Here is a 54,888-nt window from a genome sequence, read left to right as displayed (position 1 = left end):
CTTAACTTGACACCAATGGCAAGATGCCCACCCCACAAGATTGGATAATTTATTTATTGGAAGTCCCTAAGTCGCGAATCTAAATCCAGTTGAAGTAAGAAACAAGTGAGATTTGCATAGGTTTTAAGGAGCGGATTCACCTTTCGGTAGATTTAGACAGAATGAGCAAAACTGTATATTTGGATGGGGTAACACATAAGTTGCCACAAAACCTCATGCTAAATCAGTAATTTCAAGATCAACAGATGAAATTTTGATTGAATTCTAGTCAAATTGTTCCTTAAGTTCCTCAAAAGCCATGACATCCCCTGAGCCTCAAACTGATTTTGGAGACAAAGCTCCACAAAACTCATTTGAGCCACCTTCTGGAAAACGGCGGTGGCTTTGGTTATTTTTACCTGCACTACTATTGTTAGGGGGCGGAGCAGCTGTAGTTTGGCGTTTGCTCACTCCGCAAAATTCAGCACCTTCAACTGCTAATGCTCAACCTCAAGGGGTAAGAGTCAAAATATCGACAGTACAAAGCGGCATAATTGAGGAAAGTTCAGATTTTATTGCTAGTCTAAAATCCCAGCGCTCAGTCACGCTTCAGCCAAGGATTCAAGGCCAAGTTACCCAGATACTTGTCAAATCAGGAGATTCAGTCGCCGAAGGAGCAGCAATTCTCCAAGTAGATCGTACACCACAATCAGCGATCGCTCTTAAGAATACTGTGCCTCCAGCATTTTTAATGCAACTGGCAAATGCCCGCGCTACACTCAAATCTCTAGAAGCAGAACGGTCTTCTTACGTTGCAAATGTGCAATTGTACCAGCAGAACTACGAAAAGTTTGTCACCCTAGCTCAAGAAGGAGCCGTGTCTCGACAGACTAGCAATCAGTTTGCTAATCGTCTTGCTAATGCTAAAACTAGTCTAAATGCAATAGATTCCAGAATTCAAGCACAACGAGCCACCATCTTGCAGGCTGAAAAATCCTTGCAGCAATCTAATTTAAATACTCAAACACAACAGCCGCAGTCTGATAAAATTACCGCTCCCTTTAATGGCACAGTTGGCAACATCCCTGTGAAAGTCGGTGATTTAGTTAATACTTCTACACCATTAGTTAATATCACGCAAAATCGACCTTTAGAAGTGAATATCTCTGTACCACTACAGCAAGGGCCCCAATTGCGTAAGGGAATGCCAGTAGAGGTGATGAACACACAAGGTCAAAAACTTGGTAGAAGTAGGATATTTTTCATTGCACCTAATGCCAGTAATGAAACACAAACAATACTGATCAAAGCACTTTTTGACAACCGTAACGGTCAGTTGCGTGCAGATCAATTGGTAAGGACTAGAGTGTTTTGGAATCAGCGCCCCGGAGTTTTAATTCCCACAACAGCAATGACTCGTGTTGGTGGGGATACTTTTGTTTATGTAGTTGAAACAGAGACATCTCCTCAAGGTGTATCCCAACAAGTAGCTCGGCAAAGGCGAGTGAAGCTAGGCGAGATCAAAGGTAATAATTACCAAGTTATTGAAGGATTACAGCCAGAAGATAAAGTTATTATTTCAGGGTTGCTCAATCTTAGGGATGGTGTTGCGATCGTTCCAGAATCTTAATTAAGGAGAGTGGGGACTGGGGAGCAGAGGAGAGTTAGAACTGGATTCATCCCACCTCAGAACTGCACTCATCAACCTCAGAACTCCGTTCATCCACCTCAAAGACTCATTAACGGAGTTCAAAGACTCAAAGTCCCAATCCCCCATGCCTAATGCCCAACATGATAGCGATCGCTAAATTTAACCTTGATACAGTACTTTAACAGCAGATAATCACTTTGGTGAACCAAAATAAAACTAAATTAATCTATGGCATCAATAGCTGGAAAAGTTGCAATTATCACTGGTGCATCGCGGGGAATTGGACGAGCGATCGCACTCAAGTTAGCTGGTAACGGCGCATCTATTGTCGTCAACTATGCGGGGAATGCAGGTAAAGCACAAGAAGTTGTTGCAGAAATTGAAAAGTTGGGAGTAGAAGCGATCGCTATCCAAGCTGATATTAGCAAAGTACCCGACATCCAACGGTTATTTGAGCAAACACTTGAACGCTTTGGCAAAGTCGATATTTTGGTCAATAATGCCGGAATAGCCTTCTATAAACCAATTAATCAGGTGAGTGAAGAAGATTTTGACGCGATTTTTGCCATTAAGGTCAAAGGCACTTTTTTTGCTTGTCAACAAGCCGCGCAACACATGTCAGAAGGCGGACGGATTATCAACTTTTCCTCATCAACTACGGTGATGATGCTGCCAACTTATAGTGCCTATGTAGGAACTAAGGGTGCTGTTGAACAAATCACACGGGTACTAGCTAAAGAATTGGGTACAAAAGCGATCGCCGTTAATGTTATTTCTCCTGGCCCCACCGATACAGAATTATTTCGAGAAGGCAAAACACAAGAACAGATAGACCGTTTGGCCCAAATGGCTGCTTTTGGCAAACTGGGAGATGTGCAAGAAATCGCCGATGTAGTAGCATTTCTCGCTAGCGACGAAGCCAGGTGGATTACTGGGCAAAACATTCGTGTCAACGGTGGAATCGCGTGAGGAAAAACTCTGCTGATGAAAGCGATATTCCCCGTTTCAAAACCTCAGCCAGTAATGTGCAACGCCGTAATAGAAATTTAAGCCATGAATTCCAATATCAATCTTTTCACACCAGTTCAGCTAGTCATCAACCCAGTTACATCCTACTTTCGCCAAATATTCCAAGGTATTTTGATTACCAATAGTGGCTACGATCGCGCAACAGGAGATAGTATTCTTACCAGTGGCAATGCAGATTTAGTTTCTTTTGGCAAGTTATATCTTGCTAATCCTGACTTACCAAAACGCTTAGAACTTGACGCACATTTGAACGCTCCAGATCCAAAAACATTTTATTGACAGTCATCAATCATCAGGTAAATGTACAAATTAAATGCGTAACAACTTAGGTAATTCGTAATTCGTTTAGGAAGTCAGAGTCTTCTCAATGCGACGGTCAGGAATCAGCCAGATGATTGCGACTAAAACGTATAATGCACAGGCAAACCATGAGTTCACAAAGGCAAGTGGAATTGCCACAGCATAGACAACTACTGATACTGTTCCTTTGAAGTCTTCACCAACTGCGATCGCTAAAGTTGAATCCTTGCCGTGATGAAAAATCAGGGTGCGAGTAAGAATGAAGTAAGCGATCGCAGCCAACAACAATACCGTACCATAAAGGGCAACTGGCATCGCGGCAAAGTGATTCTCACCCATCCAGCCAGTGACAAAGGGAATTAGGGATAACCAAAACAGCAGATGCAGATTAGCCCAAAGTATACGCCCATTAACCTGTCGGACTGCTTGTAGTAGGTGATGATGATTGTTCCAGTAGATGCCGATATAAATAAAACTCAGCACATAGCTCAGAAATACTGGGATCAGCGGATGCAGCGCGGCTAAATCGAATCCATGCGGCACTTTGATTTCCAGCACCATAATGGTGATGATGATCGCAATCACCCCATCGCTGAATGCTTCTAATCTCCCTTTTCCCATATATGCATTCCTTTTCTATCTACTTGAGAGTTAAGTTGTGACATTCTGTACTTTATCGTACCAAGTAGTCGCCATTGATGAAAATTTTCTGCGCGGCGATGTCAAAGGCGGGCTACGCCAACGCCAAATATTTAATTCTCACTCGCCAATTTCCGCCGTAATTCCCGAATAGCAGTGCTAGTATTACGCTCGTAGGCAATTTTTAAACACTCTGTAACTACCTCTGACACATTAATGTTAGGGAAATAACGGCTACTGGTTTCAACAGTGTAGCGATCGCTTTGCAATCCGTAAATCACAAGCTGGTTCTTCCTGAACAACCAAACTTCTGGGACTCGATAAGGCAGGTAGTCATTCACATCAGTGTAGCTGGTAATATCTATCTCCACCACTAAATCGGGTGATGGATCAACACCCCAATTGATGCGATCTTTACCTGCGATTGCTTCCCAGTTTTCAATATAAAAACAGTAGTCTGGTTCTATACCACTTTTCTGTGGTAGTTCCATTGTGATTGGGGTAAATGCCTCGTATTCTCGTCCCAGATGATCGAGCAAAACTTTGACTACATCTGCAATTACACTTACTTTGCGCCCATGTTCTGGTAGTGGTGCCATCAAGAGAATTTCTCCATCTCGATATTTAATACGAGGCGAAGAGCGATCGCCTAGTTGTTCATTCAATGCTTGATAATCTTGCCAACTTCCAGGTAGGCGTATTACCGCACCTGGGGGCAAATGGATTGTATCGGGTGTGACAACAGCAAACATAGAACTGATACCTCCATCTCAACTTTAATGCTTTGGATAAACTGTAGCTATACTCGGAGGATAATAACTGTTAAGCGCTGCAACAAAAGTCTTATGGGAATCACAGGTAAGATTAAGCAGATTTCTGCATCAACACTTGAATTATTGAAAGAAGATCCACTTCTTGTTGAGGTATTTCGTGATGCTAGGCTGACAAGGCTCTCCTACTTTATCTTACTTAGTTTCTGTAATGGTTTAAATATCAATTGCTGCGGCTGAAAAATACAGCAGCTATAACAATTAAACCTAAAAGTGCTAGAGGAACCCAAAGATTAGGGAGATCGGACAAACTCATAAATGACTTCCAAATAAGTAGAGTGTGTTAGACGAAAGCTGTAATGCATCTTATATAGACAGTCGCTACTTTATAAATCAAATTTTAGGTAAGCTTTCTTTTAAGTTCTTCAGCCAAATTTTCTAGTAGCACTTCTACTTGCTCACCTGTTTTCAAATCTTTGAGCGAAGATTTTTGCGCTGCTGCTTCTTCAGAACCAATAATTACGCAAAATTTAATTCCTTGCTTGTCTGCTAATTGAAATTGTTTACCCAAAGGACGCTTATCAAAGTTAGTTATAACATTAATTCCCGCCTGACGCAGTTGTTGAGAAACTTTTAAATAAGTAGGCATTAAATCTTCTTGCATATTCACTACCATCACTTGGGCTGGTGTCGCAGCTAAACTACTAAGAATACCAGCTTTTAACAAGCGACTAATTAAGCGAGTTAAGCCAATAGAAATGCCTACTCCAGGCATCTTTTCGCCCAAAAATACCCCGACTAATTCTTCATATCTACCCCCAGAACAAATACTACCTAAAGCTTCATGTCCTAATAGAGTTGTTTCGTAAACTGTGCCGGTATAGTAATCAAGACCACGGGCAATGGATAAATCAATACAGAAACGGTTTTCGGCAACTCCGAGATTACGCACCCCAGCAATTACCGTTTCTAATTCGCTAACTCCTAAGCTCAATTGCTCGGTTTCTGGCAGATTTTGGGCAAGGTGCTTGAGCTTATCTAAGACTTCATCAACCAAACCGTCTATTTTGATAAATTCAATGATTTTCTGCGCCTGTTCTTCTAAAATTCCTTCTTTTTCTAAATCTTGTTTTACTTTACTTTCACCAATTTTTTCTAGAGTATCAACAATACCAATACACGATTTAATTTGATTTTCGGCAATTCCTACTGACTTAAAGAAACCAGTCAGAATTTTACGGTTATTGATGCGAATCAGAAAATCACCAATATTAATTGCTTCAAAGATTTCAGTGATAATTGCAGGCATCTGAGCATCATAGAGCAAGCTAAGTTCACGACGAGCGACTACATCAATATCGCACTGACGAAACTGACGAAAACGCCCATCTTTTGCCCGTTCTCCCCGAAAAACTACATCCGTTTGATAACGGGCAAAGGGAAAGGTTAATTCATTCAGGTGACGAGCAATATATGCCGCCAAAGGAACTGTTTGATCAAACTTTAAAGCTCTGGCTTCCGAACCAGTTTCACCCGATTTATCTCTCTCGGCTTGTCGATTTGGTGGCAAGATGGGATCAATTCCATAGATGATATTATCGCCTTGATTCCCTTTAGCTTGCAGCACTTCTAAACGTTCTACAGCAGGTGTTTCGATGGGCGTAAATCCATAGCTTTCAAAAACTCTACGGATGATATCTAGCAAATATAATTCTAGACGCTTTTCGCTAGGTAGAAATTCTGGGAAACCGCTAGGAGTAGAAAAGTTTATTTTGTCACCTTTGGCCATGCGTGTACCTTACTAAGTTGGGATTTGAGATGAAAGCCTAAGGACTGGAAGTCTTGGCTACACAAACAAAGTCCGCCTGCGCGGACTGGAAAATAATGAGTGATGATCTCTGAGGGGAGAAATTACTATCTTAGCCGTTCTTCTTGAATTAGGGTGCGTTGAAAGATTTGATTGTTTTTAAACCAATGCCAAGTGCGGGCACGATTGTTATTGTCAGGACTAATATAGATCATTTCATATAAACTCATTTCTGGGTTTGTCTTATAACTAAACCATAAAATAACAATCGAATCATCGGCTTCCCAGGCTTTTCCATCAATGCGATCAGTGTCAAACCAAAGTTTATTATCTTTATAGATTCCTGGAAATTCATATTCTTCTCGTTTCCCATCAGACCATTTGTAGCGATTAATTTGGTAGTAGGGATGAGGGCCATTTTCAGGAAATTGACAAGTTAAGTGAGATTCATACTTGTCAAGAATTTTTCCGGCTGTATCAATTACTGTATAAGTTCCTACCCAATCTCCTTCATGACGGGCAAGTACTGGCATTCCTTCTCTAATATTAGACATAGCAATTCACCTTTTATTGTTCTAAAATTTGGAAAAATCGAGTAAAGTAATCGGGAAAAGTTTTCGCTGAACAACCAGAGTCTTTTATTACAATGCCTGGAATATTTTAGCCAGTGATAGCAAATACCAGTCTTCACTAAATAAGGCATTTTCTCAAATCGAGTCACCTGGCGCTAAGACCGCGACGAGTAATGCCAGATTGGTAATACTTTTACAACCAGGAATCTCTACCGTGGCATCTACTGGGCGATTCAGAACAGGGATTCCAATGGTATCCACTTTAAACCTCTGTGCATGTAGTCAGCTACAACTTAATTATGTTCGCATATTATGAGTGGGGAAGGTTATCAAAGACGGCTTTAATCATCGCTGGCGTAAATTCTTGAGAAGATAAACTGGCAAAACCAGTCCCACGCGCTGCTATGACATCGCTGTGGCCGCCAAAAATTGAGAGGGTTTGCGCGGCTAGCGATCGCCTTATGGTCTACTCAGTTGAGCAAATTCATACCTAGCAACCTTTTTGGGCTTTCCTATCTGTCGAACTCACGCTAATTAGTGCCGAAATCCTGACTGAAAATTCTGCAATGCAAAAAGTCTGCGAAAAATTGGGTTTCTGTATTCATCCCACTGCTGACAGTTGTGAGAGCAGAAATTATAACTTGACGTGAAGCATAACGAATTCCGCTTTTCTTCCAAGCGATCGCGTTTCTCGTGGACGAAACTGTGGCAGAGGCGATCGCCTCTGGTAAAACAAATATTTTGAATAGAATGAGAATGCGATGCCTTCTCTACGAGACGCTTTGCGAATGGCGGCAAGCTACGCTATTGGTTATGGTGATCATGGTATTGGTCACTCCCCATTCTCAAACCACCAAGGGTCATTAGTAGCGTTAGTTTTGATCAAAATGGCTTTTTTTCGCATAAACCGTTTCAGCGCCGCTGCACCCATACGTGAACCTCCCATACCGGAGAATTTGAAGGCGTTTTTCTCTCCCTCATGCATGATGGCGGTGAGTGCTGCATCGTTGATACTGATAGCACCTGCATCTATCTGGTAGGCAACTTCTAAGGCTTCTGTTTCCGAGGCAAATACAGCAGCACTTAATCCATAGATTGAGTCATTGGCTAAAGATACTGCTTCCTCTACTGTGGAAAAAGGCATGACTGGCATAATGGGGCCGAAAGTCTCTTCGGTCATCACTTTCATGGAATGATTAACCTGAGTAAGCACTGTCGGACGACACCACCAACCCCCTCCTAAATCCTCTATTACACCGCCGCTGTGAATTACTGCTCCCTTTTCCACTGCATCTAGGAGATGATTGCTAATAATGGCTGCTTGTTTTTCGGCGATGATAGGGCCAATTTCTCCACTTTCGACTGTGGGATAGGCTAGTTGCAGGCGATGGGCTTTGGCTACTAGTTGATGATAAAACTTTTCAAATATGGAGTCTGCAACATAAATTCGCTCAATTGAGAGGCATGACTGTCCGGTGTTGACGACGGAGCCCCACAATATTGCTGAGGTTGCTAATTCTAAGTTGGCTGATTCTAAAACGATCGCAGGATCTTTTCCTCCTAATTCCAAAAAAGCTGGAATAAACTGTTTTGCAGCAGTCTGTGCAACTTTTCTCCCCGTCGCTACACTGCCTGTAAAGCAAACCAAATCTACATTTTCAATCAAAGTAGATCCGGTTGCGCCTGCTCCTTCCACAAAAGTTAATACATCGTGCAGTTTGGGAACGGCGTTCAGTGCTGTAACCAGTGGTGCTACAAAACGGGGAGTAATTTCACTGGGTTTGACAATGACAGCACAACCCGCCAACAATGCCGGAATGGTATCAATGGTAGATAGTAACAGCGGAAAATTCCACGGGCTAATTACCCCAACTAGGGGATAAGGAACGGATGTTTGTTGCAAGACAATAAAGGGAATAGCTGTATTTTTTGCAGATTCTTGCAACAATTCCGGTGCTAACCTACACCAGCGATCAATGCTGGAGAGGAAGGAGTCTATTTCTAATACCGAGGTTGACAATCTTCCGGTATCATTTACCAAAGCTTCTGTGAGGCGATCGCGTCCAGATAATATCGCTTCCTTCCACTGCTGTAAAGCTTCAATTCTCCCCTCTAAGCCCAACTGCTGCCAGCGAACTTGCGCCCTGCGTGTGCGCTTACATTGCTGTACCACCAGCTTTGGAGGCGGCGGGATAATTACGTAGTCAAATTTGCCAGTTCGAGGATTGCGGACTTCTATTGGTTTTGTCATTAGTCATTTGTCATTAGTCATTTGTTATTACTTCCAATGCCCCATTCCCAAATTCAAATTATCCCCAGGTTGCTTAAACGCTCAATGGTGGCTTGCTGTGTTTGCAGGAAGTGTTTGCGGTCTACTTCTCCTTCCAGCATAGTATTAGCGGGGTAAAAGTGTGATTGGCGGTAACTTTCGGCGTATAGTTCAAACCGTTGGCGGGCAAGTAAATTATTTAGCCCCGGTCGGCGGCGATCGCGGCGTAATGCTGCTAAATCAATCTCTGCAAATGCTGCCATGCTCTCACCCGCGCCTGTCTCTGCTAAAACGATTCCGCGATGGTCAATGATTTTAGAACCACCATCAGCCGAAGCAATGGGGATGGCAATATTAGCGATGCCTGCGGTATTGGCTGAAACTACATAAGCCAGATTTTCGACGGCGCGAGTGATTTTTGCCGCGTCTTTAGGGGTGAGATTTTTGTTGTATACTTCCGAGGTGGAATGGACAAAAATCTCTGCTCCTCGCATCGCCAGACACCGCGCCACTTCTGGATACAAAATTTCTTCTGATGCTAATGCAGCCAAATTACCGATCTCAGTTTTGGCAACCGGGAAAACTCCTTCCAAACCATAGCAATCGAGATATTTATCCCAAACATCATGGGGGGTGGGAGCAAATAAAGAATTTAGCCGCCGATACCGTAAAACTATTGAGCCAGAGGGGTCAAGAATGAAGCAGGTTTGAAAGTACAATCCGGGAAAGTTGGGATCAACTTCGTAGGCGTTACCAGCTAAAAAGATTTTATGCTTTTGGGCAATTTTACCAAGGGCCTCATACTCAGCACCAGCCATTTCTATACAAGCTTTTTCTGCCCATCCTCCGAGAGTATCTCCCATTGGGAAACCAGTAAGGAAATATTCTGGCAGTACAATTAAACGGCAATCGAAACCAATGAAAGCGATACTAGCAGCAATTTGTTGAGCTAGGCGGTTGATGGAGTTTTGCATGAGCGATCGCGCTTCGTGGTGTAGGCGTAGCCCGCCGGAGGCATCGCTTGTTTGGTTAACTGCATAACAGGTAACTTGCAGTGCTAAAGCGCGGAATGATTCTAGATTAGTGGGCATAGGGCATGGGACTAAGGACTAAGGACAAATGACTAATGACTAATGACTAATGACTAATTCGATCGCCACCCCAGAGCGATCGCACAAGTTTATCTGTCAATTCCGATCCAAACATCTGTGCGGCAAATTTATTACCTGGATCGCGTTCCGCACTGATTCGGCGCAGCGCCAAATCACGAGCAGCTAAAGCCTCCCGCGCATCTTCTGGCACAGGTTCAGCTGCATCTACCCAAGTTAGCCAGCGATCGAGTGTTTCGTGTGCAAGTGTGCGAGTTAGTTCGAGTGTTTCAAAAGTAGGTACGCCTGTGTAGCACAAACTAACAGGCGATTGAAATAGACGAATGTACACACTTTTGCTGGTAAACACCTTGAGCCGTGAATCTTCTTGTAACTTTAAGAATGTTTGATTAACTGGCTCATAATAGCGATCGAGATATGCCAAATCGGCTAAAAGCTCAGTCCGGGGAATGTAATCTATATAAAAGAAAATATTCGGAAGTGTGCCAAACTCAAACGCCAAATGAGGAACCTGAATGTGCGACTTCAACCAAGTGGTGAGACGCATAGTGCTAAAGTTTGATTTTTGGGCGTTTCCTAACCACGAATGCACTAACCAATCAATTTCTGCGCCGGAAAAAGCGGTGAGCGAACCCTTCATGTTGCCATCGAGACTGCTGTATTCCTGTAAATTTTCTACAGAAGGATCTGGGTGTAACTGAAAACGAGCCTCTAGTTTTTGGTGGAGTTCTTTTGTAATCTCCCACAACTGCTCAAATACAGCTTTATTATCTAAATCGGTTGGTTGCTGAGTCATGGTTTGAGTTTGCAGTTTTTCTATAAACTTCATATTTAGTTTGACACTTTCCGGTAGCTAATTCTTACCGATATCTAGCAACGCATTCATCGAATTTAGGAGTGTGAGAAATAGTCCATCAACCAAAGTGTGATTGATCTGTTACAGCAACATCTTTTTTCACAGCAGAATTGCAGCAATTTCTATCAGTCGATGATTGTTCATTTAGATGCTTTTGACTTTAGCACAAAGCTCAGTGATAATACTGTAATTTTATACAAATTTGTTTTTAGTGTACTTAATTATAAAAATAAAAATAATTTTGTTGATAAATATAGACAAATTATCAGAAAAACCAATACTAATAAGTTAGTTGTTTGATTATAAATATACAAAATATGGATTTTGATTTAGATAAAGCTTTTCAACTAGATATAGCTCAAATGAATTTAAAAAAAGCACATTCATTAGTATTTAGGTTACATGGTGAGCCGAAAATTCCTTTTGTGATTTGGCTGCTAGAGAATCCTAATAGCATAATGGCATTACCTGGAAAAATTAGTTTGCTCCATCATGATTATATTCACATACTTTTAGCTAGAGGAATTTCTTCTCAAGATGAAGCCTTTGTAATAGGATTCACAATGGGTAATGACTTAAAGACTAATCAACTACATTTATTCATCTATCACTTCTTTGCTAAATTTATATATCCAGTTCCTTATAAATTTTCAAGGTTAGACTTCATGAGTTTTAAGTTAGGATTTATTTATGGCAGAAAGATTAAGTTTAAACAAATAAATGAAATTAACTTTGAAATTTACCAAAATGAAACAATAGGATTTTTAAGAGATTTTTTCGGTATTAACACTGATGATTCTAAATTTGTTCAAGAGTATTAATCGTGACAATACCCAATTAAAATATATATAAATAGTATTAAAATGCACCTACCTTATAAACTGAGATTTGCTTCCTCTCAACTAATAACTGTAACAGTACTTCTTACTCTGCTGTTATTTATTCCTCAGATTTGGCTCAATTTACAAGCATATTATAACTTTAATAGTATTACTAAAAATGAATTTAAGCTCCAAATATTAAGTGATGAAATTACTTATTTTGATGAAGTACTAACTATGTCAGCCCGCATGAATGCTGCTACAGGAAACACTATTTGGGAACAACGGTATCGTCAATTTGAACCTAAACTTGATATTGCTATTCAAGAATCTATTAAACTAGCTCCTAAAGCATATACAAATGAGGATGCCAAGAAAATTGATGCCGCTAATCAGCGCCTGGTGACAATGGAATATCAATCTTTTGATTTAGTTAATAAAAATCAAAAAGAGACAGCACAACAAGTACTTTTCAGCCGCGAATATGAAACTCAGAAGCAAATTTATGCTGATGGAGTGATGAAAAGAAAGTATAATATCTCACTAGAATTACAGCAAAAGGTTGATGAATATTATCAAAGAATCTTATGGGCAATTTCGGAGTCTATTATAAGTTTAGCAATGCTGATTCCAGCATGGCTTTTAGTATTGCATTTATTGCAGCAATACTTAAAGGCTAAAAAAATTGCTCAAGCCGCTTTAGAAGAAACAAATTGTCAATTGGAAATGCAAGTTATGGAGAGAACGGCAAAATTAAACCATAAAAATATTCAGCTACAAAATACACTGCAAGAATTGCAACACACTCAAGTACAACTTATTCAAACTGAAAAAATGTCTTCATTAGGTCAGCTAGTTGCTGGTGTTGCTCATGAAATCAATAATCCAGTTAATTTTATTTATGGTAATTTGATGCATGTTAGAGAATATAGTCAGCAATTACTAACTTTAATTAAACTGTATCAGCAGCAATGTTCTAGTGACAAACCAGAAATAACTACTCTAATTGATGAGATAGATTTAGAGTTTCTTGTTGATGATATGCCGAAAATCTTATCATCAATGGCAGTTGGTACTGAACGCATTCGCGAAATTGTGCTGACTTTGCGTAACTTCTCACGCCTTGATGAAGCAGAAATGAAATTTGTTGATATTCATGAAGGAATTAATAGTACCCTATTAATTTTACAGTATCGTTTTAAAGAAAATCATAAACAGCAGGAAATTGCAATTATCAAAGATTATGGTAATTTGCCTGTTGTTGAATGTTATGCAGGAGGATTAAATCAGGTATTTATGAATATTCTCAGTAATGCTATTGATGCTTTACATCAAATGGAAGTAGAGTATTTTAAAGGAGATATTAATAGACAGCTTAGTTCTATTATTATCCATACTGAAGTTACAAATAAAGAGTGGATAACTATTAGTATTAAAGATAATGGTTTAGGAATAACTGAAGAAGCTCAAACTAGATTATTTGATCCTTTCTTTACTACTAAACCTATGGGAAAAGGTACTGGCTTAGGATTATCTATTAGTTACCAGATTATAGTGGAAAAACATAAAGGGAAAATTAAGTGTATTTCTGCACCTGGTAAAGGTACAGAGTTTGTGATTGAGATTCCTATCAAGCAGACACGTTCAAGAGTTCCCCATTGAGTGATATAAAAATATCGTTACAAAAATAACTCTAGACATCTAAGCTATTTCAATTATTACTAACAGAAAATCCTCGACGTGTAGGTTTAATATTAGCTAACTCCACCTGAAAACTTACCTTGTCGCTCATTTCCCCACTTCTCGCTTCCAAAGTCCACTTACCAGGACGTAAATTCCAAAATAAAGAATTAGCTGAGTTTATATCTAACTTTTCGCCATTTAACCACCACTCTACTGATGCAGATTTATTTCCCACTAGCTTAAATTCGAGTTTTTGCTTCGTTTCTTCACCAGGATAAAGTAAAAATAAATCGCCATGATGCGGAGATAAAATTCTCAAATTGGTAGAAGTAAAATTTGACTGCTGTTGTTTTGCCAACCATTCATCATACTCTGGCGGCAAATTGAATTGATTCTCACGTTCGTAATTACTTTTATCTTCAGGATAGAAATATTCTTGCACGACTGAGGTACAATCTGGTGTGGGTCGTAACCCAGAAATTGCACAAACAGGTAATTGCACTAAACCTTCTGGAGATGGAAAACCTGCTGGTTCTTGATGTTCGTGCAGATGTAACATAATTCGATTCCATAAAGGTGCTGCGCCTGTCACACCTGAAACCTGTCGCATCGGTTCACCGTTGAAATTGCCTACCCAAGTAGCGACAGTGTAATCTGTAGTGAAGCCAACTGTCCAAGTGTCACGAAAATTGGAAGAAGTGCCAGTTTTAACAGCAACAGGAAAGGGTAAATTTAACACCGAGTCTACACCAAATGCTGTTGCACGAGCATAGCTATCACTGAGTATATTGGTGATTAATTGCCATATTGTCGGATTTTGGATTTGAGATTTAGGATTTGGGATTGGGGAATTGGAAAATGTGTTTACTAAAGGGGTAGCATCTCCTTGTCGTGCTATGGTCAGGTAAGCCCGGGCTAATTCCCAGAGACTGACTTCGCCACTACCTAGAGTCAACCCCAAACCATAATGTTCTGGAGTTTGATTGAGGTGTTCAAATCCCAGTTGATGCAGTCGTTCTAAGAAAGTTTCCACGCCTACTTTTTCTAACACCCTGACTGCGGGTACATTTAAAGAATTTGCTAAAGCGATTCGCACTCGCACAGGGCCAAGAAACCTTTCGGTGTAATCTGTGGGGCTGTAAAGTTTCGCGCCGGGAATGGCATAATGGGCGGGTACATCTGCCAAAATGGTATTTGGGCGAATTAAACCTTTTTCTAAAGCTAGTTCATAGACAAAAGGCTTGAGGGTAGAACCTGGTTGACGTAGTGCTTGCACTCCATCATTGCGTCCCAGTTTGGCTTCATTAAAGTAATCAGGTGAACCGACATAAGCCAAAACTTCACCAGTGTGGTTATCAATCACTAACGCAGCAGCATCATGGACATTGTTAGAGGCGAGAGAAGAAATTACCTGCTGTACCTGTGCTTCCACAAACTGCTGCAAAGGGCGATTTATAGTCGTGCGGATGGGGGAATTTTGTTCTGTTTGCGTCTTATCAAACTGATTGGCTAACCAAAATAAAAAGTGTGGTGCGGCGATAATTCCCCCTTGGCGAGACTGAAACACAACCTTTTCGGTGTGTGTTCGGGTTGCGTTCGTCGCAGACGTTGGCGCAGCCATCGCTCCACTAATATACTTTTCCTGTACCATCCGATTAAGGACGTATTTTTGTCGCTGCTTCAGCCGTTCCCAATGTTGGTAAGGATTAAAATATGTGGGATTATTGGGAATAGCAGCCAACAAACTAGCTTGAGCAAGATTCAACTCACTAGCTGGGATGGAAAAATAAGTCCGGGCGGCTGCTTCCACACCATATATATTCCCGCCCATTGGTAGCCGATTGATATATGCAGAGAGAATTTCATCTTTGTTCATCCCTGCTGTTAACCGCCAAGATAGCCAAATCTCACTCAGTTTACCAGAGAAGCTGCGCGGCACTGGATCTAACATCCGCGCCAACTGCATAGTAATAGTAGAAGCGCCGGAAACAATTCGTTTGGCGTGGATGGCTTCTTTGCTGGCGCGGATAACAGCTTTCATATCCAACGCCCCATGATGGTAAAAGCTGCCATCTTCGGCGGCTAAAATGGCATGGATAAACTGGGGCGAAACCTGATTTAGGGGTACTACTGATGTATGCTCTTGGTCACGGGTGAGTAGTGTTCCTAATGGTAAACCATTGCGATCGCTAAATTGCATTGCCAAATGATTTTGGGCAATATCTGCGGCCCGAACGGGCGCAAAATAAGGGAGTAAGCGTATAATCAGGCAGATTAGCAGCACAGCTAGGATAATCTTACTAGTGTGCTTAAGTTTGAGTAGCGATCGTGAAATTAGTTTCATCAGGGAATCCCTGCCCAAGAAAACCTACCTTAATTTTGACGCAACGATTACATCTACATCAGGAAATATGTCAAATCCTTAATAATTAATTTTTACTAACTTAGCAGATGCAAATTAATATTTGCGAAATTTAAATACTTCTTTATAGTTAAGAATTGTAGTCATTTTTGGAAACAATTACACTGAGTTAGTTATCAATGTAAATAAACATAGTTAAATCCAAACTCTGGGTAAAAATAACTAGTAATTGCGCGTCTTTTATTAGCCTTGACATTGCCCAATGAATGGGGTAAGGCAAACTTTTATTCGCTATAATTTGTTAATTTTAATTTTGAATTACTAAAAAGATGATTATCAGAATTCTACTGCGTTTCCACTATAAATTTACCTATCGCGTCCTTCGCGTCCTGGGCGGTTCGTTAAAAAAAATTGCCCATTCCTCAAGTCGCAAGAGAACAATACAGTTTCTTCTGCTCTTTACATTTATACTAGCGATGACAGGGTGTAATTTTTTTGGTATTAACTCAAGTAAAGAACAACTCCCAGCAGTATCTCCACTCACACCACCAAAATTACCAGACTGGATTGAACAAATTAGTCCCATTGGGGATGCAAAACCTCTTAACCAAATCCGCATCCGTTTTAAAGAAGCTTTAATCCCAGTTGAAAATCTTGATAGTCCAGAACAGCAAAAAATATTAGAAAAATTTGTACTTTGGCCGCCTTTACCCGGTCAATTTCGCTTTTTAACACCGCGCATGGTGGGATTTCAAGCTGATAAAGCATTGCCAATCGCGACAAGATTTCAAGTCACTCTCAAAGCAGGTTTAGCCGATTTAAAAAATCATCGTCTAGACAAAGACTTACCTTGGACATTCAACACCGAATCTATCAACCTGACTAATTTACCCGGTGTCAATCCTATTGAAAAAGCTGATATTGAACCAATTGATTTACAGCAAAAATTGCAGTTTACTTCAAATGTAGAATTAGATTTAGCTTCGGTACAAGAACATTTACAACTAATTCCTGAAGGAAAAAACAAGGGTGTAGGTTTTAAAGTTGAATTAAACAAAGAAGAAAAACCAGTAAAAAATGAAGAAGACCCTTTAGAAAAATTTGACCCTTCAGCCCGCAATTGGATTTATAACCTCATCCCCCAGCAAAATCTGGAAAAAGCAACCAGTTATCGCCTGGTATTTTCTCCAGGAATACTTCCTGCTTATGGTAATCTACCTACAGCCAAAGAATTTGCTACTAAGTTAGCAACTTATTCGCCTTTGGCATTTCAGAAAATTAACTTTTACGGGCAGCCAGATTCAGGGGGGACTTTTGGAAGATTTATTAAAGGCAGTCCACAGCTAGAATTTAATAATGTTTTATTGTCAGATTCAGCTAAAGAAAATATTTCCATTAATCCAGCACCAAAAGAAATTTCGAGAATTATCCAAATAAATGATGAAGATAAAATTGTCGGTATCAATCCTTATGCGCTAGAACCCACCAAGACTTATACAATTACTATCGGCGAAAATCTCAAAGATAAGTTTGGGCAGACTTTGGGTAAACCTGTCACACTTAAATATGACACTGGAGATTTAGCTGGAGATATCTGGGTACCATCAGATTTGAATATTTTCCCTACAAGTAAAGATTTGCAGCTAAATATTAGTACAGGAAATCTGCCAGAATCTAAATATAAAGCCGCTTATCGGGTAGTTCAACCGACAGATTTAGTTTATTTTAATAATAGTAGTGATTTATTACCACAACCTGCTGAATGGCAAAGCTTTAAGGTATCGGGTAAGAAAAATCAATCAGTTGATATTGCTGTTCCTCTGCGAGAAAAAATCAGCGCTGCTACGGGGATGTTAGCTTATGGAGTGCAAGCCCGCACTAATAAATATCAGGAGAATGGGAAGGAACTGTGGCGTGAACCTACGACTTATGGCTTAGTTGAATTGACGAATTTGGGCGTATTTACTCAATGGTTTCCTGAGTCAGGGTTAATTCGCGTCAATCATCTTACAGATGGTTCACCAGTGAAAGCATCTGTTGTTGAAATTTATCAATCAAAATTACAAGCAAAATCTCGCCCGGAACCTGTAGCCTGTGCAACAGGTAAAACTGATGAAAATGGAACTTTTTTTATTGTTCGTGAAGGATTAGAGAAATGTTATTCTGGGAATGAAAGCTCTAGTAAATCACCACAGTTATTAGTAATTGCCCGTGAAAATCAAGATTGGGCATTTGCTAGGGTTGAGGAATATAGCGGCGTTTATGGATATGGTATTGATGCGGGTTGGCAAAATGGTAAGCCAGAATCACGCGGGGTAATTTTTTCAGACAGACAGTTATATCAACCAGGTGAAAAAGCTTGGTTGACTGGATTTGCAGACTACTTACAAAATGGTGCAATTCAGCAAGATAAAAATGCTGTTTACCAATTAACTTTGGTAAATCCTGATGGACAAAAGGTCAATTTAGGTACGCAAACTACAAATGAATTTGGTACATTTTCTCTGGAACTGCCAATCAAAACTACTCAGCGTTTAGGCTATTATACAATCCAGGCGAAAGGTAAGAATGGACAAGAAATTTCTGGAGAATTTCGGGTAGCTGAGTTTAAGCCACCCAATTTTAAAGTAGAACTCAAGTTAGATAAAGAATTTGCTTTCATTGACGAGAAAGTTGATATTAATGCTACCAGCAATTATTTGTTTGGCGCACCTGTAGAAGGTGGAGAAGCAAAATATTTTATCACTCGCCAGCAGGCTGATTTTGTTCCTAAAGGTTGGGATGAATTTACTTTTGGTAGACAATGGCTGTGGCCGGAGGAAACCCCTACTATATCTAGTGATGTGTTGCAAACTAATTCCCAGCTAGATGCTAATGGTAAAAGTAGTCAAACTGTGAATGTGGCAAATGATTTACCATATCCGATGACTTACCAAGTGGATGTGCAAGTTGCAGATGTTTCTAATCTGTCTGTAGCGAATTCCAAAACTTTTACCGCTTTACCCAGTAATCGCCTCATCGGGTTAAAAAGTAATTTTATCGCTGATGCTGGTAAGGCTTTTCCTATTGAAGTGATTGTTACTGACCCGACAGGAAAACCAATCACAGGTCAACGAGTGCAGCTGGAATTACAACAGATTAAATATAGCAGCATCACGCAGTTAGTAGAAGGTAGCCGAACACCAAAAAATCAAGTTGAATATAAAACAGTAGGACAAGCAGAAATTACATCTGCGAGTAATCCGCAATCGGTAAATTTGACAGCACCGGAATCTGGTTCATACCGGATTAGAGTTAATTTTAGCGATGCCAAAGGCGAATTAGGTGCCACAGATTTACAAATTTGGGCAACTGGAGAAAATCCAGTATTTTGGGGTTCTAGAGAAGAAGATGTTTTAGAAGTTAAATTAGATAAAAAAGAATTCAAACCTGGTGATACTGCTACTGCAATAATTCAATCTCCTTATCCAGATGCAGAATTATACTTTGCTGTGATTAAAGATAAACCCCTTTATCAGCAGATTATCAAAGTTCAAGGGGGCACACCAAAAATACAGTTTCAAGTCACGCCAGAAATGCTGCCAAATGCAGCAATCGAAGCTGTCTTAGTAAGACAAGGTAAACCCATCAACCAAGTGGAAGTGGGAAGTTTAGATAACTTGGTGAAGATTGGTTTTACACCTTTTAAAGTTAACTTAGAAGATAAGTATTTAAAACTGCAAGTTAAACCAGTGCAAGCATCATTAGAACCTGGTGCAGAAGAAACAGTACAACTAGAATTGAAGGACAATCAAGGAAACCCCACCAAAGGACAGTTTACAGTCATGGTGGTAAACGAGGCAGTGTTACAACTTTCTGGTTATCGTCCACCAGATTTGGTAGATACAGTTTATGCAGAACAGTCAATATCTACCCGCTTTAGTGATAATCGACCAGATGTCATATTACAAGCACAAGATGTAGCTAAACCAAAAGGTTGGGGTTATGGCGGTGGTTTCTCAACTGGTGCAGCCAATACTCGCACTCGCACCGATTTTCAAGCCTTAGCTTACTACAACGGTTCTGTCCTTACAGATGCAAATGGAAATGCACAGATAACCTTTAAATTACCGGATGACTTAACTACATGGCGAGTCATGGCTGTCGCCACCGATGGAAATCTGCGTTTCGGGAATGGGGATGCGACGTTTATCAGCACTAAGCCACTGCTAACTAATGCCATCTTGCCACAATTTGCCCGTCCAGGCGATCGCATCCTTGCCGGTTTATCTGTAACAAACAACACTGGGAATACAGGAAATCTCTCAATTAATGGCGAACTTAGCGGTACTGTGAAGTTTGCTGATAAAAACCCCACAGCAACTTCTTTGCAAACCAAAGCTGAATCCGCAACTCATGCTTATCGCTTTCCCATGCTGGCGGATAGTGAGGGAGTCGGGAAAGTTCGCTTTACCACTCAGCTAAATGGTACAGCCACAGATGCTTTTGAAGTACCTTTGGAAATTAAGCCAATTGAAATTACAGAACAAGTTGTTGAATCTGGTGTTACTGAAAAACAAGTGAAGATTCCCCTGAATGTCGATAAAAATACCTTCCCTGATGCGGGAGGTTTAGATATTCAATTGGCGAGTACTTTGATACCGGAGATTCAAGCACCAGCAAAGCAGATTTTAGAAGAAGATGATTTGCCGTTCACAGAACCTGCTGCAAGTCAGTTAATAATTGCGGCAAATCTGCAAACTATTACCCAAAAATATGGTCAGGCATTTGCAGAATTTAATCCTAGCCAACAGGCAAGTCAAGCAATCGAAAAATTACAAAAACTCCAAATAGCCGATGGTGGTTTTGCAGCTTTCCCCGGACAAGAAAAATCTGACCCTTGGGTTTCTTCTTATACGGCTGAATCTTTCGCTAAAGCCAGTCAGGTGTTCCCTAATTTAGTAGATTCTGCAATGGTGTCTCGCCTCAAAACTTATTTGCAAAAAGTTCTGGCGAACCCTGGAGAATACGATTTTTGTAAACAACTACTGTGTAAAAGACAACTGCAACTTAATGCTTTAATTGCCATGGCAGAAGTAGGAGATAAACGCAATACTTTTCTCGCAGATATTTATGAACAGCGCAATAACTTTGATGTAGCAACTCAAATTAAACTAGCGCGATACTTATCTCAATTCCCAGAATGGCAAGATGAATCTCAACAATTAGTGAATAAGCTGCAACAGAATATATATGAAACTGGTCGCACAGCAGTTGTGAGTTTACCAACTAGTTGGGGATGGATGAGTTCATCTACCACAACGCAAGCACAAGCTTTACGCTTATTTATTGCCAAACAAAGTAAACCCGAAATTATAGATAAGTTATTCCAAAGTCTTCTCGCATTACGACGCAATGGCACATGGCAAACTAACTATAATAATGCCCAAGCCTTAACAGCTTTAGTAGAATATAGCCAACTACAACCCACGCCACCGAATTTTGTTGCTACAGTGGAATTAGCTGGTAATAAATTAGGAGAAAATCGGTTTAATGGCTACCAAAATCCTAGCTTACAGCTAAATGTACCGATGAATAAATTACCTCGTGGGCGTAATGATTTAACGCTGCAAAAATCAGGTAATGGCACTTTGCACTATTTGGTTTCTTATAATTATCGCTTACAGGGAAATCAACCAGGTAGGTTTAACGGGTTAAGGGTAACACGAGAAATTAGCAAATTAAATGAAGAGAAAGTTTTGCAAAAAACAGGTCTTTACGCTTTCGATAAACCCTTGACTTTAGCCTCTGGACAGGTGTTTGATATTGGTTTAGAAGTTATCGTCGATCATCCTGTAGATCATCTGGTGATTAAAGATCCGTTACCATCAGGTTTTGAGGCGGTGGATGCAAGTTTTCAAACTACCACAGCTGCATTACAAGCAAAAGCCGATAGCTGGGAACTTGGGTTTAAGAATGTGTACCGCGATCGCATTATCGCCTACGCTGACCACTTGGAACCAGGAGTTTATAGTCTGCATTACTTAGTCCGTTCTGTTACTCCTGGTACATTTTCTTGGCCTGGTGCAGAAGTTCATCTGCAATATGCACCAGAAGAATTTGGGCGTACTGCTGAGTCTACACTGATATTGGAGTAGGATTAGCCTTAATCTGGAAAAAATCCGAAAAACTAAAACTTCAGTGAGTAGATAAGTGTATCTTTCTAAATAGAAAGATATACCCAATCACCTCTAGATAAAGGTTGTTAGGTAGACTAATACCCATTTTATCAAGATCAGGCAGATGCAAAAGATTACGCAGGCGTTGATCAAATGGCTCCCTACTGGTGCTGGAGCCGGTATAACGGCTCATTTTCTCTGGAATCATCAATGGACACAAGCTGGACTCTCAACGTTTATCACTGCTGGTTCATCTGTCTGGGTCAAGTTTAGTGGCAAATTCATGGAAGCCATAGAAAAAAAGGCAGAAGAAAAAGGGGAAAAAGCTGGACAGTGGGTTGGTGAACAAATAGACACCTTACCGGCTAAATTTCGTGAGCGCACTTCAGATTTCCAGGGAACCTATCAGCAAACTTTGGTCGATTTTTATCGGGACTATAAAACAGAGGGCTTCAGAATTGGCTTACCTGTGTTGGATTTAGAGGATGTATTTGTACCGCTAAAAGTCGAGACAGAAACGCCAGAGAATATCCCTGGAGCGATGGTGTCCGATCAAAGCCCCTCTAAGACTTTGGAGAATCAGGAAATTTGGAATTTTTTAGCTGCAATCCCCAAAGAACCAGTTTATCGATGCATGGCTGTGATTGCTCCGCCTGGATATGGAAAAACGACGCTGCTTAAACATTTAACTCTGACTTATGCCAAAAATGATCATGGCAAGTATAAAGCACCAAAATTTGTACCAGTGCTTTTGTATCTACGCGATGTGCGCGAACAGATTACAAGTCAGCAACCGCCGACTCTGCCACAATTAATTACCGACCACCTCAAAATTCAACCTGCTTTTGCAGAACTTAATCCACCGCCAAACTGGTTTCAAGAACAGTTAAAACTTGGCAATTGTTTGGTAATGTTGGATGGACTGGATGAAGTTGCCGATGAAAAAGAGCGCATTTCTGTTAGCCAATGGGTGAATCAGCAGATAATAACCTATAGGAAAACAGCCTTTATTCTGACATCCCGTCCTTATGGCTACACTAGTGCGCCAGTGGATGAAGTGGGAGTTATCTTACAAGTACTACCCTTCACCTTAGAGCAGATGAAGCAATTTATTCATAGCTGGTATCTGCAAACCGAAATTAGATGTCGGGCGGGAAGAAATAATTCAGTAGTGCGGGCAGAAGCTAAAACTAATGCAAATGATTTAATCGAACGCATTATTAACAATCGCGCCATAGCAGATATGGCTAAAAATCCGCTGCTGATAACGATGATTGCTACAGTTCACTACAGTGGTAGTACATTACCAGGACGCAGGGTAGAACTATACCAAAAAATCTGTGAGTTGCTATTGGGAACGCGACAGGCGGCGAAAAAAATTAAAGCTCCTCTCACCGTGGAACAAAGTAAATCAGTTTTGCAAGTTTTGGCACTTGATTTAATGCGACGGAAAAGTCGCAGTTTTACAGTAGTAAAAGTGCAAAATTTAATTGCTAGCGAACTGCAAAAAATAGTAGGCACGACACTAATAACAGCAGAATTTTTAGAGCAAATTAAAGATGTAAGTGGCTTATTGGTAGAAAGAGAGCAAGGCATTTTGGAATTTGCTCATTTGAGTTTTCAAGAATATTTGGCGGCGGCTGAAGTGAAAGAATTGCAGCAAGAGAATATTTTAATTACTAATTTTGATAATCCTTGGTGGGCTGAAACCATTCGCCTTTATGCGGCTCAAAGTGATGCTACAAGCTTAATTCAAGCAGCATTAAAAAATCAAAGTGTTGTCTCATTAACCCTTGCTTATGATTGTCTGAAAGAAAGCAAAAAAGTAGAATCAAACACACAGCGACAACTTGAACAAATTCTAGAAGCTGGATTGGCATCTGAAAATCCACAAATTGCCAAGATAGCTGCACAAGTAAGATTAGCACGCAGGCTGAAAAGTTTATTGAGGATTAATAACACTCAAGAAATCGATCAGAGCTACATTACTTATGCAGAGTATAAGCTGTTCATGACAAATAACTTTGGAGTGAGTGAAGCTAGCGCTGACCCCAGTTTATTACCCACTAACTTGAAATCTACTGATGCAACTAAACCGATTACAGGAATAAGTTTCCAAGCCGCAAATAGGTTTTGTGCATGGCTGAGTATAAATTCTCCTTTGAGGCAATCAACTGATAAGCTGACAAATTATAGATTGCCAACAGAGGACGAAGCAAGACAGTATCTTGCAAAAGATAATAAGGATCTTTCTTGTTGGACACAGGAAAATCGCAATGGTGGAGTGGGGATTCGGATTGTTCAAGACCAATGGCCAACTCAATACATTCAACTTTTAGATTACCTAGAGGCGGGTCAGTGGCGTGAGGCTGACGAGGAAACAACACGAATTATGCTCAAAGTGGCTAACAGAAAACACTTAGGCTGGCTTGATATTGAATCTATTAAAAAATTTCCCTGCTCAGACCTCCGCACTATTGACCAACTTTGGGTACAATACAGCGAAGGTCGCTTTGGGTTGAGTGTACAGAAGCGTATTTATGAAGACGAGGGGCAAAACTTTGTGAGGCTATTCAATCGTATGGGGTGGAGAAAAGAGGAAGACTGGGTGGAGTACAAAGACTTTACCTTTGTGTTAGAGGATTGCCCAGAGGGAAACTTACCTACCTATGCTACAGATAATGCGACACCACTATTAGTGGATCTTTTCTCTCGCGCGGAAACTTGTAAGCTGTAATATATAACAGTTTAAGTCCTTAAAAAATTTTCCCACAACTTACTTCTTTACGAATTCATAGACTTTTGAGGTTTTGAGACCTAGCAAGTTTCGAGATGCAATACAAATCTCGTTATTTTACAACTACCAATTGCGTCACACCCGCCATTCCTCGCCAGCCCAAAAATTTACCAATAGGTTCCGCCCGCTGAATGGCTATACGAGTTAAATCGCCACAGACTCGTTCATGCCATTGAAATAAAGTTTGCTCACCCTCTACCGTCACCACATTTGCCACCAAACGTCCACCCGGCCGCAATGCTTCCCAGCAAACATCAAAAAGTCCCGTTGCTGTTACGCCACCACCAATAAAAATCGCATCTGGTGTAGGCAAATCTTTCAGAACATGAGGCGCTTTACCTTCAATGATTTGCAGATTTGGAGTACCGAGAGTGGCGGCATTATCGGCAATATATAGTAGTCTAGATGAGTTTTGTTCGATCGCGATCGCTCGACACCGAGCATTACTCCGCATCCATTCGATAGAAATGGAACCGCAACCCGCGCCAACATCCCACAATAATTCTCCCGGTGTGGGAGCCAAAACTGCTAGAGTGATTGCCCTAACCTCACGTTTAGTTAACTGTCCATCGTGGTGGTAGGCGTTATCTGGTAATCCTGGTAATCTTGGTAAAGGAATAACCCCAGCATCAGCAATACAATCAACTGCGATCGCATTTAAAGCAGCAACTTCAGTTTCACTCCAAGATGCAGCCGTACCTTCTACAATTCTTTCCTGAGTGCCACCCATGCGTTCCAAGACGGTAATGTTACTGCCACCATAGCCGCGATTTGTCAAAATTTGGGCAACAATGGCGGGTGTGTCCTTCCCTTCACTCAAAATCAACAGCCGCGCTTTTGGATAGATGTAAGACTGGAGTAAGGAGGATGGACGACCATTTAAACTCAAGGTTTCCACCTCAGTTAAAGACCATCCGACCCTCGCACAGGCGAGGCTGAAGGCTGAAGGTGCGGGGATAATCGTCATTTGGGAGACAGGAATTCGCCGCATCAAGGTAACACCAATGCCGTAACACATAGGATCGCCGCTTGCAAGTATGCAGATTGGCTGACCTCGACGCCTGATGATTTCCTCTACAGAAGTACTAATAGGGGATGTCCAGACTAGTTTCTCACGTTGGTCATCTTTAGGGAGCATTGCTAAATGGCGATCGCCTCCCACAATTACTTTAGCTTGATCGACTAGAGAACGAGCGATCGCGCTTAACCCCTGTAATCCATCTTCCCCAATGCCGACGATAGAAAGCCATTTTTGTGTCATGCTAATTCATGTATTAGCGATTACAAATAAGTAATCTCTGTGATTGTTTTCATACTTTTGGAAAATCTTGGTGAACCGTCCTGTATTAATATCTGCTAATTTCCGGTACCACATCCCACATCAAGATACGATATATCTGATTTGATTTGCAGGTGAACAGCTAATAGAGCGGCAATGTCAGAGTCAGCCCGACGAGTCAAATTATAGCTTTTACCAATTTGCTCATAAATAGCCATTTGTTTAAGTTTTTCACCAATTCTTCAAACAGTGAACAGTCATCAGTTATCAGTGAACACTAGCTACTGATAACTGATCTTGGTGTGGTGTTTTGCCAAGAGATTAAATCAATAAATGAGCGCTGTTAAACCAGTGTTGCTGTTGCTTTCACAGCAAAAATCTTCTCAATCACATCTTCTACCACCTTATCTGGCGTAGAAGCACCAGAAGTAATTCCTACGACAATTTCTCCATCTGGTAACCAGTTTTCTGTAGTTATTAACTGCCCATTTAATTGCCGATGTTCAATGGAATCTCCTGATTTTAGGCGTTCAACAGTATCTATATGATAAGAAGGAATTCCCCGCTCAAAAGCAATTTGTTGCAATTGAGTAGTATTCGAGGAATTAAACCCACCAATTACTACCATCAAATCTAAATTATGTTCCACTAATTCCAACATGGCATCTTGCCGTTCTTGGGTGGCGTCACAGATAGTATTAAAGCTTTGGAAATGCTGATTTAATTCGGTGGGGCCATACTTTTGCAACATAGTTCGCTCAAAAATCTTGCCGATTTGCTCGGTTTCGCCTTTAAGCATGGTAGTTTGGTTAGCAATACCAACTCTTTCTAAATCTCGCTCCGGGTCAAATCCTGCTGAACAAGCTTTAGCAAATTTTGTTAGGAATTCTTCCCGGTTCCCACCATTGATAATATAGTCAGCAACATATTCCGCTTCTGGCAAATTCAAGACTATTAAATACTTGCCAGCAAAGGAACTAGTGGCAACTGTTTCTTCGTGCTTATATTTACCGTGAATTATTGATGTATAATCGATTTTTTTGTGCTTTTCTACTGTATTCCAAACTTTAGATACCCAAGGACAAGTTGTATCAACAATTTTGCAGCCTTTATCGTGAAGTATCTGCATTTCTTGAACGCTTGCCCCGAAAGCCGGTAATATGACCACATCACCAGTGCCAACAACAGAAAAGTCTTTATTCTTTCCTTCAATGGGGATGAATTCTACTTCCATCTCCTGCATCCGTTGATTTACAGAAGGGTTGTGAATAATCTCGTTAGTAATCCAGATGTGTTCTGTGGGGAAGTGCTGACGGGTTTCATAGGCCATCGCTACAGCCCGTTCTACACCCCAGCAAAAGCCAAAAGCTTGTGCGAGGCGAATCGTCACATCACCTCGTTGTAGGATGTAATTGCGATCGCGAATTTCCTGAATCAAGTTACTCTGATACTCAGATTGCAACTGGGTGGCAACTTCTGCTTGATGACCAAAGCCCTTGCGATTGTAATTTTCTGAATGTTGGAGGCTGCGCTTAAAAGCTTTTGTATCCATTAGATTTGTCTACTTAAACCACTATTTCTTATTTTCTCGCGCCAAGACGCGATTTATACGGAGTTGTATTCAAAGATATTACTTCTTTTTGTCCTTTACCCTTTTTCCCCCGAAGGACGTTGACGCTGAGGTTTTAATTCGATCTCGCTATAAATCTGCAATGCAGAACGCCAAACCATATAGCCTTCAGGACTTAAATGTAAGCCATCAGTAGTAAATTCGCGGCGGAGATTTCCTTGCTTGTTGGTAAACAGCGGATATAAATCGAGATATTTGACACCTTTTTTGGTAGATATGCTTTGTAGTTGCTGATTCAACTCGCGAATGCGACTATTGGCAATAGCCAGAAGTTTATCTCGTCCTTTCCAAGTTGCTTCTTCTGCCCCATGTGGCAAAATCGATTGGACAACAATTTGCGCTGTGGGATGCGTCTTTCGGAGGTAATTGATAATTTGCCGCTGATTATCTAAAATTACCCCATCACTCATGCCGCGAATTAAGTCATTAATGCCAATCATCACAAAAATCACCTCTGGCTGGGTGCGGTCAAATATCTTCAATCTTTTTAAGAGTCCATTGCTGGTTTCGCCAGAAATTCCTTGATTGAGCCAATTTTTACTTTCAGGTAATAACTCAGGGGGAAACCACAAACTCAGAGAATCTCCCGCCAGGATAGTTAAATGCGGAGGACGTTGGTCAGCAGCAACCTTGGCTTCTTGTTTGAGGATGTCTACCCACTCCTGGTAAGTGAGTTGGTGACGGCGACCTAAATCAGGTGTAGCAATTTGGCGTGAGTTGTTCAAGTTGATTGGCTCTGGGGATGTTATTATCCCAAAAAAAGCGGCCAATCTCTGCTGTTGCCAAATTAGCAGAATGACCGCCAACATTAGGATGCCGTTGGTTAACAGCGAGAAAAATGCCCAGATAGGAAAGGTTTTTGCAGAAGTAGACACGACTAGCGAAATTTACCAATTATTTGAATCAAATTTTAACGCTAGCGATCGCAAATGACACAATTTTAAAGTGGGGGATTGGGAATTGGAGAAGCAAACAGAAAGTTCTTTCCTCCAAACTCCAAACTCAGCACTCAGCACTCTCTACTGAGTGGGACGATCGCCAAATTCTGAGTTATAACCTTCTTCACCGTGTTCGTTGATATCCAAACCTTGCAATTCCGCTTCTTCTTTGACTCGCAGACCGACTGTAGCATCGATCACCTTGAGGATAATCCACGTACCAACACCTGCGATCGCATAAGCAACGGCAATTGCTGCTAGTTCAACTCCCAATTCACCCAAATTACCACGCAGCACTCCATCTTTACCTCCTCCGTTGACTTGAGTCGTGGCAAAGATGGCCGTTAAAATTGCCCCCACTGTACCACCAACCCCATGCACGGGATAGGTATCTAAAGCATCGTCAATTTCTAGCTTGTGCTTGAAACTGATGGCATAGAAGCAAACAAAGGCGGTGATGAAACCAATTAAAATCGCTGATAGCGGTGTGACAAATCCGGCGGCGGGAGTGATGCCCACCAAACCAGCAACGGCTCCTGTCGCTGCTCCCACGGCGGTTGGTTTACCCCGTAAAGCTGCTTCCAAAATTAGCCACATTAAAGCTGCTGCCGCCGCCGCTGCATTGGTGGCGACAAAGGCTGTTGTTGCCACATTTGTGACTAAGTTACCAGAAGTTCCACTAGCAACAGATAGGGCACTCCCAGCGTTGAAGCCGAACCAACCAAACCACAGCAAGCCAGCACCTAGCAAAATAAACGGAACGTTGTGCGGGGGGCTAAGGCGATCAGGATGGGTTTTGCGAGGCCCAAGGACGATCGCAGCTACCAGGGCTGAAACGCCAGAACTAATGTGAACTACTGTACCACCGGCAAAGTCGAGAGCACCCAATCCACCATACAAACCTAAAAATCCACCTTTCGCCCATACCATGTGGGCCAGGGGGGCGTAAACAAAGGTTGACCACAGTAGCACAAACAAGGAATAGGCGCGGAAACTCATCCGCTCTGCGATCGCTCCAGAAATTAAGGCTGGGGTGATAATGGCAAACATGGCTTGGTAGATCATGAATGCCTGGTGGGGTATCGTTCCGGCATAAGAGACGACTTCCGGCGGGTTTGACCCTTTGAGATAATCGGTTATCTCTAACCCGACACCATTCAACCCGAACCATTGCAATCCACCGATAAACGGTAAACCTGGCGCAAAAGAAAGACTATAACCCCAGAGAATCCAGGTAACTCCCACAATCGCCATTAACACAAAGCTCATCATCAATGTGTTTAGGACGTTGCGCGATCGCACAAATCCACCATAGAAGAACGCCAATCCTGGTGTCATTAGCAGCACAAGTGCTGCTGAAATCAGCATAAATGCTGTATCTCCAGTATCAGCAGTAGGTGGAGCAGCGGCTGGTGTTTGGGCAAAAGCATTGCCCATCAGCGGTACTCCCAAAAACAGTAGGGTGATAGCCCCAATCATCACAACTTTCTTCAACACTTCTTTTTCTTCCTAAGCACCAATGATTTGTATACTTAACTACATTTGATTACTTTTGTTGACACAATTTTGTCTTGAAAGTTACTTAACCTGAATTTTCTTGAAATGTTAACAAAAATATAATCCTGATTGTAGTTGCCAAGATTGAAATCAGGGTGTACGCATGGAATTATTGCATCTTTTTTTTGAAAAATAACATTTTATTCAAGCGCTACAAAATTCCAAATCTTTAGTTACCTAATGTTACAAACCAAGATATTTATGAGAATTTCCAATAATTGTCATTTATCAGATAATTTGCCCAAATATGTCGTGATTCCTCTTTGTATCTGACGCATACATGGAGAAATATCCGCATGGTTGCTTTCCATCGGTTAGTTGCTAAAAAAGTTTTGCAATTTTGCCTAAAGTTATTATCTGTTGAAAAGGTAATAAGATAAAATTTATTGGTCAAAAATAATATATAAATTTTACTTAAGCTCTAGGTGCAAACATGATAATTAAAACACTCACTAAAGCTAAACATACTCCCATTAAGTCGTAGCGGTCTGGAGTTACCCCGTCTACCTTCCAACCCCAAAGCATTGCCATCACCATAAATACGCCGCCGTAAGCCGCATACACTCTGCCAAAATTCGCCGGTTGGAGAGTCGCAATAATTCCATAGAAAGCTAAAGCAATTCCCCCCAATATCCCCCACCAGAACGGTTTACCTTCGCGCAACCACAACCAGATCAGATAGCCGCCCCCGATTTCAAATAAACCAGCCCATAAAAAATACAGTAGAGACTTAATCATTTAACTCATTATTTAATAAACTGAACTCAGTGAAATTACGCTAACGCTTTTAACCAAACTATTGTCATTAATTAAAGTAAGTTTGTTGAACTGGGCATTGGGCATTGGTCATTGGGCATTGGGCATGGGGCATTGGTTATTTCCTGCTCCCCTGCCTCCCCTGCCTCGCCTGCCTCCCCTGCTTCTTCCCCAGTAATGTAGATAAGGCTCAAGGATGAAAGCACCATTACCTGATAACGAAGCACAGAGAATCGAGACGCTTTTGCAGTATAAGATTCTCGATACGCCATCTGAAGCCGCCTTTGACGATCTCACCCGTTTAGCCTCGTATATTTGTCAGACTCCTATTGCCTTAATTAGCTTGATTGATACAAATCGCCAGTGGTTCAAGTCAAAAGTCGGAATGGAAGTCCTAGAAACACACCGAGATTTGGCATTCTGTGCCCATGCTATACTACACCCTGAGGTTTTGGTTGTGCCTGATGCAACAGATGACGAACGGTTCGCTACAAACCCACTGGTCACTTCTGATCCAAATATCCGATTTTATGTTGGTGTTCCTCTGACTAATCCTGAGGGATATGCACTAGGAACCCTATGTGTAATTGACTACGTACCACGAGAACTTACTCCAGAACAACTTGAGGCATTACGAACCTTAGGTCGTCAAGTCATTAAGCAATTGGAATTGCGCCGAAATTTAGCCAGTTTGGTACTTGTTACCAAGAAAAGCAAACAGACGCAGAAAGTACGCAAGCAATTTTTCAAAAAGATTGCCGCAGGTTTTGGTTTGGCGTCGGCAATTTTAGTTTTGATTGGCGTGGTTTCTTATCAACATACAAGAGGATCTACTAATAATCGCAGTATAGTAAAAAATACTTATAAAAAACTCAACAGTGTAGAAGAACTACTGACCTACATCAAGGATGCTGAGACTAGACAAAGTGCTTACATCCTGACTGGAAAACAAAGTTATCTCAAACCGTATCAAGCAGCACTTGCTAACGTCGATCAAGAAATTGCCAAACTGAAGAATTTAACAGCAAATCAACCGAATCAACGAAAGCAGATCGCAACGCTGGAATTTCTCATAACGGCTAAACTTACTGAACTAAAACAGACTATTGACTTGCGCCAGAATAAGGGATTAGAGGCGGCGTTGCAAGTACTACTGAGAAACGATCAACAAAATCTCATGGATGATATCCGCAAGGCGATCAATGAGATAGAGAACGAGCAAAGGGGGTGGCTTCAGCAGCAGTCACAAGCAAAACAAGCTAGGAATCGCAACACAATTGTGACACTTGCGATCGCCATCAGCCTCAGTTTTATCGTTCTTGCTGTAGTCTACTACTTCATCTATCGTGAGGTTACTGAGCGGAAGAGAACAGAAGAAACCTTAAATCAAGAACGCAACTTTATCTCAGCAGTCCTTGATACAGTCGGCGCCTTGGTAATAGTTCTCGATTCTCAAGGGCAAATCGTTCGTTTCAATCAAGCCTGTGAGCAAATAACGGGTTACTCTTTTGATGAGGTGAGGGGTAGGTATTGCTGGAACTTGTTCCTAATTCCTGAAGAGGTGGAGCCGATTAAAGCAGTTTTTGAGCAATTGCTAACTGGTCAACTTCCCAATGAGTACGAAAATTATTGGGTAATGAAGAATGGTAGTCGGCGGCTGATTTCCTGGTCGAATACCATTTTAAAAGACTATCAGGGCTGTATTGAGTACATTGTTGGCACTGGGATTGACATTACCGATCGCAAACGAACACAACAGCATTTGACTGCACAATATGCTGCAACCCGCGTCTTAGCAGAGTCCGCCACAATCAACGAAGCTACCCGCCAAATTTTGCAAGGGATCTGTGAGAGTTTGAGATGGGATTTGGGTGAAATTTGGATGGTGGATCAGCAGGCAAATGTGTTGCGTTTTCTCGATATATGGCATAAACCATCCCTTGAGATGCAAGAGTTTGAAACACTGAAGCGCCAAACCACTTTTGTCCGAGGAATTGGACTACCTGGACGGGTTTGGGCTAGTTCTGAATCTGTTTGGATCGCTGATATCGCTAAAGATATTAATTTCCCTAACTTCAAAATAGCTGCTCAAGTAGGACTACATGCCGCTTTTGGTTTTCCGATCCGCAGCGGTAACAAAATCCTCGGTGTCATTACCTGCTTCAACCGTGAAATCCATCCGCCTGACCAAGATTTGATAAAAGCGATGAATTCTATCGGTGAGCAAGTAGGGCAATTTATCCAGCAAAAACAGGCTGAAGAAGAAATACAACGCCAAAATTTGCGATCGCAACTATTTACCGAAATCACCCTCAAGATTCGCCAGTCTTTGCAAATTGAAGAAATTCTCCAAATCACTGTCGAGGAGGTACAAAAGATTCTCCAGACTGACCGAGTTTTGATCTATCAGCTTTTACCAGATCAGTCTGCAAACACCGTTATTGAAGCAGTAGTTTCTGGCTTACCAGCAATCAAGGAGCAAAGCATCACTCCCCCCTACTTCCAAGCAGAATATCTACAACAATACTATCTACAGCAGTACCGTCAAGGAAGGGTTTTAGGGCTGGCTAACTTGGATCTGTTGGAAGTTGAACAAAGCCATCTGGAATTAATGCAACAGTTTGGGGTCAAGGTCAATTTGGTTGTGCCCATTCTTGTCAAAGAAGAAGTTCGCGGTTTGCTCATAGTTCATCAGTGTGACGATTCTCACCACTGGTCTGGCTTTGAAACTCATCTTTTGCGGCAAATAGCCGACCAAGTAGGTATTGCCTTAACCCAAGCCCAACTATTAGCAGCAGAAACTCGTCAGCGACAAGAACTCGAAATTGCCCGCCGCCAAGCCGAATTAGCTTCTCAGACGAAAAGTGCCTTTTTGGCAAATATCAGTCATGAAATTCGCACTCCGATGAACGCTGTATTGGGAATGACCAGTTTGGTGTTAGATACTCCCTTAGACGCAGAACAGCGAGATTTTATTGAAATAATTCGGAGTAGTGGAGATGCCCTTTTAAGTTTAATCAACGAGATTTTGGATCTTTCTAAACTTGAGGCTGGAGAGATGGCTCTCGAAACTCTAGATTTTGACCTATCCACTTGTGTGGAAGAAGTGGTGGAATTATTGGCTCCCTCTGCTCATAACAAGGGATTAGAAATTGCCGCTATGATTGAGCACAATGTTCCCACTCACCTCAAAGGAGATACTGGTAGACTGCGACAAATTCTGATGAATTTAATCAGCAACGCCATCAAGTTCACCAGCACTGGCGAAGTATTAGTACAAGCCGAATTGCGTTCGTTTTCCTCCACTACAGCCACTATCCATTTTGCCGTTACAGATACAGGTCTTGGCATTAGCCCTGAAGATCAACGCAAACTCTTTACGCCATTTACCCAAGTGGATGCTTCTACGACTCGCAAGTATGGTGGTACCGGTTTGGGATTAGCCATCTGTAAACAACTAGTGACCTTGATGGGAGGAGTGATTGGGGTAGAAAGTCAAGTAGGAAAAGGATCTACGTTTTGGTTTGAGGTGCTTTTTACCAACCAAGTAGAGCCTGTTTTGCCAAAATGCGATCGCGGACTTTTGCACAATCGCCGCTTGTTAATGGTGGATAACAACGCTACTAATTGCAAAATTATTTCCCATCAAGCTACTTATTGGGGAATGCAGGTAGATCAAGCTGACAATATTGCTGCGGCCCTCAAAGTTATTCAGCAAGCTTGTGAGCAAGGGAAATTTTATGATGTCGCCTTGGTTGATATGCAAATACCCCGAACAAATGGCATGACAATAGGAGAACAAATTCAAGCCAATTCTGCAATTGCTGAGATACCTTTGATTATGCTCGCCTCTACTAATCAACGGGATGAAGTACAGCAGGCGCTCAAAATCGGATTCGCTGCTTATTTGGTCAAACCTATTAAGCCATCACGACTTCTCGATACGATCACGACTATTTTAGAAACTCAGCCGAAATCAGCACAAGGGGCTAGAGACTGGAAGCTAGAGGCTACTGAAGAAATCCAGAGTACAGAAAATTCCGGCATTCTTACTTCCTCTTCCCCGAACCCCTCTACTAAATCCAAGTTAAGAATTCTCATAGCTGAAGATAATTTGGTGAATCAGAAAGTAGCCTTGAAGCAACTCCAGAGTTTGGGCTACAAAGCCGATGTCGTTGCTAATGGCAGGGAAGTTTTGCAGCAATTAGAAAAAATTCCTTACGATTTGATTCTAATGGATTGCCAAATGCCAATTCTCGACGGATTGGAAACCACAAAAGAAATTCATCGTTGGCAAGAGGACACTTTTGCCCTGCGTCGTCGTCCTGTGGTGATTGCGATGACAGCTAATGCGATGAAAGAAGATGAACAAATGTGTCTAAATGCCGGAATGGACGACTATTTGAGTAAGCCAGTGTTTAAAGAAAAATTGGCTGCAACCCTAGAGCATTGGACAGGCGTGATCGTTTCGCAACAAGAGGCAGTTGTGTATGAACAGATAATTTCCACTGACCTAGCAATTGATTGGGAACACTTGCATCAGATATCGGGAAACGATCAAGAATTTGAATTAAATCTATTGCAAATATGCATTGAAGATATTAAACCCCGTTTAGAGATAATTAAAGCAGCGATCGCATCTCATGACTTTGACCAAATAGCCCGAGAAGCCCATCATCTTAAAGGTGCCAGTGCCAATATTGGAGCCTCAGTTATGTACCTAGCAGCAGACAAACTAGAACAACTAGCTGACTATCAAGAGCTTAGAGGTACGACTAACTTAATTTCAGAATTAGAAGAATTTGTCAACCGTATTCAAGAATTTCTAACAAAACAGAGTTCAATTCTGAATTCTGTATGACTGGTGTTAGCGAAGCGGTAGTGAGTCATCTCCCAAAGGGAGACGCCAAGCGCGATAGCGCAGCGTTAGCGAGTCATCGAGCCTCAGCAGCGCGGTTTTCTCCCCTACTCCCTACTCCCCTATATTCAGCAATTTCGCCATAGCTAACCGTTGCAGTTTCCCGGTAGCACCACGAGGTAGTTGATCTAAAATGTGAATTTGCTTAGGAACTTTGAAGTCTGCCAGCATGGTTGAACAGTGAGCTAAAAGTTCTTTTTCGTCAGTTTCGGCTTTCAAAACCACAGCAGCGTGGATATCTTCTCCTAAAGATTTGTGGGGGACGGCAAAGGCCAAAGCTTCGGCGACGGCAGGATGGCGCAGCAAGACATCATCCACTTCTAAGGGAGAAATTTTTTCCCCACCTCGATTAATCAATTCTTTAATGCGTCCAGTCAAGCGGAGGTAGCCGTCTTCATCCACTGTCCCCTGATCCCCTGTGCGGAACCAACCGTTCACAAAAGCTGTGGCGTTAGCTTCCGGGTTGTTTTCGTAGCCATCTATAATATTGGGTGCTTTTACCACCACCTCACCCAAGTTTCCCTGAGATAGCAGTTTGTCTTCAGCATCCATAATGCCGACTTCCACGCCAAAGCCATAACCTACAGTACCTGGTTTCCTGACTTTTGGCGGTAGGGGATTGGTGGTCATTAAGTGAGATGCTTCAGTCATGCTGTAAGATTCCACCACCGGAGCATGGAGAGTTGCCTCTAGCTGTTCAATGATAATTGGGGGCAAAGAAGCGCTACTAGAGCGAATGAAACGAAAGCGGTTAGCTTTGACAATTTCTGTGTTGCGGCTAGCCCGTGCCAAAATAGTCTGGTGCATGGTTGGTGCTGCGGAGTACCAGGTAGGTTTGTAGGTATCTACCAGTTTCCAAAACTCTAGGGCATTAAAACCATTGGGACAAACTAGTGTACCCCCCGATGCCAGAGTTGCCAGCAAACAACCCACCAATCCGTGAATGTGGAACAGCGGCATTAGACAAAATGTAATGTCAGCTCCTGTGAGTGAGTAAGCACTAATGAGGTTGCCAGCTGAAGCGATTAAGTTCCGATGACGAATCGGCACACGTTTGGGACGACTGGTAGTACCGCTAGTGTGGAGAATCATCGCTATATCATCGTCCTCAACCAAATTTTCCCAGTCCCCAGTCCCCAGTTCCCAGTCTTTAGTCCCCAGTTCAAAGCTTAATGTACCGTCAGTGTTTACCTTGGCATTAATCAGCATCATGTCGGGTGTAACAGCGGCAATGGCTGCTTCTGGCCCCTCAGACAACACAATCAGTGCTTTTGCTTGGGTATCTTCGTAGTAGAAGGCAAATTCTTCTTGCTTGTATTTGGGATTTAGGGGAGCAGCAGTGCCACATAGGGCGGCAGCCAAAAAGGTAATAGCCATTGGTGAACCGTTAGTCATTGCAATGGCAATGCGTTCTCCCCGTTTCAATCCAAAGCTGTTGAGTTGGGATACTAGTCCAACAACATTCTCGCGCAATTGTTTATAGGTTAGCGATCGCCCCCCAGGCATAATTAGGGCTGAATGATTGTCTTCCCCTGCTAAAAGGTCAAATAAGTTCATTAGTTTTTCTGGCTGTGAACAGATGATTTAGTGAGTAGTTTGATCAGCAGTTTCTCGTAGTTCGTCTTGGATCTGGTCGTGATACATGATATAGTTTACAGAGTTTAAAAGTTAAAATTGTTTAAGTGGATGTTTAAAAAGTTGCAAGAGGTTTACCATAAAACCCCTCTTAAAACCTCTCCTCCACTCTTGAGAGGCTTTAAAATCCCTATACCCTCATAGAGAAAGAGAGTTAGGTATCTGATATTTTGCTATTACCGACAAGACTTTTTAAACATCCTCTAACACTTTCTATGGCAGATTTTTGTTATGGAGATCATCTGTAAAATCAGAAAATTCTGCATTTTATTTATTTAAATACGCAATCTGTTGAGCCGCGATCGCGCAGGTAATGAGTAGGATTTACTCTCAAAATGCTTTTGGAGTATGGCTTTTTATATAAACTATAAAAAACTCTTTATTATAGTTTATAAATATAGCAGTGTACCGAATCTCAAAAATGGATTAATAGCAATTATGAGTCCCATAAAAATTACTATGTTAGGCGAAAGCTTGGAGCGCCAAGGTGGAATAGTCTCTGTGGAAAAGCTCATTCTTGAAGAAACTACCTCTGATATTGAAATTAAACATATTGGTACTTTACCGAATGGTTCTGCTGTCCATAAAGTGTTAGTATTTTTGCAGGCAATAGGTGAGTTATTTTGGAACTTATTAAACCAAAAATCTGACCTAATTCACATTCATGTTTCAGATAGAGGTAGCGCTTTTCGTCAGTCAATCACTACTCTTATTGGTTGGCTATTTCAAAAACCAGTAATTATTCATGCTCATAGTGCTGATTTTCATTTGTTTTACTCTAAACTACCTCAATGGCTTAAGATTTGGCTAAGTTGGTCATTTCAGAAATGTACTCGTTTTATTGTTTTATCAGATAGCTGGAAAAAATTCTATATTGAAAATCTTGGTTTGAAGTCAGAACAAGTTATTGTTCTCCCTAACCCGGTAAAAATGCCCGCACAAATCCCACAGAGGCTAGATTCCAAACAGATATTTTTCTTATTTTTAGGGCGTATTGGTGAGCGCAAAGGTGCATTTGATTTAATTAAGGCATTTGCTTCTATACCTGCTGCTCAACAAAGCCAAGCAAAGTTGGTTATGGCGGGGGATGGGGATGTAGAACAAGCTCGGAGTTTGATTCCGACTCTAAATCTTATTGACTATATCACTATTCTTGACTGGGTAGACCAAGAAAAACGTGACGATCTTTTAACCAAAGCTGATGTATTTGTGTTACCTTCCTACAACGAAGGTCTGCCTATGGCACTACTAGAAGCAATGAGTTGGGGTTTGGCTGTTATCACTACCGCAGTGGGAGGAATACCCGAAATAGTTACTCAAGACCAAAATGGTTTATTAGTTAATCCGGGGGATATTCAACAATTGTCAAAGGCAATGCAATCCTTAATTGCAGACGAAAATCTGAGAATATCTCTGGGAAATAATGCACGAGTCAGAGTTAAACACTTGGATATAAACGATTATCTTGTATCTTTGAAACATATTTATGCAGCAGTTTTAGGTTGAGAGATGTCTTGATTAAAATAGGCGATTATTTTAGTTATATCGCTCCACCTATCTCCAAGCGACTTCCACTCTGTATTAAATACCAAACTTAAAAACTACGTAATTCATTCTGTATAAGGATAACAGGCTTTAAAAAGTATGAATTTAATATTAGTAACAATAAAGGAAGCGATATAGCTATTAATTTTATTGTTTGTATTTTGTATTTTTCTAAATTTGGTATACTGCCTAGTAAATTGAGGTACAGAAATGAAAACTTTTCCTGAAGTGAAGTTGTTTGATACAAGATTCCATAAAGTTAAAGTACAAGAATTAATTGATTATTTAATAGAAGCAGCAAAAAGCAAAAAAAAGACAATTGTAGGCAATGTGAATATCAAAGCGATGAATTTGGCATATGAAAAGTCTTGGTATCGAGATTTTTTGAATAAGGCTGATTTAGTATTTTGTGACGGGTTTGGTGTACTGGTAGGAGCTAGATTCAACGGTTATTCAATTCAATCTGTACATCGCATGACAGCACCAGATTACATAGAAGATTTAGCATTAAAATGTGAGAGAGAAAACCTTTCTTTATTTTTGTTAGCTGGAAAACCCGGCGTAGTCGATAAAGCAATTACTAAGTTAGTCGCAATTGCGCCTAATTTACGCATACAGGGACATAATGGTTATTTTGAAAAATCAGGAAAAGAGAATGATTTGGTGATAGAAAAAATTAATAAATTTAAACCAAGTATTTTATATGTTGGTTTTGGTATGCCGTTACAGGAACGCTGGATTTTAGATAACTTCAACAAAATTGAAACTACTGTTTTTTTACCTTTAGGTGCTTGTTTAGATTTTTACACTGACTCTATATATCGCGGTCCGCGTTGGCTGACTGATAATGGTCTCGAGTGGTTAACACGCTTAATTACTGAACCTACTCGTTTGTGGGATCGTTATATTGTAGGCATTCCATTGTTTTTTTATCGTGTACTTAAACAGCGAATCACTCAAGGAATGATAGCAAATCGCTGAGTAAATTTTTTCTAAAATTTGCATTGGTATGACCGTGACTACTGAAAAGTCACAGGAGAGGCAAGATACCAAAGCATTTTTCATCATTGCTACAACCCAGTTGCTGCAACGGAGAGAACAGGTAAGTTATTTGTCAGACAGTTTAGTTAACGTTCAAAACCAAAATCTACGTAGTTTTAGGAGCCGCTCAGATGCTTTGGTTCTCCATGCTATTAACTGCAACAAAGGATTTTTTCTGCCTCCGTTGTAGCAAGTGGTCTGAGAGAAACGTAGAGGTGCGGAGCATCGCTTACGGCAAACTATAGGGCTGCTTAAAGAAATTTATCCTTCTCTCCAGCTTGTCTGCCAAAGAATAGATGTGTACTAAGTTTTTGGTGTTGCGGAATAAAGGGATGATTCACGCAAAGACACGGAGACATGGTGATTATTTTCTATGCAAATTTCAAAATTATCTCGTAATTATCCAATGCCAGTTTTTTCACGCAATTAAATAAGAGTCCTATAGTTGCATCAAAAATCGTCAACGAAAGAAAAATTCATTACACACCGCCCTACGGTTCGGATGTGGGGCTGCTTTTTATTCAAGCTAAAATTAAATAAGTAGCTAATTTAAATGGTGTCTAGTGCTACTAGCAGTCAGAAAAACCTTTTTACTCAGGTAAACTCAATCAAGAAAATATGGAGCGTCGGAATTTTCTAAGGTATGTCACTTTAGCAGCATCTAGCTTTGCCTTAACTAGTTGTGTTCAAGGTAGAAATTCCAATTCACAGCCGAATGTGTCCCCCTCAGCGTCGCCTGTAGTAGTAAATGAACCTCTCAAAGTGGGATTTGTTTATGTAGGCTCTGTGGGTGATTTTGGTTGGACTTATGCCCATGATTTGGGCCGCAGAGACATGGAAGCCAATCTTCAAGATAAGGTAAAAACTACCTTTGTCGAAAATGTCAACGAAGGTGCTGACGCCCAAAGGGTGATTCGCCAACTAGCATTAGATGGTAACAAGCTGATTTTTACAACTTCCTTCGGCTACATGAACCCAACAATTCAAGTTGCCAAGGACTTTAGTGATGTTGTCTTTGAACACTGTACAGGATACAAACGTGCTGTCAATGTCGGCACTTATCTGGGACGTTTTGAAGAACCGCGTTACTTAACCGGTATGATTGCTGGCAAGATGACAAAATCGAATGTAGTTGGTTTTATTGGCGCATACCCAATTCCAGAAGTAATTCGGGGAATCAGTGCATTTACTCAAGGAGTACGGGTAACAAATCCCCAAGCAAAAGTTAAGGTACTTTGGGTACAAAGTTGGAACGACCCAGCTAAAGAAAGAGAAGCGGCTCAAGCTTTAGTGAATTTAGGTGCGGATGTACTGACGCAGCATACTGACTCTGGTGCTATTATCCAACTGGCTGAGGAAAAAGGTATTTATGCTTTTGGCTACAACACTGATATGAGTAAGTTTGGTCAAAAAGCCCACTTGACATCAGCTATTAATAAATGGGGCAAATTCTATACAGATAAAGCCTTGGCTGTAATAAGTAACACTTGGAAGTCTCAAGAGGTTTGGGATGGTATTGGTGAAGGGATGGTGGATATTTCCCCAATGAATCAGGCGATTCCGGCTGATGTGCAACAACTGGTGAATGCCAAGCGCGATGAGTTTATTCAGGGTACTGCACATCCTTTTGATGGCCCGGTGAAAGACCAAAAAGGGGTGGTGCGAGTGCCAAAGGGTAAGGTATTGGATGATCGGGGACAACTGGCGATGGATTGGTATGTTGAGGGAATTGAAGGATCAATTCCCAAGGGAAAATCCTAGCACTGCTAAACAATACTAAGATTTCTGTTTTTAATTTTTAATTTAGTTATTGATGTTGTTAAATTAGCAGCAGCAGAGTTATCAACTAAAAACTTTCTTCAAATTTTCTGGCTGCGTTACCGCCAAATATTGAGCCGACATTTCCGGTGTGAGTAGTTCTATCATGACTTTGTTTTCCAACCAGAACTCAATAACATCAAAAAAAGAGTCGCGGTTACAACGTAATACTCTCCAACCTTCCCGTTCGCCAATCAACTCAATTTTTTCCTGACTAGAAGAAACTGAGACTGGTGCATGAGTAGCTGTGAACCCAGAAGGAGTGACATTTTCTGCAAGTGTATACTGGTTATCTGCTTCACCAGGCATTAGCTGAGTTTTTAAGGGATAAACTTCAATTCCTGTTCCATGTTCCTCAAGGGGAAAAACCATGTAGCTACCTGGGTGAGGGAAAAAGGGAAAAGCCTGCCTATTCAAGACTTCAGCCAGAACTTGGGCAACGTACAGGGGGTTTTGAACAGAAATAGATATGTGATGAATCATACTTAACTACCCCTTTTCCCATCATGACTATGGGGTTTATAAATTTTTTGTTTTGTGGAGTGCTTATCTTCCACGAATAGCTTGATCACTTTTCACCCCATTTCTATTTATTTATGCAAAGAGTAAAACAAATTCACTTTTCATGGAATTTGCAAAACCTCGCTTCTATTCCTCTCTTAGTACACAAAATACAATTCAAAAAAGGCGGGGGCAAATTACGTAGTACTAGGACACCAATTCAGTAATCCTGGAAGAACCTCTCCCCCTACCCCTCTCCTACGAGGCTACCGTGTATACACAAGTAGGTAGGCTTTCATCAGAAGGATTAGGAGTAGTAGGAAACAACACAGATGTAGGGTTTTATATCCATCCAACACTGGTATTAGATGGAGAATACACGGTAGGCTCCCTGCCCCCTGCACCCTTGCGGTCTAAATGATAAGTCTTTACCCGAACATGATATGAGGTCAAAATTGTACCTCACGTTTGTCGATAACCGCTATATACAACTTAGAAGGATCTGCATTCCGTTGCTTACTTTATAAGTCAATAAAAATGCTAGTGGTGTTTAGTGCCTCTAAGTCTTTTTCTTCAAGCAAGTCGTAAATCATATTCATCTTGGAAAAAGTTCACAAGCCAATCTTTGACTATGCGGGTGGCGCGGCAGTCATCTTCGTTGTAGCGTTGGATAATTTCTAGTAAGGTGCGATCGCCTGTTTCTAACCATTGATCATACCAGTAAATACACTTGGCACCACTAGCTTCTTTGTCACGCCACTCAAATCCTATCCAACGAGCGATCGCTTTTAAGGCATAGCTTTCTATGGGCAATGCCACACTTTGGGTTAATTGTTCATACACATCCACAAATCGATTCAGTACAGGACGCACTGAGGAGTAGGGAGTGTGGTAAAGCTTTGCTAGCCGTTTGACTGTATCAAACTCGTAGACACAAAAATGATAAATTGGTGCTTCGGGATATTGCCAAACCAAATCCAAAAATTGCTGCCAAACTAATTCTTCGTCTTCTGCTTTGTCTGCTAAAAACGAATAAAACTGTTCTGTATTAGCTTGTCTATCAACGACCAAAACCCCTAAGAGATAATCTAAATCTAAGTCTGGCTGGGCTTCAATATCAAAGTAAATCTCTATGGGTGCTGTAAATGTAATATCTTTTGTTGGTAGCGGATAAGGTAAAATTAGGGGTCGTTTTTCTAGTGCAGATTGAGCTTGCACTACTAACTTGGGCGCTATTTCGCTATCAAAACCAAGCAGGTTTTCTAAGATGTTGGGACTAGTGTTAGCGAGAGATTCCAGCGTGGTGATGGCTAAGGCTTGAAGTTGAGTGTAGCGAATGGGTGTTACGCCTGGTAACAATGAGAGATGTTTTTCAGATTGAGCGATCGCATAACATTCACTATACCAATGACAAAGATTGCACTTTTGCCGAGAAATAAACACCTCTGGTGGATTCGGTAACTCTAAAGCTTGAATAAACTCCTCCAGAATCTGCTGCATCCGTGGCATCCATTTGAACAGATCCACTGCATAACTTGTATTTTTGGTTCGCAATATGAGCGAAGCTGTTTCAGGTGCAACTCCCTGCACCATTGCCAGCACTTGGACATGAAATGCAGCGACAACCTGATATTCTTGTTTAGGGCGCTTACCCAGTTCAATATTAGCCGGGACGTAGATCCAATCTCCAAAATCAGATTGTCCTGGTTGTTTCACGAGTAAATCTGGACGGCTTAGTAGGGTGTATGCTTCAGAATAAGTTGCTAACAGTACTCCCTTATAGATGTAGTCAACTCCTTGCTGCATCAATTCTAAAGTTGCCTTCTCTGCCCTTTCCCAGTTTCCGTATGAATAATCTGGTTGGTGATAAGTTATCTGTGCCAAAGCACTCAGCTGATGAGCGATTTTGTCCTGTTGCAGTTTCCGTAGCAACTCATTGGGAGCATCGCGCTGACTTTTGTCACCGTGGATATCTAGAAAAGGCCGGCGTTTACAGCGTTGGTATTGCAGTAGGAGTTCAGCATTAATTAGCATCCTTTTAAGTTAACAAGAATTAGCACATTCTGGGAGTAAATCAGACAACTAAAATCTTGGGCGTTGCTGAATAAGGGGATGATTGAGGCTGACGCAAAGATGCAAAGACGCAAAGACATGGTGATTATTTGTTATGCAAATTTCAAAATTATCCCGCAATTATGCAACACCAAATCTGGAAGTGGCGATCACGTCCACGCTTAATTTGCCGTTTCTTTTATACTGTCAATAGCCTGCAAACAGCAGATATCCCTTGTGAATTATGACTATTTCTGCATCACCAATCAAGCTGCATCGGCATCGAGAGCAATTTCCCGCTTTAGCAAATAAGGCTTATTTCAATTATGGCGGACAAGGGCCGATGCCCCAAAGGGCAATGGATGCTATGACCGAAACTCAAGCCCATGTCCAGCATATTGGCCCCTTTGGCAATGAGGCGTATCGCTGGATAGCCCCTCAGACTCAAGCCGCAAGAGAAGCGATCGCTTCGGAGTTACATGCACCAAGCCAAACAATTACTCTCACCCAGAATGTCACTGTTGGCTGTAATATCGCTATGTGGGGCATTGAGTGGCAAGCCGGCGACCACATGCTGCTCTCGGACTGCGAACATCCAGGCGTGATTGCCACAGCCCAAGAAATCGCGCGGAGATTCGCTGTGGAAGTTACCACCTGTCCCCTAAAGGCGACTTTAAATGAGGGCGATCCTGTAACCGTTATTGCCCAGCACTTGCGCCCCAATACCCGTCTAGTGATATTGAGTCATGTTTTCTGGAATACTGGTCAAGTTTTACCTCTTGATCAAATTGCCGAAATATGCAGAAATAATCATTCTGCACTATTAATAGATGCTGCCCAATCTGCTGGTTTATTGCCTTTAAACTTGACAGAATTGGGAGTAGATTTTTATGCTTTCACTGGTCATAAATGGTTATGTGGTCCTGCGGGCGCTGGTGGCTTGTATGTTCGACCAGAAGCACGAGAAAGCCTGAAACCTACATTTATTGGCTTGAATGGCATTGTTGTAGATAGTCAATCTCAGCCTGTGGATTGGCTTCCAGATGGGCGACGATACGAAGTCTCTACATTAGCTTATCCTCTGTATGTTGGGTTAAAGGAAGCGATCGCAATTCATCAGCAATGGGGAACGTCACAGGAACGTTACGAGCAAATTTGCCACAACAGTGAGTACCTCTGGCGACAATTGACGGCGTTGCCCAATATTAAATGTTTGCGAACTTCTCCACCCGAAGGCGGTATAATCTCGTTCCAACTTGCAAATAATCAGCCCCAAGCTTATTTGAAATTGGTGCAATTTTTAGACTCACAAAGAATATTAACTCGAACAATTGCCGATCCTAGCTGTATACGTGCCAGTGTCCATTACTTTACTTTAGAATCGGAAATCGACCTATTGGTTGAGGCAATTCAAAGTTTTGGCAAAATTAATTAAAAGTTAGGAATTATAAGTTGTCAGTGTGAAAATTATAATTTTCACCCCTAACTATGCCCCTTTTAGATTTGGGATTGAAGTAAAAATCTAAAATCTAAAATTCAAAATTGAATAACTCCTAACTTTAAAATGGAACGTCCAATCTTATATTTAGCCATAACAAACCACGGCTTTGGTCATGCTACCCGCACGGCTTCTGTAGCTGCGACAATTCAAAAATTATGTCCAGAAGTTTTGCTAATTCTGGTGAGTACTGCCCCCCGCTGGTTGCTAGAGTGCTATATACAAGGCGATTTTATCTATCGTCCTCGTGCATTTGATTTGGGTGTGGTGCAAACGGATAGTTTGACAATAGATAAAGTAGCGACTTTAGAAAAGTTGCTGGATATTAAGAAGCATCAAAATTCGCTGATTGCTTCAGAAGTGAATTTTATCCGCCAAAATCGCGTTAATCTCATCTTGGCAGATATTCCCTTTCTCGCTCCTGGGTTTGCCAAAGCTGCAAATATTCCTTGCTGGATGATGAGTAACTTTGGCTGGGACTTTATCTACCGAGATTGGGGAGACGAATTTACCGCAGTTGCAGATTGGATTAGTGATGGATACTCAAAGTGCGATCGCCTGTTTCGTCTCCCTTTCCACGAACCAATGCAAGCTTTTAACAATATCACAGATGTCGGCTTAACAGGCGGTTCCCCTCATTACTCTGCTGATGATTTACGCTCTGTTTGGGGAATAACTGCACCAGTTGAAAAAACTATTTTGTTGACCTTTGGGGGCTTGGGTTTACAGCAAATCCCATATCATAACCTGGAGCGATTTCCAGATTGGCAATTTATTGTCTTTGATCAATCTGCCCCTGATTTACCTAACTTAGTGAAAATTGATGACCGCAAATACCGCCCTGTAGATTTTATGCCTATTTGTGGGCGAGTCGTCTCTAAACCTGGCTACAGTACTTTTTCGGAAGCCACAATATTAGGATTACCTATTGTTACCATCCCGCGTGAAGACTTTGCTGAAGCAACTTTTATAGTAGAAGGCATAACTAATTATAATCAGCATCAAATCATCACCCCATCTGAGTTTTTTCAAGAAAATTGGGATTTTCTCCATAAGTTACCCCAACCACCAAAGCAATCTCAACCAATTGCTAAGGATGGTAATGAAGCGATTGCTAAAGCTGTCCTCAATTATTTACAGACGAAATAAAGTTATTTCAAACAAAATCAATAGCCTCGAAATATACTACTGGTGTTACTACTGGAATTGCTGCGGTCGCATTGTTACATCCTAACAGCTTATTTCATTGCTGAACTACAAAAACTATGAATACCAACCAAGACGATACAACATATTCTAAAAAAAGTTTAAAACTGCCAGAATCAAACCTAGATAACATTACAGCTTGATCTTCACAATCTGCCTAACACACCTATCATCCCTAATGTCATAAAATAGTCTGTAAATGCAGTGTTGTGTTCAGCCTCTTTATCAAAAGACATCCTCAGTCTAGCGATCAACCAACGGCAGAACAACAACCAAATCAAGCAGATTGAACTACTAATTAGCTTTTACTGTCATCAATAATTACTGTTTTAAATGAGTCACTACCAAAAGTTACTGAGAATTTCCACTACTGGTAAATCTTTTTACAATATCACTGCAAAAATTGCAGCCACAGTTGCAGAATCGGGAGTTGAAACTGGTCTTTGTACTTTATTTCTGCGCCACACTTCAGCCAGTTTAATTATTCAAGAAAATGCCGATCCTGATGTTCTTGTGGATCTAGCTAATTTTATGGCAAAACTTGTGCCAGAATCGGGCAAATACATCCACGATGCAGAAGGCCCCGATGATATGCCGGCACACATTCGTACTGCACTCACCCACACTTCTGAACATATCCCTATTAATCGGGGTCATCTGGTACTGGGAACTTGGCAGGGAATTTATATTTGGGAACACCGCCAACGCAGCCATTCAAGAGAATTGGTTGTTCACATTTCTGGATAGCTGATGCTCAAGTTTTATTTATTGTAAGGTGTAGTTTTCTAGAGTTTAAATACTCTGGTTCTACTGCCTACTCTTGGGGTATAATCTGGCAATATCGCGTGATGTGCATGAAATAAATTTTGCCGCGATAGATTGAGCATGAAAATTTTTGATTACAAAATCAAGCAGATACACACTAAAAAATTAATGTATATTTGTAAATTTAAAAGTTAAGTTTATTTGTAAATTTAAAATAATCTAGTTATCTCGATATAGACTAATATTTAATATCAGATAATTGAGCAGTTTTAATTACTATGAATAAAGAACTGACATCAACTCATAATTTTCAATTTATTGATGAAATACTTGCCCAGCATTGTGTTAACTTATTATCACTTAATCCCCAAAAAAACTTAATTACTAGTTTTGCCGAATTGGGAAATTTGATTGCTGAAAAAAGCACCGACATTGAAATTATTATAACTTTTCAAGAAACCCTTGAAAATATAGTCCAGACTCAGTTGCAAAACTTTCCAGAAAACATCTTCTGGGATTTTGATTTTCTGGTCAGTAGTATGCTTAGGCAAGCTTTAATCGCGGATGAGGGCGCTGTTCCTTTCTTAAAAGTTTTTGGTAAAAAGATAGTTTATCTGATGGAAATGTTCGGAAGTAAAACAGAAATGCGTTTTCGTTATGTTCATGATTTTATGTATGGATTTGATTGGGCCAGATGGGTACAAAAAGAGCCACAAAATCGCGCCCATATAGAACCTTTTAGTCTAGTTTTTTTTGATTATTTGCTTGCCAAAGGTAAGGAACTTTTACAAAGGATTAATCACGGTCAGATCACATCCTATAAACTGTGTGATACAGGTTACCGCAATCCCTTCACCTTTTCTCGTGAACCAGAAGATGAATGCCGTCTCTTAACTTATCTTGCTGAAGAACAACTGATTCCAGTAGCAGTGTGGAATTGGAATGCTAGCCCTGTATGGAACAAACCTTTCCAGGAAATGCGTCAGCAATTAGCATTAAAATTAAATATTCAACCACAGAGACACTGATTAGCAATTTAAAATTGCTAAAGAAAATAATTATGAAAATTGCTGATTTAATTACTTGGTTTGAAGCATGGGCAAATCCCGCTTGGTGTGAAAGCTGGGACAACTGTGGGTGGCAGATTGAGCCGGGAGTGTTGCAGGAAAAAGCACGGGTTTTGGTCTGTTTGACACCAACTTTGGCGGTAATGCAGGAAGCGATCGCTCTTAATGCTAATCTAATTTTTGCCCATCATCCCTTGATTTTTACTCCTCTTAAATCTTTACGCACTGGTGAAGCGATCGCCGAAATGCTACGGTTAGGCTTTACCCACAATATTGGTATTTACAGCGCCCACACGAATTTTGACCAAGTGCAGGATGGGACTGCTGACGTTTTAGCTCAGATTTTAGAACTCAAAGAAGTTACTCCCATAGTACCGACACAAGGAGGATTAGGATATGGTCGTGTAGGTTTGCTAGAGCCATTTCTGACATTGCAGGAGTTACTCGTAGCCATTCAAACCCGACTTGCTCCCCCTAATTTGATTTTTTCTCCAAGTGCCGATTTACAGCAAACAATTTCACGAGTTGCTGTTTTGGGTGGTTCGGGAGCTAGTTACATTTCAGCCGTCGCCAAAACTGGGGCTCAAGCTTATCTGACTTCTGACTGTAAATTCCATCAGTTTCAAGAAAGCCGCGATCGCAATCTCATTTTAATCGATGCCGGACATTACGCTACCGAACGTCCGGCTTGCGATCGCTTGGTGCAAAAATTCCAGTCCTTAAACCTAGACTGGGTGCAATTAAGTAAAAAGGATGAAGATTTCCGCCAGTTTTTTGCTTGATTGCCTATGTTTCACTATATTTTTTGAATGCTTGCCTAAAATTTTTTTATATTTTAATGTTAAATTATGTGGCTTACTCGTATTAATACTGTGAGCCTTTATAAAAATTTATATCCGTAGATTAATAGATAGATCCACCTAAAGTTCTATAGTTAATCATTCTTGTGATGGATGTCACCAGTTACGTGTAATTATAATCACATAATATTCATGTTCCATATCAATTAGTAGCAGAGGGAAATGTTCCACACTTGACGTAACAAATTGTTTACTCTGCCCTAATCAAGATGATTCGCACACTCATTGAATCTGCTTTTGAAACTGGATATCTTAGTGTTGAATCTGAGGGTTTACTCCAGCAAGTGCTGTCTACTAAATGCTATCAGTCAGAGGATTTGCCTTTCCTTGCAGCTTTATATAATGCAGTTCGCGCAGGTCAAATTAAACGAGAAGCGTCCTCGTCGAACGTGCTTATGGAATTTCCTTTATCAGTTGAAGGAAGCAAGAGGCAGGAGGGACAAACCCCAAGGGGATTCAACCCCGGATGATTTGGAGTCACTGAACATAAATTCAGTCATGGTCTGAAACCGCAAGCGAGCTTGCGATCGCTTTACTGAAACAGGTCGCGCATGTCGTAGACAGGGCAGTTTTTTTCCTTCCTGCCTCTTAGCCTGTCTACGACACGCTGCGCGAACAACAAGAACTGCCTTTTTTGATAAATCTTGCTGCTCTTTCAGGGGAATCTTCTCAGGCTCTTTCCCCTCTGCCCCTTGTCTCCTTTGTCTATCTTCCTTTTTCTCCGACTTCGTTGCCTTTTTCTTAGTTATGATCGAGCAAAAATCTTAAAAACTCAAAACTCTTTAGGTGTTGTTGTTGAAAAGCATCAAGGTCAGCAAGAGAATGAGTTAAGATCAGATACAAGTGGGTAAAAGTAAAACCAAGTCCCCGGACTTCCCAGTAATGCCAATGAGTAAAAGTAGGCAAATTAAACAACCGCCATCAACGATTGTTTTGGAGTATTCTTTATTACATAATGGTAAGAATGACTCACCAACAAATATGAACCTGCTTAGGACAGGTACTGAATTGTTTGACTTCTATGAAGCAGACATTCCCTAGAATCAGCCCGAGGGAGATTTAGTTCATTGCCAGAGCAACAATTGATTGATGACCCAACATTTCCCGATATTTTGACAATTAGAAGCAAGTCTTGGGATTGAGTTATGAAGCGTACTTGTTCTGAACAGTGAAATTAACCTCTTAAAGGTGTAATGTAATGGGGTAGAACCCAGATTTTGACAGGTTTAACTACGTTGTTTAAAAAGGCAGAAACAATACATGCTACACCGCAAGATTTATCAACTGTGTTGCGATGGGCGCGAGGTATGTGTTTTCTTGCGGGACCAGCAACGCTGGATTGAACGCGCCCGCATCATCGACATAGAGGGAGATTTAGTGACCCTACGCTATGAAACAGAAGAAGAAGATGAAGTTTGTTCTTGGGAAGAAATGGTTCGTCTCGAGAGCATTGGTGCTGTAACGCAAAAATTGGCTTCAGTACCACGCGGGAATGTGGAACCTTTGATGACAGAAGATTGTCCCGAAGCTGAACGCATCCATAACCGTTACACTGACTCGAATCCAGAATGAATAATCAGTGCTGAGTACTGAGTGCCGAGTGCTGAGTAAAAAATCCTAACTCAGAACTCAAGACTCAGGACTCAGGACTAGATAAACGTTCAAAGGCAGGACAGTAACCTTCTAGAGTTACCTTAAAGTTATACAACGGGGAAGCTGGGTTCCAACACCTCTGCCCCCTTTGATGTCGGCAGGTACCACAACAGTCTACATCTGTCCATGTATAGCGATCACTATTTTGGTTGAGCAGTTCTCGTTGAGACAATCCCCTTAATACTAGTTCTTCCCCTTGCCAACGAGCTTCGATTAAACCAGTATCGGCAAACTGCCGCCAACGTGGATCAGCAGTAATCACATCGGGTAGGGTGATTGTGATTACTGTTCCTAACTCTGTCAGTTCGCCTTCGTAGTTAGTCTCTGGCGCTGCCGGTTGTAAAAATGTGTCGCCGATGGGCAGTTCTACTAAGGTGTCAGCCGCCGGCGAATGTATATGGTAGCGGTTTTGCAACTCCTCTAAGCTAGTCAGGTCTGCCAAGTACGCAGGAGAACCGTGGACAAAAATCACGTGCTGGGGTCGCAGATTATGAATTAGCTGCGTAGTACCAGGGCCATCACTATGTTGAGCTAAGAGATAGGTTTCGACAGTAGTGGGTGCTAAATATTCTTTGTTAACTTTTATATCAATTTTTTCTGGTAGCAGGATCAGCCAAGGTCCGGTATCTAGTTGGCAATGTTCACCTAAATCAGATGTCGAGTCGGTGAGGACTATACAAGGTGATTTGCCCACATTGGAACGATGTTCTGGTTGTAAACGCCGCACACGGGGACGCACCCGTTCATCCCAAAACAAAGGTTGATGGCGGGCGAAATTCTGCACGGATGGAGGGAGGTGGGGTAGCAGTTCTAGGTATGCATCACACCCAGTCGCAACAGCACCATCTACCCAGATATCTAAATCTCGTCCGGTGAAATGGTGATGCGATCGCAAGAGCATTAATAATTCTTGACCCAATCCTAAAGCTGGGGTGGGAAGGATTACAGAACAATGGTCAGCGATCGCCCGATTAATTCGCTCTGCTAGTTGATTTTCTTGGTTGCGGCGATGGGGATGACGGGATGTGCCATAACTGCCTTCAATGATTAGCACATCCAGGTCTAAGCCTCGCAGTTCCTCTAAACGCAAACCTTCTACCAACCGAGAATTTGAGAGGAAAAAGTCCCCTGTATACAGTAGCTTGTAAGTACGCTGCTGGGTGGTGTAGGTAAGCAGAATTGCTACTGCCCCTGGTAGATGCCCTGCGGGAAATAATTCTGCCACCAAACCATCTTGGAATTCTACAGGCGATCGCAACGGCAAGGCATGACAAAATTGGGAAATTTCCTGAGGGTCTTGGTCTAGCCAATTCAGCGGCAGTAATTTGCTGGTCACCTCACTACCATAAATAGGTAACTTGGGAAAAGCTTTATGCAGTGCCAGTAAGCCTCTGGAGTGGTCTGGGTGGGCGTGACTAATCAAAACTAAATCTGCTGGTAGGGGCGAACCAGCTTCACGTACCGACTTAGTAAGCCCCTTAGCCAGCGTTGAAATATCCTCCAAACCACAGTCCAAGAGGATGCGGTGTGGCCCCATTTTCACCAATAAACACACGCCCTCATTGTCATGCTGGACACTATAAGGGAAACATTCTAATTCACTACCCGCTTCCGCAGCATCTACGCGAGAGGATGCCGACAGATTATCCCTCATGCTCTCCTCCCCTCAAACCTTATCATCATGGACATATCCCAAAAGCCAAAAGTTACAAAAATTTTGGTTTTGTGACTTAGGGGTAAGTTTTATCGTGCGCCCCTACACCCTGAGAATACAGATTTTTGATTGGGGAGGACGCCTCAACCGAACCCGCACTGGTTCGGAAAGGTGGGCTAACGAGAAGCCATCAAACTAGGAGCTACAGGATGCCTCTTGTGTATTTTCCCTTTGCAAGTTCTGAGCTATCTTAGCCAACTCACCCTAAGGAAAGTCGCCCAAGCGTCTACAGATTTATCTCAATGTGCGGAGCCATTGCCATGATAGTTATCTGAATCATAGAATCCATTTTTCGTGCCAAAAAATAAGCACGAAAGCGTAAAGATAACTGTTAATCCAGCTAGAATCAGCTTTACATCCATTTCTTTGCTGCCCTTACTTAAAGACTTTCTTATATTAATTTAGTGATTCTGCAATTAAGCGCAATCACTAGAAAATCTTTACTATGCTTATATGGATTGGGCAATAGGTAAATTTACCACAATCAGTCAAATTGTAGAACCTTTCGGTTCACCTGTCCATATATCTAGACGAGGGAGTTAAGCTTCTCAGGTCTAAAGACACGCTCGTTTTCTTTTATAGTAATGAGTAATAAGTAATGAGTAATAAATACCCATTACTTATTACTCATTACTTAATATAGAAAAGACCACGGGGATTAAAATCCCTCGTGTCGCAAAGCTGTCAGCACGCTTTGTGACTGAGCTTCCCGCATTCCGCGTGGTACGGTGAGTGAGATGAGGGGGAAAGTTTTACCCACTTAGACAAGATTCTATTTTTCTGAACTTGATACCAATGGCATCTTGCCCGACCTGATAATGCAAGTTCTATACGTAATAGCTTAAAATGTAGCGGAAGTTTGTCTATCTTTAACAAGGGGCTTAAGCCCCTTGTCTAGTATCGCTTCAGATTAACAAAGCACTGTAATTTAATTAGTGCGTGGCTGTGATGGAACAATCGGCTGCGTTGGCACAACCGGTTGCGTTGGAAATGGGGTAGTCTCGATACTTGGACTTGATCCCGTAGGAATTATAGTCGGCGATGTAGAGGAAGATGAAGCACCGATTACACTGACCAAAGCGCACGGGCAACAAACTACGACCACAGTAATCTAAAGCTGCCGGATTAACTGCTTCCTTAGTACTTGAGCTAACGCCGACTACACAGGTGGCTAACTCTTCAGGGCGGCGGGCTTTTCCACAAGAAGAAAGCGCATCTGTTGCAGCAATTTGGGTCTGCTTCTCAATTTTAACCACGCAAGCAGCCAAATCTCTTGGATGCAGTGCTTTTGCACAACCTTGTGATGCCGCTTCTGCTGTGACACCCGCCTTCACAAGGCTACCCGCACAGACACTATAATCATTACTGTAGGACGCAGCAACAGCCACATTAGGCAAGATTGTTGTCAACCATCCAGCTACAGCCAAAATTGGTACTGTTAAAATCCTGGATGTCGAACTGCCTTGTTTGTTCTTACCTTTATTAACCACTTTTTTGCTCATTGACATTTCCATTCTCCAAACACCCAAAGTTATGCTAACTCAAATCTCTTAAAAATCCTCTGTAATCAAAGAATTTCGGCGGTAGTAAAGTATAGATATAATTAATTATGTCGAAAATTGTGTTAATATAACTGTTTGAAAGATAAGTAGG

Annotated in this window: 41 protein-coding genes; 21 read left to right on the top strand and 20 right to left on the bottom strand. The window is 41.4% G+C overall.

Translation table 11 applies throughout. The annotated features are described in order from the left end of the window. The first annotated feature begins 298 nt into the window (after positions 1-298). The 3 genes from HWQ44_RS27290 (at position 299) to HWQ44_RS27280 (ending at position 2,938) form a co-directional block, all read left to right on the top strand. Positions 299-1,609, top strand: a complete 1,311-nt coding sequence (locus HWQ44_RS27290) for an efflux RND transporter periplasmic adaptor subunit (RefSeq protein WP_292725115.1) — start codon at positions 299-301, stop codon at positions 1,607-1,609. 249 nt (positions 1,610-1,858) lie between these two features. Then, positions 1,859-2,599 (top strand): SDR family oxidoreductase, encoded by a 741-nt coding sequence (locus HWQ44_RS27285; RefSeq protein ID WP_292725114.1) that lies wholly within the window; start codon positions 1,859-1,861, stop codon positions 2,597-2,599. A gap of 84 nt (positions 2,600-2,683) precedes the next feature. Then, on the top strand, positions 2,684-2,938 hold the full coding sequence (locus HWQ44_RS27280; protein ID WP_292725113.1) for a hypothetical protein: 255 nt from the start codon (positions 2,684-2,686) through the stop codon (positions 2,936-2,938). A 66-nt stretch (positions 2,939-3,004) separates the two neighbouring features. Here the strand turns inward: HWQ44_RS27280 and HWQ44_RS27275 are convergent, their stop codons facing one another. Next, the gene (locus HWQ44_RS27275; RefSeq protein ID WP_292725112.1) at positions 3,005-3,580 is read right to left on the bottom strand and encodes a TMEM175 family protein; all 576 of its coding nucleotides are present in this window, start codon (positions 3,578-3,580) and stop codon (positions 3,005-3,007) included. 37 nt (positions 3,581-3,617) lie between these two features. Between HWQ44_RS27275 and HWQ44_RS27270 the strand changes: the two genes are divergently transcribed. Next, on the top strand, positions 3,618-3,752 hold the full coding sequence (locus HWQ44_RS27270) for a hypothetical protein (protein ID WP_292725111.1): 135 nt from the start codon (positions 3,618-3,620) through the stop codon (positions 3,750-3,752). Here the strand turns inward: HWQ44_RS27270 and HWQ44_RS27265 are convergent. The 7 genes from HWQ44_RS27265 to HWQ44_RS27235 all read right to left on the bottom strand — a co-directional run bounded on the left by HWQ44_RS27265 (position 3,712) and on the right by HWQ44_RS27235 (position 10,921). Beyond that, positions 3,712-4,350 (bottom strand): Uma2 family endonuclease, encoded by a 639-nt coding sequence (locus tag HWQ44_RS27265; RefSeq protein WP_292725110.1) that lies wholly within the window; start codon positions 4,348-4,350, stop codon positions 3,712-3,714. The genes HWQ44_RS27270 and HWQ44_RS27265 overlap by 41 nt on opposite strands. A gap of 418 nt (positions 4,351-4,768) precedes the next feature. Further along, entirely contained in the window at positions 4,769-6,157 is a 1,389-nt protein-coding gene (gene hisS, locus HWQ44_RS27260; protein WP_292725109.1) for a histidine--tRNA ligase, read from the bottom strand. Positions 6,158-6,282: 125 nt separating this feature from the next. Next, a complete protein-coding gene (locus HWQ44_RS27255; RefSeq protein WP_292725108.1) occupies positions 6,283-6,729 on the bottom strand; it encodes a DUF3598 family protein in 447 nt (148 codons plus the stop codon). A gap of 153 nt (positions 6,730-6,882) precedes the next feature. Further along, a complete protein-coding gene (locus tag HWQ44_RS27250; RefSeq protein WP_292725107.1) occupies positions 6,883-7,008 on the bottom strand; it encodes a hypothetical protein in 126 nt (41 codons plus the stop codon). A 571-nt stretch (positions 7,009-7,579) separates the two neighbouring features. Further along, entirely contained in the window at positions 7,580-8,998 is a 1,419-nt protein-coding gene (locus tag HWQ44_RS27245; RefSeq protein WP_292725105.1) for an aldehyde dehydrogenase family protein, read from the bottom strand. A gap of 53 nt (positions 8,999-9,051) precedes the next feature. After that, positions 9,052-10,107, bottom strand: coding sequence for a nitrilase-related carbon-nitrogen hydrolase (locus HWQ44_RS27240; protein WP_292725104.1), 1,056 nt, complete (start codon positions 10,105-10,107; stop codon positions 9,052-9,054). Between the two features lie 46 nt (positions 10,108-10,153). Then, entirely contained in the window at positions 10,154-10,921 is a 768-nt protein-coding gene (locus HWQ44_RS27235; RefSeq protein WP_292725116.1) for a red chlorophyll catabolite reductase, read from the bottom strand. A gap of 377 nt (positions 10,922-11,298) precedes the next feature. On the opposite strand from HWQ44_RS27235, the gene HWQ44_RS27230 reads away from it, so the two are divergent. Both HWQ44_RS27230 and HWQ44_RS27225 read left to right on the top strand, forming a co-directional pair. Beyond that, the gene (locus tag HWQ44_RS27230) at positions 11,299-11,802 is read left to right on the top strand and encodes a hypothetical protein (RefSeq protein WP_292725102.1); all 504 of its coding nucleotides are present in this window, start codon (positions 11,299-11,301) and stop codon (positions 11,800-11,802) included. A gap of 42 nt (positions 11,803-11,844) precedes the next feature. Next, on the top strand, positions 11,845-13,464 hold the full coding sequence (locus HWQ44_RS27225; RefSeq protein ID WP_292725100.1) for an ATP-binding protein: 1,620 nt from the start codon (positions 11,845-11,847) through the stop codon (positions 13,462-13,464). Between the two features lie 49 nt (positions 13,465-13,513). Here HWQ44_RS27225 and pbpC read toward each other — a convergent pair whose 3' ends face one another. Continuing rightward, complete coding sequence (gene pbpC / locus HWQ44_RS27220; RefSeq protein WP_292725098.1) at positions 13,514-15,829, bottom strand: penicillin-binding protein 1C; 2,316 nt, start codon at positions 15,827-15,829, stop codon at positions 13,514-13,516. A gap of 494 nt (positions 15,830-16,323) precedes the next feature. Between pbpC and HWQ44_RS27215 the strand changes: the two genes are divergently transcribed. Together HWQ44_RS27215 and HWQ44_RS27210 are read left to right on the top strand one after the other, a co-directional pair. Beyond that, entirely contained in the window at positions 16,324-21,984 is a 5,661-nt protein-coding gene (locus tag HWQ44_RS27215; protein WP_292725096.1) for an alpha-2-macroglobulin, read from the top strand. Positions 21,985-22,129: 145 nt separating this feature from the next. Beyond that, on the top strand, positions 22,130-24,742 hold the full coding sequence (locus HWQ44_RS27210; RefSeq protein ID WP_292725094.1) for a GUN4 domain-containing protein: 2,613 nt from the start codon (positions 22,130-22,132) through the stop codon (positions 24,740-24,742). Between the two features lie 112 nt (positions 24,743-24,854). Here HWQ44_RS27210 and cbiE read toward each other — a convergent pair whose 3' ends face one another. From cbiE to HWQ44_RS27180, 6 genes are all read right to left on the bottom strand, one after another. Further along, the gene (gene cbiE / locus HWQ44_RS27205) at positions 24,855-26,063 is read right to left on the bottom strand and encodes a precorrin-6y C5,15-methyltransferase (decarboxylating) subunit CbiE (protein WP_292725092.1); all 1,209 of its coding nucleotides are present in this window, start codon (positions 26,061-26,063) and stop codon (positions 24,855-24,857) included. Positions 26,064-26,158: 95 nt separating this feature from the next. Then, the gene (locus HWQ44_RS27200) at positions 26,159-26,299 is read right to left on the bottom strand and encodes a hypothetical protein (protein ID WP_292725090.1); all 141 of its coding nucleotides are present in this window, start codon (positions 26,297-26,299) and stop codon (positions 26,159-26,161) included. Positions 26,300-26,424: 125 nt separating this feature from the next. Continuing rightward, entirely contained in the window at positions 26,425-27,633 is a 1,209-nt protein-coding gene (locus HWQ44_RS27195) for a 4-hydroxy-3-methylbut-2-enyl diphosphate reductase (RefSeq protein ID WP_292725088.1), read from the bottom strand. Positions 27,634-27,728: 95 nt separating this feature from the next. After that, complete coding sequence (locus HWQ44_RS27190; protein WP_292725086.1) at positions 27,729-28,586, bottom strand: SGNH/GDSL hydrolase family protein; 858 nt, start codon at positions 28,584-28,586, stop codon at positions 27,729-27,731. Positions 28,587-28,730: 144 nt separating this feature from the next. After that, on the bottom strand, positions 28,731-30,146 hold the full coding sequence (locus HWQ44_RS27185; RefSeq protein WP_292725084.1) for an ammonium transporter: 1,416 nt from the start codon (positions 30,144-30,146) through the stop codon (positions 28,731-28,733). A gap of 474 nt (positions 30,147-30,620) precedes the next feature. Further along, positions 30,621-30,944, bottom strand: coding sequence for a YnfA family protein (locus tag HWQ44_RS27180; RefSeq protein WP_292725082.1), 324 nt, complete (start codon positions 30,942-30,944; stop codon positions 30,621-30,623). 214 nt (positions 30,945-31,158) lie between these two features. On the opposite strand from HWQ44_RS27180, the gene HWQ44_RS27175 reads away from it, so the two are divergent. After that, positions 31,159-35,823, top strand: coding sequence for a GAF domain-containing protein (locus HWQ44_RS27175; protein ID WP_292725080.1), 4,665 nt, complete (start codon positions 31,159-31,161; stop codon positions 35,821-35,823). A gap of 111 nt (positions 35,824-35,934) precedes the next feature. On the opposite strand, the gene HWQ44_RS27170 is transcribed toward HWQ44_RS27175, so the two are convergent. Continuing rightward, positions 35,935-37,437, bottom strand: a complete 1,503-nt coding sequence (locus tag HWQ44_RS27170; protein WP_292725078.1) for an acyl--CoA ligase — start codon at positions 37,435-37,437, stop codon at positions 35,935-35,937. Between the two features lie 516 nt (positions 37,438-37,953). On the opposite strand from HWQ44_RS27170, the gene HWQ44_RS27165 reads away from it, so the two are divergent. The 4 genes from HWQ44_RS27165 to HWQ44_RS27150 all read left to right on the top strand — a co-directional run bounded on the left by HWQ44_RS27165 (position 37,954) and on the right by HWQ44_RS27150 (position 41,862). Next, entirely contained in the window at positions 37,954-39,021 is a 1,068-nt protein-coding gene (locus HWQ44_RS27165; protein ID WP_292725076.1) for a glycosyltransferase family 4 protein, read from the top strand. 249 nt (positions 39,022-39,270) lie between these two features. Then, complete coding sequence (locus HWQ44_RS27160) at positions 39,271-40,041, top strand: WecB/TagA/CpsF family glycosyltransferase (RefSeq protein WP_292725074.1); 771 nt, start codon at positions 39,271-39,273, stop codon at positions 40,039-40,041. Between the two features lie 28 nt (positions 40,042-40,069). Further along, positions 40,070-40,291, top strand: a complete 222-nt coding sequence (locus HWQ44_RS27155; RefSeq protein ID WP_292725071.1) for a hypothetical protein — start codon at positions 40,070-40,072, stop codon at positions 40,289-40,291. A gap of 428 nt (positions 40,292-40,719) precedes the next feature. Next, positions 40,720-41,862, top strand: a complete 1,143-nt coding sequence (locus HWQ44_RS27150; protein WP_292725069.1) for a BMP family ABC transporter substrate-binding protein — start codon at positions 40,720-40,722, stop codon at positions 41,860-41,862. 81 nt (positions 41,863-41,943) lie between these two features. Here HWQ44_RS27150 and HWQ44_RS27145 read toward each other — a convergent pair whose 3' ends face one another. Continuing rightward, positions 41,944-42,402 carry a hypothetical protein gene (locus HWQ44_RS27145; protein ID WP_292725067.1) on the bottom strand — a complete coding sequence of 153 codons (459 nt, stop codon included), beginning with the start codon at positions 42,400-42,402 and terminating at the stop codon, positions 41,944-41,946. Positions 42,403-42,993: 591 nt separating this feature from the next. Continuing rightward, positions 42,994-44,454 (bottom strand): TM0106 family RecB-like putative nuclease, encoded by a 1,461-nt coding sequence (locus HWQ44_RS27140; RefSeq protein ID WP_292725065.1) that lies wholly within the window; start codon positions 44,452-44,454, stop codon positions 42,994-42,996. 262 nt (positions 44,455-44,716) lie between these two features. Here HWQ44_RS27140 and HWQ44_RS27135 point away from each other — a divergent pair, with 262 nt between their 5' ends. The 8 genes from HWQ44_RS27135 (at position 44,717) to HWQ44_RS27100 (ending at position 51,440) form a co-directional block, all read left to right on the top strand. After that, complete coding sequence (locus HWQ44_RS27135; protein ID WP_292725063.1) at positions 44,717-45,907, top strand: aminotransferase class V-fold PLP-dependent enzyme; 1,191 nt, start codon at positions 44,717-44,719, stop codon at positions 45,905-45,907. Positions 45,908-46,036: 129 nt separating this feature from the next. Continuing rightward, positions 46,037-47,119, top strand: coding sequence for a glycosyl transferase (locus tag HWQ44_RS27130; protein ID WP_292725061.1), 1,083 nt, complete (start codon positions 46,037-46,039; stop codon positions 47,117-47,119). A gap of 390 nt (positions 47,120-47,509) precedes the next feature. Continuing rightward, positions 47,510-47,923 carry a secondary thiamine-phosphate synthase enzyme YjbQ gene (locus tag HWQ44_RS27125; protein WP_292725059.1) on the top strand — a complete coding sequence of 138 codons (414 nt, stop codon included), beginning with the start codon at positions 47,510-47,512 and terminating at the stop codon, positions 47,921-47,923. Between the two features lie 296 nt (positions 47,924-48,219). Then, on the top strand, positions 48,220-48,969 hold the full coding sequence (locus tag HWQ44_RS27120) for a hypothetical protein (RefSeq protein ID WP_292725057.1): 750 nt from the start codon (positions 48,220-48,222) through the stop codon (positions 48,967-48,969). Between the two features lie 32 nt (positions 48,970-49,001). Then, positions 49,002-49,790 carry a Nif3-like dinuclear metal center hexameric protein gene (locus HWQ44_RS27115; protein ID WP_292725055.1) on the top strand — a complete coding sequence of 263 codons (789 nt, stop codon included), beginning with the start codon at positions 49,002-49,004 and terminating at the stop codon, positions 49,788-49,790. A gap of 287 nt (positions 49,791-50,077) precedes the next feature. Beyond that, complete coding sequence (locus HWQ44_RS27110; protein WP_292725053.1) at positions 50,078-50,338, top strand: hypothetical protein; 261 nt, start codon at positions 50,078-50,080, stop codon at positions 50,336-50,338. A 418-nt stretch (positions 50,339-50,756) separates the two neighbouring features. Next, on the top strand, positions 50,757-50,909 hold the full coding sequence (locus HWQ44_RS27105) for a hypothetical protein (RefSeq protein WP_292725117.1): 153 nt from the start codon (positions 50,757-50,759) through the stop codon (positions 50,907-50,909). A gap of 219 nt (positions 50,910-51,128) precedes the next feature. Beyond that, positions 51,129-51,440: a DUF6679 family protein gene (locus tag HWQ44_RS27100; protein ID WP_012408115.1), complete on the top strand. Its 312-nt coding sequence runs from the start codon at positions 51,129-51,131 to the stop codon at positions 51,438-51,440. A gap of 64 nt (positions 51,441-51,504) precedes the next feature. Here HWQ44_RS27100 and HWQ44_RS27095 read toward each other — a convergent pair whose 3' ends face one another. Both HWQ44_RS27095 and HWQ44_RS27090 read right to left on the bottom strand, forming a co-directional pair. Further along, entirely contained in the window at positions 51,505-53,175 is a 1,671-nt protein-coding gene (locus HWQ44_RS27095; protein WP_292725051.1) for an MBL fold metallo-hydrolase, read from the bottom strand. 992 nt (positions 53,176-54,167) lie between these two features. Next, positions 54,168-54,743: a hypothetical protein gene (locus HWQ44_RS27090; protein ID WP_366931404.1), complete on the bottom strand. Its 576-nt coding sequence runs from the start codon at positions 54,741-54,743 to the stop codon at positions 54,168-54,170. Between the last annotated feature and the right edge of the window lie 145 nt (positions 54,744-54,888).

Source organism: Nostoc sp. JL34 (assembly GCF_017114945.1).
In the GTDB taxonomy this organism is placed as follows: domain Bacteria; phylum Cyanobacteriota; class Cyanobacteriia; order Cyanobacteriales; family Nostocaceae; genus Nostoc.
Note: the sequence above shows the minus strand (reverse complement) of the source record. Positions and strands in the feature narration are given on the sequence as shown.

Coding starts and splice junctions, on each gene's coding strand:
- HWQ44_RS27180 (WP_292725082.1), bottom strand. CDS start 30,944: ATGATTAAGTCTCTACTGTATTTTTTATGGGCTGGTTTATTTGAAATC.
- HWQ44_RS27275 (WP_292725112.1), bottom strand. CDS start 3,580: ATGGGAAAAGGGAGATTAGAAGCATTCAGCGATGGGGTGATTGCGATC.
- HWQ44_RS27215 (WP_292725096.1), top strand. CDS start 16,324: ATGACAGGGTGTAATTTTTTTGGTATTAACTCAAGTAAAGAACAACTC.
- HWQ44_RS27110 (WP_292725053.1), top strand. CDS start 50,078: ATGATTCGCACACTCATTGAATCTGCTTTTGAAACTGGATATCTTAGT.
- HWQ44_RS27125 (WP_292725059.1), top strand. CDS start 47,510: ATGAGTCACTACCAAAAGTTACTGAGAATTTCCACTACTGGTAAATCT.
- HWQ44_RS27135 (WP_292725063.1), top strand. CDS start 44,717: ATGACTATTTCTGCATCACCAATCAAGCTGCATCGGCATCGAGAGCAA.
- HWQ44_RS27210 (WP_292725094.1), top strand. CDS start 22,130: ATGCAAAAGATTACGCAGGCGTTGATCAAATGGCTCCCTACTGGTGCT.
- HWQ44_RS27090 (WP_366931404.1), bottom strand. CDS start 54,743: ATGTCAATGAGCAAAAAAGTGGTTAATAAAGGTAAGAACAAACAAGGC.
- HWQ44_RS27105 (WP_292725117.1), top strand. CDS start 50,757: ATGAGTAAAAGTAGGCAAATTAAACAACCGCCATCAACGATTGTTTTG.
- HWQ44_RS27240 (WP_292725104.1), bottom strand. CDS start 10,107: ATGCCCACTAATCTAGAATCATTCCGCGCTTTAGCACTGCAAGTTACC.
- HWQ44_RS27145 (WP_292725067.1), bottom strand. CDS start 42,402: ATGATTCATCACATATCTATTTCTGTTCAAAACCCCCTGTACGTTGCC.
- pbpC (WP_292725098.1), bottom strand. CDS start 15,829: ATGAAACTAATTTCACGATCGCTACTCAAACTTAAGCACACTAGTAAG.
- HWQ44_RS27265 (WP_292725110.1), bottom strand. CDS start 4,350: ATGTTTGCTGTTGTCACACCCGATACAATCCATTTGCCCCCAGGTGCG.
- HWQ44_RS27160 (WP_292725074.1), top strand. CDS start 39,271: ATGAAAACTTTTCCTGAAGTGAAGTTGTTTGATACAAGATTCCATAAA.
- HWQ44_RS27235 (WP_292725116.1), bottom strand. CDS start 10,921: ATGACTCAGCAACCAACCGATTTAGATAATAAAGCTGTATTTGAGCAG.
- HWQ44_RS27195 (WP_292725088.1), bottom strand. CDS start 27,633: ATGGATACAAAAGCTTTTAAGCGCAGCCTCCAACATTCAGAAAATTAC.
- HWQ44_RS27115 (WP_292725055.1), top strand. CDS start 49,002: ATGAAAATTGCTGATTTAATTACTTGGTTTGAAGCATGGGCAAATCCC.
- HWQ44_RS27095 (WP_292725051.1), bottom strand. CDS start 53,175: ATGAGGGATAATCTGTCGGCATCCTCTCGCGTAGATGCTGCGGAAGCG.
- HWQ44_RS27170 (WP_292725078.1), bottom strand. CDS start 37,437: ATGAACTTATTTGACCTTTTAGCAGGGGAAGACAATCATTCAGCCCTA.
- HWQ44_RS27130 (WP_292725061.1), top strand. CDS start 46,037: ATGGAACGTCCAATCTTATATTTAGCCATAACAAACCACGGCTTTGGT.
- HWQ44_RS27285 (WP_292725114.1), top strand. CDS start 1,859: ATGGCATCAATAGCTGGAAAAGTTGCAATTATCACTGGTGCATCGCGG.
- HWQ44_RS27200 (WP_292725090.1), bottom strand. CDS start 26,299: ATGGCTATTTATGAGCAAATTGGTAAAAGCTATAATTTGACTCGTCGG.
- HWQ44_RS27175 (WP_292725080.1), top strand. CDS start 31,159: ATGAAAGCACCATTACCTGATAACGAAGCACAGAGAATCGAGACGCTT.
- HWQ44_RS27230 (WP_292725102.1), top strand. CDS start 11,299: ATGGATTTTGATTTAGATAAAGCTTTTCAACTAGATATAGCTCAAATG.
- HWQ44_RS27245 (WP_292725105.1), bottom strand. CDS start 8,998: ATGACAAAACCAATAGAAGTCCGCAATCCTCGAACTGGCAAATTTGAC.
- HWQ44_RS27150 (WP_292725069.1), top strand. CDS start 40,720: ATGGAGCGTCGGAATTTTCTAAGGTATGTCACTTTAGCAGCATCTAGC.
- HWQ44_RS27280 (WP_292725113.1), top strand. CDS start 2,684: ATGAATTCCAATATCAATCTTTTCACACCAGTTCAGCTAGTCATCAAC.
- hisS (WP_292725109.1), bottom strand. CDS start 6,157: ATGGCCAAAGGTGACAAAATAAACTTTTCTACTCCTAGCGGTTTCCCA.
- HWQ44_RS27155 (WP_292725071.1), top strand. CDS start 40,070: ATGACCGTGACTACTGAAAAGTCACAGGAGAGGCAAGATACCAAAGCA.
- cbiE (WP_292725092.1), bottom strand. CDS start 26,063: ATGACACAAAAATGGCTTTCTATCGTCGGCATTGGGGAAGATGGATTA.
- HWQ44_RS27140 (WP_292725065.1), bottom strand. CDS start 44,454: ATGCTAATTAATGCTGAACTCCTACTGCAATACCAACGCTGTAAACGC.
- HWQ44_RS27290 (WP_292725115.1), top strand. CDS start 299: ATGACATCCCCTGAGCCTCAAACTGATTTTGGAGACAAAGCTCCACAA.
- HWQ44_RS27100 (WP_012408115.1), top strand. CDS start 51,129: ATGCTACACCGCAAGATTTATCAACTGTGTTGCGATGGGCGCGAGGTA.
- HWQ44_RS27165 (WP_292725076.1), top strand. CDS start 37,954: ATGAGTCCCATAAAAATTACTATGTTAGGCGAAAGCTTGGAGCGCCAA.
- HWQ44_RS27225 (WP_292725100.1), top strand. CDS start 11,845: ATGCACCTACCTTATAAACTGAGATTTGCTTCCTCTCAACTAATAACT.
- HWQ44_RS27255 (WP_292725108.1), bottom strand. CDS start 6,729: ATGTCTAATATTAGAGAAGGAATGCCAGTACTTGCCCGTCATGAAGGA.
- HWQ44_RS27120 (WP_292725057.1), top strand. CDS start 48,220: ATGAATAAAGAACTGACATCAACTCATAATTTTCAATTTATTGATGAA.